This window comes from Methylocella sp. CPCC 101449, assembly GCF_031921685.1.
Classification (GTDB): Bacteria; Pseudomonadota; Alphaproteobacteria; order Rhizobiales; family Beijerinckiaceae; genus Terripilifer.
Genome location: NZ_JAPDHU010000001.1, coordinates 2,052,355 through 2,108,588 on the forward strand (window position 1 = coordinate 2,052,355; position 56,234 = coordinate 2,108,588).

52 protein-coding genes and 1 tRNA gene (2 of these 53 only partly in view) are annotated in these 56,234 nt (G+C 63.3%); 27 read left to right on the forward strand and 26 right to left on the reverse strand.

Translation table 11 applies throughout. The annotated features are described in order from the left end of the window. The 4 genes from OIM99_RS09505 to OIM99_RS09520 all read right to left on the reverse strand — a co-directional run. Positions 1-1,130, reverse strand: the 5' portion of a protein-coding gene (locus OIM99_RS09505; protein WP_311850096.1) for an AarF/ABC1/UbiB kinase family protein. Its footprint begins 244 nt before the window's first position; only the first 1,130 of its 1,374 coding nucleotides appear in the window; the start codon lies at positions 1,128-1,130; its stop codon lies off the left edge, out of view. 4 nt (positions 1,131-1,134) lie between these two features. After that, positions 1,135-2,004, reverse strand: coding sequence for a DUF3445 domain-containing protein (locus tag OIM99_RS09510; protein WP_311850097.1), 870 nt, complete (start codon positions 2,002-2,004; stop codon positions 1,135-1,137). A 37-nt stretch (positions 2,005-2,041) separates the two neighbouring features. Then, the gene (locus tag OIM99_RS09515) at positions 2,042-2,428 is read right to left on the reverse strand and encodes a DUF2147 domain-containing protein (RefSeq protein WP_311850098.1); all 387 of its coding nucleotides are present in this window, start codon (positions 2,426-2,428) and stop codon (positions 2,042-2,044) included. 122 nt (positions 2,429-2,550) lie between these two features. Then, positions 2,551-3,759, reverse strand: coding sequence for a pyridoxal phosphate-dependent aminotransferase (locus OIM99_RS09520; protein ID WP_311850099.1), 1,209 nt, complete (start codon positions 3,757-3,759; stop codon positions 2,551-2,553). 226 nt (positions 3,760-3,985) lie between these two features. Between OIM99_RS09520 and OIM99_RS09525 the strand changes: the two genes are divergently transcribed. Both OIM99_RS09525 and OIM99_RS09530 read left to right on the forward strand, forming a co-directional pair. Next, the gene (locus OIM99_RS09525) at positions 3,986-4,249 is read left to right on the forward strand and encodes a hypothetical protein (protein ID WP_311850100.1); all 264 of its coding nucleotides are present in this window, start codon (positions 3,986-3,988) and stop codon (positions 4,247-4,249) included. 62 nt (positions 4,250-4,311) lie between these two features. Next, entirely contained in the window at positions 4,312-4,731 is a 420-nt protein-coding gene (locus tag OIM99_RS09530; protein WP_311850101.1) for a helix-hairpin-helix domain-containing protein, read from the forward strand. A gap of 57 nt (positions 4,732-4,788) precedes the next feature. On the opposite strand, the gene OIM99_RS09535 is transcribed toward OIM99_RS09530, so the two are convergent. From OIM99_RS09535 to OIM99_RS09565, 7 genes are all read right to left on the reverse strand, one after another. Further along, positions 4,789-5,148: a DMT family protein gene (locus OIM99_RS09535; RefSeq protein ID WP_311850102.1), complete on the reverse strand. Its 360-nt coding sequence runs from the start codon at positions 5,146-5,148 to the stop codon at positions 4,789-4,791. Between the two features lie 77 nt (positions 5,149-5,225). Continuing rightward, positions 5,226-6,446 (reverse strand): MFS transporter, encoded by a 1,221-nt coding sequence (locus tag OIM99_RS09540; protein WP_311850103.1) that lies wholly within the window; start codon positions 6,444-6,446, stop codon positions 5,226-5,228. 74 nt (positions 6,447-6,520) lie between these two features. Then, positions 6,521-7,741 carry a DUF1501 domain-containing protein gene (locus OIM99_RS09545; RefSeq protein WP_311850104.1) on the reverse strand — a complete coding sequence of 407 codons (1,221 nt, stop codon included), beginning with the start codon at positions 7,739-7,741 and terminating at the stop codon, positions 6,521-6,523. Between the two features lie 5 nt (positions 7,742-7,746). Beyond that, positions 7,747-9,222 (reverse strand): DUF1800 family protein, encoded by a 1,476-nt coding sequence (locus OIM99_RS09550; protein ID WP_311850105.1) that lies wholly within the window; start codon positions 9,220-9,222, stop codon positions 7,747-7,749. 104 nt (positions 9,223-9,326) lie between these two features. Further along, positions 9,327-10,454: a zinc-dependent alcohol dehydrogenase family protein gene (locus OIM99_RS09555; RefSeq protein WP_311850106.1), complete on the reverse strand. Its 1,128-nt coding sequence runs from the start codon at positions 10,452-10,454 to the stop codon at positions 9,327-9,329. A gap of 36 nt (positions 10,455-10,490) precedes the next feature. After that, entirely contained in the window at positions 10,491-11,372 is an 882-nt protein-coding gene (locus tag OIM99_RS09560) for an NAD(P)-dependent oxidoreductase (protein WP_311850107.1), read from the reverse strand. Positions 11,373-11,570: 198 nt separating this feature from the next. Then, positions 11,571-12,410, reverse strand: a complete 840-nt coding sequence (locus OIM99_RS09565; protein WP_311850108.1) for a hypothetical protein — start codon at positions 12,408-12,410, stop codon at positions 11,571-11,573. 118 nt (positions 12,411-12,528) lie between these two features. Here OIM99_RS09565 and OIM99_RS09570 point away from each other — a divergent pair, with 118 nt between their 5' ends. From OIM99_RS09570 to OIM99_RS09580, 3 genes are all read left to right on the forward strand, one after another. Then, positions 12,529-13,491 (forward strand): ABC transporter substrate-binding protein, encoded by a 963-nt coding sequence (locus tag OIM99_RS09570; protein WP_311850109.1) that lies wholly within the window; start codon positions 12,529-12,531, stop codon positions 13,489-13,491. Positions 13,492-13,577: 86 nt separating this feature from the next. After that, positions 13,578-14,396 carry a DUF1932 domain-containing protein gene (locus OIM99_RS09575; protein WP_311850110.1) on the forward strand — a complete coding sequence of 273 codons (819 nt, stop codon included), beginning with the start codon at positions 13,578-13,580 and terminating at the stop codon, positions 14,394-14,396. After that, positions 14,393-15,304 (forward strand): amidohydrolase family protein, encoded by a 912-nt coding sequence (locus OIM99_RS09580; RefSeq protein WP_311850111.1) that lies wholly within the window; start codon positions 14,393-14,395, stop codon positions 15,302-15,304. Before OIM99_RS09575 ends, OIM99_RS09580 begins: the two co-directional genes overlap by 4 nt. A 182-nt stretch (positions 15,305-15,486) precedes the next feature. On the opposite strand, the gene OIM99_RS09585 is transcribed toward OIM99_RS09580, so the two are convergent. Continuing rightward, complete coding sequence (locus tag OIM99_RS09585; RefSeq protein ID WP_311850112.1) at positions 15,487-17,112, reverse strand: bifunctional 3-(3-hydroxy-phenyl)propionate/3-hydroxycinnamic acid hydroxylase; 1,626 nt, start codon at positions 17,110-17,112, stop codon at positions 15,487-15,489. A 20-nt stretch (positions 17,113-17,132) separates the two neighbouring features. After that, the gene (locus OIM99_RS09590; RefSeq protein ID WP_311850113.1) at positions 17,133-17,912 is read right to left on the reverse strand and encodes an IclR family transcriptional regulator C-terminal domain-containing protein; all 780 of its coding nucleotides are present in this window, start codon (positions 17,910-17,912) and stop codon (positions 17,133-17,135) included. Positions 17,913-18,120: 208 nt separating this feature from the next. Here OIM99_RS09590 and OIM99_RS09595 point away from each other — a divergent pair, with 208 nt between their 5' ends. From OIM99_RS09595 to OIM99_RS09620, 6 genes are all read left to right on the forward strand, one after another. Beyond that, positions 18,121-18,921: a class II aldolase/adducin family protein gene (locus OIM99_RS09595; protein ID WP_311850114.1), complete on the forward strand. Its 801-nt coding sequence runs from the start codon at positions 18,121-18,123 to the stop codon at positions 18,919-18,921. Positions 18,922-18,984: 63 nt separating this feature from the next. Further along, positions 18,985-20,031 (forward strand): gentisate 1,2-dioxygenase, encoded by a 1,047-nt coding sequence (gtdA, locus tag OIM99_RS09600; RefSeq protein ID WP_311850115.1) that lies wholly within the window; start codon positions 18,985-18,987, stop codon positions 20,029-20,031. 295 nt (positions 20,032-20,326) lie between these two features. Further along, positions 20,327-21,577: a glycerate kinase gene (locus OIM99_RS09605; RefSeq protein WP_311850116.1), complete on the forward strand. Its 1,251-nt coding sequence runs from the start codon at positions 20,327-20,329 to the stop codon at positions 21,575-21,577. 10 nt (positions 21,578-21,587) lie between these two features. Continuing rightward, on the forward strand, positions 21,588-22,157 hold the full coding sequence (locus tag OIM99_RS09610; protein WP_311850117.1) for a chromate transporter: 570 nt from the start codon (positions 21,588-21,590) through the stop codon (positions 22,155-22,157). After that, positions 22,150-22,707: a chromate transporter gene (locus OIM99_RS09615; protein WP_311850118.1), complete on the forward strand. Its 558-nt coding sequence runs from the start codon at positions 22,150-22,152 to the stop codon at positions 22,705-22,707. The genes OIM99_RS09610 and OIM99_RS09615 overlap by 8 nt, the downstream gene beginning before the upstream one ends. A gap of 76 nt (positions 22,708-22,783) precedes the next feature. Continuing rightward, complete coding sequence (locus OIM99_RS09620; protein ID WP_311850119.1) at positions 22,784-23,110, forward strand: rhodanese-like domain-containing protein; 327 nt, start codon at positions 22,784-22,786, stop codon at positions 23,108-23,110. A 42-nt stretch (positions 23,111-23,152) separates the two neighbouring features. Here OIM99_RS09620 and OIM99_RS09625 read toward each other — a convergent pair whose 3' ends face one another. Continuing rightward, positions 23,153-24,172 (reverse strand): trypsin-like peptidase domain-containing protein, encoded by a 1,020-nt coding sequence (locus OIM99_RS09625; RefSeq protein ID WP_311850120.1) that lies wholly within the window; start codon positions 24,170-24,172, stop codon positions 23,153-23,155. Positions 24,173-24,455: 283 nt separating this feature from the next. Between OIM99_RS09625 and OIM99_RS09630 the strand changes: the two genes are divergently transcribed. From OIM99_RS09630 to OIM99_RS09670, 9 genes are all read left to right on the forward strand, one after another. Further along, complete coding sequence (locus tag OIM99_RS09630) at positions 24,456-24,899, forward strand: cytochrome c (RefSeq protein WP_311850121.1); 444 nt, start codon at positions 24,456-24,458, stop codon at positions 24,897-24,899. Between the two features lie 147 nt (positions 24,900-25,046). Continuing rightward, a complete protein-coding gene (locus OIM99_RS09635; RefSeq protein WP_311850122.1) occupies positions 25,047-25,970 on the forward strand; it encodes a cytochrome c in 924 nt (307 codons plus the stop codon). Between the two features lie 171 nt (positions 25,971-26,141). Then, a complete protein-coding gene (locus OIM99_RS09640) occupies positions 26,142-26,825 on the forward strand; it encodes a hypothetical protein (RefSeq protein WP_311850123.1) in 684 nt (227 codons plus the stop codon). A gap of 68 nt (positions 26,826-26,893) precedes the next feature. Beyond that, positions 26,894-27,805, forward strand: coding sequence for a DMT family transporter (locus OIM99_RS09645; RefSeq protein WP_311850383.1), 912 nt, complete (start codon positions 26,894-26,896; stop codon positions 27,803-27,805). An 85-nt stretch (positions 27,806-27,890) separates the two neighbouring features. Beyond that, positions 27,891-28,508, forward strand: a complete 618-nt coding sequence (locus OIM99_RS09650) for an XRE family transcriptional regulator (RefSeq protein ID WP_311850124.1) — start codon at positions 27,891-27,893, stop codon at positions 28,506-28,508. A 26-nt stretch (positions 28,509-28,534) separates the two neighbouring features. Further along, complete coding sequence (locus tag OIM99_RS09655) at positions 28,535-29,683, forward strand: MlaE family lipid ABC transporter permease subunit (protein WP_311850125.1); 1,149 nt, start codon at positions 28,535-28,537, stop codon at positions 29,681-29,683. Positions 29,684-29,691: 8 nt separating this feature from the next. Then, positions 29,692-30,531 carry an ABC transporter ATP-binding protein gene (locus tag OIM99_RS09660; RefSeq protein ID WP_311850126.1) on the forward strand — a complete coding sequence of 280 codons (840 nt, stop codon included), beginning with the start codon at positions 29,692-29,694 and terminating at the stop codon, positions 30,529-30,531. Between the two features lie 63 nt (positions 30,532-30,594). Further along, complete coding sequence (locus OIM99_RS09665; protein ID WP_311850127.1) at positions 30,595-31,641, forward strand: MlaD family protein; 1,047 nt, start codon at positions 30,595-30,597, stop codon at positions 31,639-31,641. A gap of 88 nt (positions 31,642-31,729) precedes the next feature. After that, positions 31,730-32,353, forward strand: coding sequence for an ABC-type transport auxiliary lipoprotein family protein (locus OIM99_RS09670; RefSeq protein WP_311850128.1), 624 nt, complete (start codon positions 31,730-31,732; stop codon positions 32,351-32,353). Positions 32,354-32,424: 71 nt separating this feature from the next. On the opposite strand, the gene OIM99_RS09675 is transcribed toward OIM99_RS09670, so the two are convergent. Continuing rightward, positions 32,425-38,214: a hypothetical protein gene (locus tag OIM99_RS09675; protein ID WP_311850129.1), complete on the reverse strand. Its 5,790-nt coding sequence runs from the start codon at positions 38,212-38,214 to the stop codon at positions 32,425-32,427. Between the two features lie 284 nt (positions 38,215-38,498). Here OIM99_RS09675 and OIM99_RS09680 point away from each other — a divergent pair, with 284 nt between their 5' ends. The 3 genes from OIM99_RS09680 (at position 38,499) to OIM99_RS09690 (ending at position 40,531) form a co-directional block, all read left to right on the forward strand. Continuing rightward, the gene (locus OIM99_RS09680; RefSeq protein ID WP_311850130.1) at positions 38,499-38,891 is read left to right on the forward strand and encodes an Hpt domain-containing protein; all 393 of its coding nucleotides are present in this window, start codon (positions 38,499-38,501) and stop codon (positions 38,889-38,891) included. 131 nt (positions 38,892-39,022) lie between these two features. Continuing rightward, the gene (locus OIM99_RS09685; protein WP_311850131.1) at positions 39,023-39,343 is read left to right on the forward strand and encodes a 2Fe-2S iron-sulfur cluster-binding protein; all 321 of its coding nucleotides are present in this window, start codon (positions 39,023-39,025) and stop codon (positions 39,341-39,343) included. A gap of 150 nt (positions 39,344-39,493) precedes the next feature. Beyond that, complete coding sequence (locus OIM99_RS09690; RefSeq protein WP_311850132.1) at positions 39,494-40,531, forward strand: NAD(P)/FAD-dependent oxidoreductase; 1,038 nt, start codon at positions 39,494-39,496, stop codon at positions 40,529-40,531. 221 nt (positions 40,532-40,752) lie between these two features. On the opposite strand, the gene OIM99_RS09695 is transcribed toward OIM99_RS09690, so the two are convergent. From OIM99_RS09695 to OIM99_RS09705, 3 genes are all read right to left on the reverse strand, one after another. Continuing rightward, entirely contained in the window at positions 40,753-42,018 is a 1,266-nt protein-coding gene (locus OIM99_RS09695) for an Hsp70 family protein (protein ID WP_311850133.1), read from the reverse strand. 160 nt (positions 42,019-42,178) lie between these two features. Continuing rightward, positions 42,179-42,781 carry a DUF2161 family putative PD-(D/E)XK-type phosphodiesterase gene (locus OIM99_RS09700; protein WP_311850384.1) on the reverse strand — a complete coding sequence of 201 codons (603 nt, stop codon included), beginning with the start codon at positions 42,779-42,781 and terminating at the stop codon, positions 42,179-42,181. A gap of 145 nt (positions 42,782-42,926) precedes the next feature. Beyond that, on the reverse strand, positions 42,927-44,027 hold the full coding sequence (locus OIM99_RS09705) for a diguanylate cyclase domain-containing protein (protein ID WP_311850134.1): 1,101 nt from the start codon (positions 44,025-44,027) through the stop codon (positions 42,927-42,929). 291 nt (positions 44,028-44,318) lie between these two features. Here OIM99_RS09705 and OIM99_RS09710 point away from each other — a divergent pair, with 291 nt between their 5' ends. Next, complete coding sequence (locus OIM99_RS09710; protein WP_311850135.1) at positions 44,319-45,089, forward strand: ferric reductase-like transmembrane domain-containing protein; 771 nt, start codon at positions 44,319-44,321, stop codon at positions 45,087-45,089. Here the strand turns inward: OIM99_RS09710 and OIM99_RS09715 are convergent. The 6 genes from OIM99_RS09715 to OIM99_RS09740 all read right to left on the reverse strand — a co-directional run bounded on the left by OIM99_RS09715 (position 45,070) and on the right by OIM99_RS09740 (position 50,473). Next, positions 45,070-46,098, reverse strand: coding sequence for a TIGR01620 family protein (locus OIM99_RS09715; protein WP_311850136.1), 1,029 nt, complete (start codon positions 46,096-46,098; stop codon positions 45,070-45,072). The genes OIM99_RS09710 and OIM99_RS09715 overlap by 20 nt on opposite strands. Before the next feature lie 19 nt (positions 46,099-46,117). Beyond that, entirely contained in the window at positions 46,118-47,608 is a 1,491-nt protein-coding gene (locus OIM99_RS09720; protein WP_311850137.1) for a YcjX family protein, read from the reverse strand. A 117-nt stretch (positions 47,609-47,725) separates the two neighbouring features. Then, positions 47,726-48,721, reverse strand: coding sequence for a hypothetical protein (locus tag OIM99_RS09725; protein WP_311850138.1), 996 nt, complete (start codon positions 48,719-48,721; stop codon positions 47,726-47,728). A 96-nt stretch (positions 48,722-48,817) separates the two neighbouring features. Then, positions 48,818-49,345: a histidine phosphatase family protein gene (locus OIM99_RS09730; RefSeq protein WP_311850139.1), complete on the reverse strand. Its 528-nt coding sequence runs from the start codon at positions 49,343-49,345 to the stop codon at positions 48,818-48,820. Between the two features lie 8 nt (positions 49,346-49,353). Next, a complete protein-coding gene (locus OIM99_RS09735; protein WP_311850140.1) occupies positions 49,354-50,196 on the reverse strand; it encodes a MoxR family ATPase in 843 nt (280 codons plus the stop codon). Positions 50,197-50,218: 22 nt separating this feature from the next. Continuing rightward, on the reverse strand, positions 50,219-50,473 hold the full coding sequence (locus OIM99_RS09740) for a GlsB/YeaQ/YmgE family stress response membrane protein (RefSeq protein WP_311850141.1): 255 nt from the start codon (positions 50,471-50,473) through the stop codon (positions 50,219-50,221). 190 nt (positions 50,474-50,663) lie between these two features. On the opposite strand from OIM99_RS09740, the gene OIM99_RS09745 reads away from it, so the two are divergent. From OIM99_RS09745 to OIM99_RS09755, 3 genes are all read left to right on the forward strand, one after another. After that, positions 50,664-51,635: an amidohydrolase family protein gene (locus tag OIM99_RS09745; RefSeq protein WP_311850142.1), complete on the forward strand. Its 972-nt coding sequence runs from the start codon at positions 50,664-50,666 to the stop codon at positions 51,633-51,635. Between the two features lie 40 nt (positions 51,636-51,675). Further along, the gene (locus OIM99_RS09750) at positions 51,676-52,851 is read left to right on the forward strand and encodes a VWA domain-containing protein (protein WP_311850143.1); all 1,176 of its coding nucleotides are present in this window, start codon (positions 51,676-51,678) and stop codon (positions 52,849-52,851) included. Between the two features lie 235 nt (positions 52,852-53,086). Further along, a tRNA-Glu gene (locus OIM99_RS09755) sits at positions 53,087-53,163 on the forward strand. Here OIM99_RS09755 and OIM99_RS09760 read toward each other — a convergent pair. Both OIM99_RS09760 and alaS read right to left on the reverse strand, forming a co-directional pair. Next, positions 53,164-54,249 carry a YeeE/YedE family protein gene (locus tag OIM99_RS09760; protein ID WP_311850144.1) on the reverse strand — a complete coding sequence of 362 codons (1,086 nt, stop codon included), beginning with the start codon at positions 54,247-54,249 and terminating at the stop codon, positions 53,164-53,166. It lies immediately after the preceding tRNA gene. Positions 54,250-54,391: 142 nt separating this feature from the next. After that, positions 54,392-56,234: the 3' portion of an alanine--tRNA ligase gene (gene alaS / locus OIM99_RS09765; RefSeq protein ID WP_311850145.1), read on the reverse strand. 839 nt of this gene lie beyond the right edge of the window; the window shows 1,843 of its 2,682 coding nt (coding positions 840-2,682); the start codon falls outside the window, past its right edge; its stop codon occupies positions 54,392-54,394.

Genomic DNA, 56,234 nt, shown 5'->3' on the forward strand with positions numbered 1-56,234 from the left:
TATTCACCGGGCGAAACGCCTTCGGCGATGGGGCGCACACGATCATCGAGCAGCGGCCCATAGATGAAGCGCGACCAGATGTTGAGTACGTCGCGCAATTGCGAGCTTAAACCGCGAAAGCCCCAGGTCTCGTAAGCCGCGGCGATGGCTGCTTCATCGGCGTCACGCAGGCCGCGATAAAGATCGACGACGCCTTTGACGAAGCTCGGTGGAAAGATGCGGATGCAGCCATAGTCGAGCAGGTTGATGCCGGCTGCTTCGCCGCTGCCGTCGCGGAACACGGTGTAATTGCCGAGATGCGGGTCACCGTGGATGATGCCGAGCTTGATGAAGGGATGCCACCAGGCGCGGAACATGGCGGTGGCGATGGTGTTGCGCGCCTCCTGCGAGGCCGATTTGAAATCGAGCAGCGGCTCGCCTTCGAGCCAGTCGAGAGTGATGAGGCGGCGCGTGGAAAGGTCCGGCCACACGCCCGGCACCCGCACGTTGGTCTGCGTCGTGCGATCGCCGAGGATTTCGCGATAGAGCGCCACATGTTTGGCTTCGCGCTCATAGTCGAGTTCCTCGCGCAGGCGCGCGCCGATTTCCTTGGCGGCCTCGCGTGTATCGAGCGCGGTGTTGAGGCGGCGGCGCAGAGCGAAGAGAATGTCGAGCTGTTTCAGATCGGCTTCGACCACCGAGGTCATGTCGGGATATTGCAGCTTGCAGGCCAGCGGCCGGCCATCGAGCGAGGTGGCGCGATGCACCTGGCCAAGCGAAGCCGCGTGCGCGGGATGCAGATCGAAGGTCGAGAACTTGGCGCGCCAACCGGCGCCGAGTTCCGCCATCATACGGCGATTGACGAAACCGGCGCCCATGGGTGGCGCATTCGATTGCAATTGCTTGAGCCGGTCGGCCCAGTCCTGCGGCAGGGCTTCCGGGATGGTGGCGAGGAATTGCGCCACTTTCATCATCGGCCCCTTGAGGGAACCGAGGGCGGCGGTGAAAGCGGCCGCATTGGCATCGTCGAACATATCGCGGCCGCGCAGGCGCGCGCTCGCCATGCGGGCGGCGACACCGCCGACCCGTGTGCCGACCTGCGCATAGCGCGCGGCGCGGGCACTCAATCTGTTGCGTTCTTCATCGCTCATGGGCTCAGTCTGACGTGACAAATGCGGCGAGGGAATGAGCGATCCTGTCGCGGCTCTCGGTCATATTCTTGTAGGCAAGTTGATCGGGCGTCAGCGCCAGAAGCTGGTCGCGCAGGGCGGCGGCCAGGGTTTGTCCCTCCGGATGATCGCGGAAGGCGGCGATCGGATCGATGAGGATGCGGATGGTGAAGAGGATATCGCCGGAAGCCATGCGGCGCAGGGTCTGCCGCTCGATACGGACGAACGATGGTTCCGTTGCCGGCGACGGGCGCGGCGTGGGATGGGGATGATGCAGCACATCGTTGTCGTAGATGGACCAGTTGAACCGTTCGACCGGCGCACCGGCCCGTAGATTGTCGAAAATGCGCGTCACACGCTTTTCCATCTCGCCGGGAAAGCCCGGCACCGGCGCGTGAATGTCGGCGAGGGTTCTGTCGAACTTTTCTCGCAGGTTCCAGGTCGAGGGAAAGCAGATCGCGGCGGCGGCCAGGCGCCAGCCGTTGTCGAAACGGCGCATCAGTGCGAGATCGTCCTGAACGAGCAGCGCTGCCTGCATCAGGGGCGGCAAGATGTCGTCGAAAGCCAGGCGTTGCCGCAGCGGCACAATGAGGATGCCGTTGCCGTCACGGACATAGAGATCGGAATAGGTCTGCGTCAGATAGTCGGCAAGGGCATCGCGGATTTCGCGTTGGCTTGCCTGCGTATCGGCGCGGGCGGTGAAGACCGCATCGCGCTGATCGGCGAACAGGCGCTGCTTCTCGGCGAGGAACCGCGCGAGGTCCGCGTCAGGCTCGATCCAGCGGGCCGGATCGAGCGGGCGCAGGCCGATGGTGAAGGGTTTCGAACTGCCGTCGTAAGGCGTGTGCGCGAGCATGCCTCAGCATAGCACGCCACATCAGCGCTTCAGCGGATCAATTGACCCGCGACCAACTGACCGAACGGCAGATCAGGCCGCCGAGCACGCAGCCAGAGGTGGTGAGCGTCGAGCCTGACAGGCTCATCGTGCCGGAATAGGTCTTGCCGTCTTCCGGATTGAAGGCGTTGCCGCTCCATTTGCCGGCGCCGTTGGGCTTCATATTGTAGAAGACGCGTTGGCCGACTTTCGAAGGGCCGCTTGAGTCGGCGAGCCAGGAGATCGTGCCACACAGGGCGCCGCCGCAATCGGTGATGCGCACGCGGCTCTTGCCATTGTCGCGCAGCCAGACGCCCTTGGCGTCCTGGGCCTGGGCGGGCAGGGCGCCGGATAGCAGCAAAAGTGCCGCGCCCCAGAGCAGATGTTTCGATGAAAAGGCTGCCATGGCACATCCCTCCGTTTCGTACCGCGTCCAGCATAGCCGGACGGTGAACGGGCTCAAAGCGCGACGGAGGGAGACCAAAGGATGAGCCGCGGTGCATCTGATGATGCACCGCGGAAAGTTTTTTACGACAGGCTGGCGGTGAAGCGCTGGATGCGCCGGCAGGCGTCTTCCAGCAGGCCGGTCTTCGCCGCATAGGAAATGCGGAAGTTCGGGCCAAGGCCGAAGGCCGAGCCATGCACAACCGCGACGCCTTCCTGGTGCAGCAAGGCGGTGATGAAGTCCTCGTCGGTTGTCAGCACCTTGCCGTCCTGGGTCTTCTTGCCCATCGCCGCCGAACAATCGGGATAGACATAGAAGGCGCCTTCCGGCGTCGGGCACTTGATGAATTTGGCCTGGTTGAGCATCGAGACCACCAGATCGCGGCGCTCCTCGAAGGCCTTGCGGAAGATCGGCAGATGATCCTGCGGGCCGTTCAAGGCCTCGACCGAAGCCCATTGCGCGATCGTGCAGGCTCCCGAGGTCTGCTGGCCGTGCAGCAGGTCGAGAGCCTTGATCAGGATGTCGGGGCCAGCGGCATAGCCGATGCGCCAGCCGGTCATGGCATAGCTCTTCGACATGCCGTTCATGGTCAGCGCGCGATCCATCAGGTTCGGTTCGATTTGCACCGGCGTCGTGAATTTGAAGTCGCCGTAGATCAGATGTTCGTAGATGTCGTCGCTGAACACCCAGACATGCTTGTTCTTCGGCCGCATTAAAACGTCGGTGAGGGCCTTCAATTCGTCGCGGGTATAGGCCGCGCCCGTCGGGTTCGACGGCGAGTTGAGCAGCACCCACTTGGTCTTCGGCGTGATGGCGCGATCGAGGTCCTCGGGCTGTAGTTTGAAGCCCGACTCGAGCGTCGTCTTGACGATCACCGGCGTGCCGCCAGCAATGGTCACCATGTCCGGATAGCTCACCCAATAGGGCGCCGGGATGATGACTTCATCGCCCTTGTCGCAGGTGGCGAGGAAGGTGTTGAACAGGATCTGCTTGCCGCCCGTGCCGACAATGGTCTGCGACGGCTTGTAGTCGAGTTCGTTCTCGCGCTTGAACTTCTTGGCGATGGCTTCGCGCAGCGGCACGATGCCGAGCACCGGCGGATATTTCGTCTCGCCGCGATTGATGGCGTCGATGGCCGCCTTTTTGATGTGATCGGGCGTATCGAAGTCCGGTTCGCCGACGGAAAGCGAGATGATGTCGCGCCCGGCGTTTTTCAGGTCGCGCGCCACCTGGGTAGCCACCATGGTGGCTGACGGCTTCACGCGGGTCACTGCGCCTGCAAGGAACGACATTTCTGGTCTCCGGAGAGTTATGGATTCTCCATGGGATTCATGGAGGCGGCGGAAAATAGTTTCGCAGAGCCCAAAGGGCAAATGGAAAAGCCGATTTTCGGCCTGTTTTTGATCGAACCTCTGGCGGGTTTGTGCGTTACCACACTGCAAGACGGCAGGGATCGGGCTTATCCCGTTTGGAGCGGGACGTCTGGTTCTTCGTCCCGCCCGTGCCCAGGAGGCTCAGATGCGCTCCCGAAACTGGTCCGAATCGCGTGAAAACAATGGCTTCAGCTATGCAATGCCGCCGGAACTGGCGCAGCAGCAGTTGCGCATGTCGGTTCGGCTGGTGGCTGTGATGGCCTTTGCCATCGCCATTGCTCTGGTGGCGACCGTGCGCGCGCCGGAGCCCGCCAAGGGACCGACCGAAGCGCATCGCAACGGTCCGCCGGTGATGACTTTTGTTGCCGATAACGCGCCAGTGGGTTCAGCCACGGTTCATCTGCGCTGACTAGAGTGAACGGTGTGAGGTGCCCTTAAGCCTTGGGACCTTCCGTTCTACTGGAGACAGCCATGAAGACCCGCATTCTTGCCGCTCTCGCATTCGCGACCGCCCTAACTGGCGCAGCTTTGGCGCAGGCGCCGGCGACTTCAACGCAACCCGCCAAGCCTGTTGTCCCGCCACCGGCCGCAACGGCTCCGACGACGACTGCTCCCGCCACCACAGCCAAGCCCGCAACGCCTGCCGCAACACCTGCAACGGCGCCCACGACCGCTGCCAAGCCGGCTGCCGCGACCGATCTTCTCGACATCAACACCGCCTCCGCCGCCGATCTCGAAAAGCTGAAAGGCATTGGCGCAGCGCGTTCGGCCGCCATCATCAAGGGCCGTCCGTATCGCGGCAAGAACGAGCTGCTCGACAAGAATATCGTGCCGAAGAATGTCTATGAGGACATCAAGGATCACATCATCGCCAAGCAGGCGGCCCGTTAATCGCTCAAGACATAAGTTGCATCGAACGCGCCGCCCGCCAGCGGCGCGTTTTTTATTTCAGATCTTATCCTTGAAGATGAAGGCCGCGCCTGCGGCAATGAGGATGAAGCCGACGGCGTGATTCCAGCCGAGCTGCTCCTTGAGATAGAAGGTCGAGAAGCCGGCGAACACGAGCAAGGTAATCACTTCCTGCATCGTTTTGAGTTCGGCAACGGAATAGAAGGCGCTGCCGTAGCGATTGGCTGGAACGGCGAAGCAATATTCGACGAGCGCGATGCCCCAGCTCGCGAGAATCGCCCAAAGCAGCGGGCTTTCCTTGTATTTCAGATGGCCATACCAGGCGAACGTCATGAAGACGTTCGACAGGATGAGCAGGATGGGGGCAAGCAAGGCCGGCGGGATTAAGTTCGATACCATTTCCGCTCCAGATAGGGCGTCTTCGTCATGTCGAGGGGTGACAGAGTTTTGCTTAGCACGAACGACGCGGCAAAGTTTTATGTCGTATTGGGATCAAGCTGCCCTGTGCTGCGTGGCGCGAAAAATCGCGCATTGAGAAGCCAAAATGCTAAGCCGGCCAAGGCGATGGCCCCCAGGATCAGGAAGGCGGCGCCATAGCTCCATCGGTCGGCGGCGAAGCCGGCGATGGTGGTGCTGAAGGCCGCGCCGATGCCTTGGACGGTCATGACGGCGCCGAGGCCGGCATTGACGTGGCCCGTGCCGGCCAGAACCTGAGCGACGAGGCCGGGCAAAGCGACGCCCAGGAGGCCGGCGCCGACGCCGTCGAGAATCTGCACGGGGATGAGCGCGCCAGGTTCGGTGAAAGACCAGGCGATGAGGCCCCGGATCGGTAGCGCGACAAGAGCGGCGATGAAAAGCGGGCTATAGCCGCGCACTTCGGCAATACGGGCGGCAAGCAAAGCCGCCGGTATCATGGTGATTTGTGCGATCAGAATGGTCGCGGCCGTATAGGCGCTCGGATCCCATTGATCGCCGCGCGCCACCATGGCTTGGCCGAGAAGCGGCAGCATCGCGGCGTTGCCGAGATGAAAGAGCGCCATCGTCACGGCGATGACGATCAAAGGGCGCGAGGTGAGCAAGGTGGAATAACTGCTGACAGCTGGCGCGTCCGCGCCGACATTTTCCCGCCCGCGCGCCGCTTCATGGTCGATGTCGCCGCCCTTGATGGAGAGCACCGCGATGGCCGATGCCACGGCCATCGCGGACATCAAGACGAATATCGCGACGAAACCGAAGAGATAACCGAGAAGCCCGGCTAGCGCTGCGGCAGAGGCATTACCCGCATGGTTGAACGCTTCATTGCGGCCGAGCTGATGGGCGAAGCCCGCCTGTTTGACGAGGCCCAGGGTTAAGGCCGCGATGATGGGTCCCATGGCGGCGCCGCCAATGGCGCTGATCGTCTGCGCCGCGGCGGTGATGGGAAATGTCGGATACAGATAGTTGATGGTGTTCGCCAGGATGACCGCGACAATGGCCGTGATCGCCAATGCCCGTTTGGCTTTCGTGGTGTCGACCAGAATGCCCGCCGGCGTGGTTGCGATCATGCCGGCCAGGCCGCCGATCGTCATGACGATCCCGATCTCCGAAGCGCTCCACTGCCGGTTCTGCAAAAAGACACCCAAGAACGGACCTAATCCGTCGCGGACATCGGCCATGAAGAAATTGGCGGCGTTCAATGCCGTAACGGAGGTGGCCATCGATGCGGGGCTCGCGAGCAATACAAGCGTGATCCAATCGATGGCATAATCCGTATCGAACGCAATTGGTTTCTTTATGCGATCAGGCCACGTAGCGGTTTGGCCGAAATCGAATCCGGGAAAACGCCTTCGATCTGCGCCGTGCCGATGTTGAGGTGATCGACCAAGAGGCCTTTGAGCACGGCGCGCAGATCGGTCGTCGCCTTCAGGTCGCGTTTTTCAAACAATTGCTCGTCGCGCAGGCCCGGCCAATCGGCGACCATCTTGCCGCCGGCCAAAGCGCCGCCGGCGAGGAAAGCGACGGTGCCGGTGCCGTGATCGGTGCCCGTCGTGCCGTTGACCTTCGCCGTGCGGCCGAATTCGGTGATGGCGACGACGACCGTGTCCTTCCAGGCCGGGCCAAGGCCGGTTTCGAATTCGGCGATGGCGGCATCGAGGCCGGCCACCAATTGCGCCAGGCGGCCGGTGGCGCCGCCTTCATTGGCATGGGTGTCCCAGCCATCATAGGCCAGTGCGGCGATGCGCGGGCCATCGTCGGCGGCAAGCAGTTTGGCGGCGCCGCGCGCCGGCGTGCGCATGGCTTCGATCACATTGCCGCCGACGGGCCGCATGCCGCCGGCTTCGCGCTGGGCGATCTTCTCGATGTCGAGACTTTCGGTGAGCACCGTGGCGAGCGCCTTGTCCTGTTCGCGATAAAGCGCCAGCAGGCGTTGTTCGAGATCGTCCTGCACCGCGGGCAAAGTGCTCGGCGTCCAGCCGGTGACCGGCGCGCCACCGCGCAGGATGAGCGGCGTCGCCGGACCGACGCCGAGGGCTTTTCCGCGTGACGCGACACGTTCGCCCTTGGGCAGAACCGAGACTGCCCGGTTAAGCCAGCCGGAATCGGTGCGTCCGGCACCGGCGTAGCCGCTTTCCAATACGTCCTGGCCGTCGAAATGCGAGCGGTCGCGATAGGCAGTCGCCGTGGCGTGAACGATGGTCGCCTGCCGCGCGCCATAAAGGCGGGCCAGATTGGTCATCGAGGGATGCAGCGCGAAAAAGCCGTCGAGCGGCAAAGCCGGCGTGTCGCCGGTGAGCGACAACGCGATGGGGCCGTGCAAGGCGGCATAAGCGGGATCGCCGACGGGTGGAACGGCGCCGAGGCCATCGAGCGCGCCGCGCAGGATGATGGTGATGAAGCGGGGATCTCTGGCATCGGCGGCGCGGGCGAAGCGCGGCAGATAAGACCAGGCGAACAGCGCGCCACCGGTGACGAGAAGCTGTCGGCGCGTGGCATGCAGGAGGGTGGAGGCCATGATGGTTATCTCCTCTGGAATTCCGGCGACATCAGCACGAGGGCGATGGCCTGTTCGCGCGACTCAGCGCGTCCGATGGTTTGTTTGAGATCGGCCGAGGCGGCGGCGCCGGCGGCGGCATCGAGCGCTTCCTGCGGATCGGTGAGATTGCCGAGGCGCTTGGCGATCTGATTGGAAATTTCCAGCCGCGCCTTCATGCCGTTGGGTGTGGCCCAGGCGAAATTGGTGTCGGCAAAACCGTTCGGGCCAGGGGGCTGCCACAGCGGCGCGCCCATCAGGGCAAGCGAACCAAGATAACGCTGCGGCTGATCGGGCGTGCGCGCGAACAGGCGCGACGAGGCGACCAGAAATTCGTAAGGACTGCGGATCTTGGTGAGCGGCGTCGACCAGGCGAGCGGATCGCTGACGAGTGCGGTCGAGACCGCTTTCAGATCGCCGTCGCTGTCGCGAAACACTTTCGCCAGCTTATCGACGAGGGCCGGTGGCGGATCGTCGGCGATAAAATGGCGCACCAGTTTGGTGGCGATGAATTTGGCGGTCGAGGGATGGCGCGCCAGATCGGTCAGCGCCTGTTCGCCTTGGGTTACGCCACCTTCCGCATAGGTCTTCTGCAGCAAGGTGTGATCGCCGGGTTCATGCGCATTGGCGTTGAAGGTGAACGTGCCGGGCGTGCCCAGACGCGCGGCCGGTCCGACGACCGTCCAGCCGGTGATGATGCGGGCGAAAGACGTGACATCGGCCTGGGTATAGCCGCCGTCGACGCCGAGCGTGTGTAGCTCCATGATCTCGCGCGCCAGATTTTCGTTGAGGCCGCGTTTGCCGTTTTGTCCGGCGCGGGAATTGGGTCCGATCGATTGCGCGTTGTCGAGATAGAACAGCATGGCGGGATGCTGTTCGACGGCGCGCAGCAGATCGGCGAAATGGCCGAGCACATGCGGGCGGATCGCTTCGCGTTCGAAAGCGCCGGCCGTGATGCGCACGCCTGGGCCTTTGATCGCCGAAATGCAGAAATGATTGGACCAGAAGGTGACAAGCCGTTCGACGAAGCCGCAGGCCGGCGCATGGGTGCGCTGGATGCGGGCCAAAGCTTCGGCGCGGAAACGTTCGGTGATGACGTTGAAATTGGGCTGCGGCGGCAGCGGTGCGGGCGGCGGTGTTGCAGGCGTTTCCGTCGGCTCGCTTGCAATTTGGCCGTTTGATGCTTGGGCATTGGCGGTGGCGTTCGCGGTCTGTTGATTGACCGCGAGGCGATAGGTGCGTTCCTGCTGTTGCAGGCCGTAAAGTTCGCTCAGCAAGGCGTCGGTCGAACGTAGGATCGGATTTTCGAGAAGCGTTGAACGCGGGTTCGTCAGTTCAGCCAGGACGAAGCCGCGCGGATCGCTTGCCGCTGCGGCGAGATCGCCAGAGTTACCGCCGCGTGCGCCAAAGCCGAAGCGGTTGAGCGCGACGAGAGCTTGCTGCGCTGAATTGTTTGCCGCCATCGCGTCGTCTCACGAATGATCGCGTTTAAGCTTCCCGACTATGCCATGACAAACATGGCTGCAGGATGAACGGATCAGGGAGAATGCGGGGTCGAAGCTGACAGTCAGCTGAAACGAACGACCTGCCGGATCGCCTTGCCTTCGCGCAGCCGATCGAAACCGGCGTTGACGTCGTCCAGGTTGATCTGGTCGGTCAGCAGCCGGTCGACCGGCAGGCGGCCGCGCCGGAAAAGATTGAGATAGCGCGGCAGATCGCGCGCGGGCACGCAGGTGCCGATGTAGCTGCCTTTCAGGGTGCGCTCTTCGGCGACAAGGCTGACGGCGGGGATTTGCAACATGGCTGACGGCGCGGGCAGGCCGCCGGTGACGGTGGTGCCGCCGCGTTTGGTGACGGCATAGGCCAGTTCGAGCGCCTTCGCCGATCCGGCCAGTTCGATCACCGTGTCATAGCCACCATTGCTCGCGTCACGAATGTTGGCGATGGCATCGGCGCTGCCTGACTCGAAAGTTTCCGTCGCGCCGAGCTGACGGGCGACGGCGAGCTTGCCGGCATCGAGATCGATGGCGGCGACACGGTCGGCGCCACAGGCGACTGCCCCCAACAAGGCCGAGAGCCCGACGCCGCCAAGACCGACGATGGCGACTGTCGATCCTGCCGAAATCTGTGCGGTGTTGATCACCGCGCCGACGCCGGTGAGCACGGCGCAACCGAAGAGTGCCGCGTGTTCGAGCGGAATATCCTTGTCGATGCGCACGAGCGAGCGGCGCGAGACCACGGCGTGATCGGCGAAGGCCGACACGCCCATGTGGTGATTGATCGGCGTGCCGTTGCGGCTGATGCGTTTCTCACCCGACAGCAACGTCCCGGCGCCGTTGGCGGCAGCGGCTGGTTCGCACAGCGCCGGGCGGCCGGTGGCGCAGGGCAGGCAATGGCCGCAGCTCGGCACGAAGACCAAAACGACATGATCGCCGATGCTCAGATCATCGACGCCCGTGCCCAAAGCGGCGACGACGCCGGAGGCTTCATGGCCGAGCGCCATGGGCGTGGGGCGCGGCCGCGATCCGTCGATCACAGAAAGATCGGAATGGCAGAGGCCGGCGGCGGCGATGCGCACCAGCACTTCGCCGGGGCCGGGTGGAGCGATGTCGATCTCCTGGATCGTCAGCGGGCGCGAGGTGGCATAAGGCGGGGACCGGCCCATGTCTTCGAGAATGGCGGCGCGCACTTTCATGGGGTCCCTCCTGTCGCGCGGGCATGGTAGCCAATCTCAGCCTTTCACTTCAACGCCGGCCGGCCGTTCGAAATATTCGACGATGGAATTGTAGCCGCGCTTCGGGTTTTCTGCGTAGGCGCTGTTCCAGATGTCCATCACCGCCGTGCCGATGGGCGCCGGCAGGCCCATGGCCTCGATGGTTTCCATGTAGAGCTGCATGTCCTTGACGCCGATGCTCATCGGCGAGGCGAAGTCGCGCGGCAGAATGGAGCGCGGGAATTTATCCGATGTCGCGGAATTGCGGCCGCTGCCGTCGTTGAGGGCGTCGATCAAGGCGCCGGGGTTGAGGCCGGCTTTGACACCCATGACGATGGCCTCGCAGGACACGGTGAGCGCGGTGATAGACAAGGCATTGTTGATGACCTTGGCAATCTGCGCCATGCCGGGCTCGGTGCCGACATGGTGAACGCGTTCCGTCAGGCTGCGCAGCAAGGGCTCGATCCGCGCGAAGATGTCGTTTGGTCCGGCGCAGACGAAAGCGAATGTGCCGGCATCGACACCGCGCGAGCCACCGGCCGCGCCCGTCACCGGACAATCGAGCACGGCGATCTGGGCCTGCGCGAGATGATCGGCAATGTCGCGCATCGTCTTGACGCCAAGGGTCGAACATTCGACCAGGATGCGCAGACGCGTAGCACCGGCGATCTCGTCAGCGACGGCGCGGCTGATAGCAGGGGCCGGCAGGCAGACGAAGGCGATCTCGCATGTGTCTGCCACTGCACGGGCCGAGGCCGCAACGGTCGCGCCGGCTTCCGCCATGCGTTGCCGCATCTTAGGATCGGCATCGTAGATGGTGAGGCGGCGTCCCGATTGAAGCAGTTTGCGCGCCAAGGCGCCGCCGAGCGCGCCGGTGCCGATGAAGCCGATCTCGAACATGATCAATCCGTTTGTCAGGCGGTGTGTCGAAAATCCTTCGTGTCATCCCCGACAGCCGCGCAGCGGCTGAGCGGGGATCCAGGGGCGAGTGGTAAAAAGCCACATCAATTCTCACCTGCACTGTGTTCAGCATTCGTGTGGTTGCTCTGGATTCCCGCTCGCGCTTCGCGCGTCGGGAATGACACTGAGAACATCCTGCTAGAAAGCCGGCATATCCGCCAGGAAAAGATGGAGTGGGGCTTCAGCCGCGATCGTAGCGCTTTCGCCGGCTTCCAGCGCGAAAGCCGAATGGGCGCGCAGAGCGTTGTCGCCGATCCTGCCGGTGCCGGACAAAACGAAGCCGATACGCCAACCGTCGCGCGCTGAGAGCGCATGCGCTCGGTTGGCATCAAGGCGCAGCAAAACGAAGGCGGTGCCGCGCGTGCCGAAATCGCCCAGGTGTTTTGACGTGATCCCCGGCGCGATATCGCTCCAGGCTTGCTCTTGCGGGCGCATCAGGATCGGTGCGTCCCAGCGCTTGGGCGCATAGGCGATGCGGCGCCCGCTGACGTTCTCCCAGATCGCCTCGAAGGCATCCTGATTGCGGCGGGTGCCATCAGGCGGATCGTCGGTGCGGCGATAGATACCGTTCTCGAACGTGCCGTGACGTTGCAGCGTCGCCATGCCGTCGTTCATCTGTCGTTCGCTGATAAAGCCTTCGCCGCTGTCGCCGCCGAATTGAATGGTGATGCCGAGCCGTTCGTTGTCAGCCTCTTCGGGACCATAGGGTGTGCTTTCGGGGAAATAAGCCAGTTCGCCCGGCCTGATCCAATGGTTCGGCCCATAATTGATGTCGCCTTCGATGGCGAGGCGAAGCTGATCGAAGTTGTGGCGATGGCGCGGCGTCGCAATCGGTCCGTTGGTGCGCACGTAAACCAGGCGGAAGTTATCGGGCCGTCCTTCCGCGCCGGCGAGCAGCGTGCGGAACAATTTGCCGCCGCCGCGAAATTCCGGTGTCGTCACCGCGCCGTCCTGCACATCCGCATGGCCGATCTTCATGTCGTCCTCCCAGGACGTTGTGGGCGCTTATGTGGCCCTTGTCCCTATTGAACGCGTATTTACAGCCCCTGGGCAAGCCTCTACGCTCCTGCGCAATAAAAAATCTTCGGGAGGAGAAATGGCACGCTTTTTCGTGGGGCGAGTTGCGGCTTTTGTCGTTGGCCTGGCGCTTGCCGGTGTTGCCCAGGCCCAGACCAAATTGAAAGTCGGTAAATCCGGCGGCCCGATGATCCTAACCATCGTCGACGTCGGCAATGAGGCCGGCATCTGGAAGCAGTTCGGTCTGGAGGTGGAGTCGATCTATTTCGGTGGTGAGTCGCAGACGATGGTTGGTCTCGCGTCCGGTTCCGTCGATCTGGGTTTCGGATCGGGGCCTGGGCTCGCCTATCCGGTGAAGGGCGTACCGGTCACCGCCATCGCCGCTGTCAGCGGTGCGCCTTACAATATGGTGGTGCTGGTGGCGAACCCATCGCCGATCAAATCCCTGGCCGATCTGCGCGGCAAGAAACTTGGCGTGACGTCGGCCGGCTCGTTAACCGACTGGATGGCGCGCGAAATTGGCCGTGGCCAGGGCTGGGGCAATGACGGGGTGATCTCCTTTCCGACCGGCGCGTCGCGCACGTCCATCGCCGCCATGCGCTCTGGCGATATCGACGGTGTCGTCATGGGCGCGGCGACGGCTTTCGATGCGCAGTTGAACAAGCAGGGGCAGGTGCTGGCGCCGCTTGGCGACATCGTGAAGGATTTTCATTCCAACGTTCTGTTCGCGCGCAACGAGCTGATCGCCAAATCGCCGGATGTGGTGCAGCGCTTCGTCGATGGCTGGTTCAAGGCGGTGGCTTTCGCCAAGGCCAATCCGGAGATCACCATCAAGGTCAGCGCCGCCACCTTGCGGATCAGCCCGGAATCGGCGCGTGCCGCCTATGAGGATGAGATCACCCGCATGGTCCGCGACAAGGGCGGATTCGACAAAGGTGCGGTCGAAGTGATCCGCCGGTCGCTGCGCGAGATCGGCACGCTCGCCGATCCGCCGCCGGCGGAAAAGCTTTATGATGAACGGTTTCTGGCCCACCATAAATAGTTTCGCGCGACCATAGTTGTCAGCCTGGGCCGGAATGTTTACGGATCATCGCCACGGATGACCCATTCAAGACTAAGGGAACGCTCATGTCCGGCCATATTACACTCGGCATCATCGGCTTCGGTGAAGTCGGATCGACCTTCGCCCGTGAATTCCTTGCGCGCGGCGGTGTGTCGATTTCGACATATGACATTCTTTTCAATGATCCCCAGAAGGGACCAGCGAAAATCGAACTGGCGAAAAGCCTCGGCGTGCGGCCGGCTAAGAGTGCGGCCGACGCCAGCCGCGATGCGCGCATCGTCATCTCCGCCGTGACGGCGTCCAATGTTCTGGATGTGGCCGGCGAAGCGGCCGGCTATCTCAACCAGGGCCAGTTATTCTTCGACATCAATTCGGCTTCGCCGGTGACGAAGAAGACGGCGGCGGGCAAGGTCAATGCCTCGCATGCCAAATATGTCGAAGGCGCGGTGATGGCGCCGGTGCCGGGCCCCGGCATTCAAGTGCCGATCCTGGCCGGCGGTCCGGCGGCGGAAGAAGCCGCGGCGCTGCTCAATGGCCTTGGCATGAACGTGACGCCGGTGACGACGGAACCGGGCCGCGCTTCCGCGATGAAGCTCTGCCGCTCGATTGTCATCAAGGGCCTTGAAGCGATCATGGTCGATTGCGCTGCCGCCGCGAAGCAATGGGGCGTGGAAGACGAAGTGTTCGCCAGCCTCGATGCCAGCTATCCGTCGATCGATTTTCGCCAGCTTGCGGAAACGATGGGCGGTCGTGTACGTCAGCACGGCATTCGCCGCGCCGCGGAAATGCGGGAGGCGGCGATGATGGTCGAAGATCTGGGCATGAACCCGGGCCTTTGCAGCGCCATCGCCGACGCACAAGAAAGAGGAGCCGATAAGAAATGAGTGCGCTCGACAAGCATAAGAATCCGCCGAACGATTTCACGCCGACCATTCCGCCGCCGGATCGCGACACCAAGACGCCGAAATTCAAACTGCCGCACAATGCGACGGACGCGCACTGCCACATCTTCGGGCCGGGCGACAAATATCCCTTCGCGCCGGATCGCTCCTATACGCCGCCGGATTCGGGCCTGGAGAAATTCGCTGCCTTGCAGGCCAAGCTCGGCCTCACCCGCGCGGTGATCGTCAATGCCTCGTGCCACGGCAATGACAACACCGTTTGTCTCGACGCCATCGCGCAGTCGAACGGTCGCTATCGTGCCGTCGCCAATATCGACGACACGTTCAGCGAAGAGGCGATCGCGGAACTGCACAAGGGTGGCATTCGCGGCTGCCGCTTCAACTTCGTCGCCCATCTTGGCGGCGTGCCCGACATGCGCGTGTTCCACAACGTCGTCGACAAGATCAAGAACTTCGGGTGGTCGCTCGACGTGCATTTTGACGCGATCGATCTGCCCGAATATGCGCCGATGCTCGCCAAACTGCCGGTGATCTACACGATCGATCACATGGGCCGCGTCAAGGCGAGCGACGGCTTGCAGCAGAAGCCGTTCGAATGCCTCGTCAACCTGATCAAGGACGACGAGAAGTGCTGGGTGAAGGTGTGCGGTTCCGAGCGCGTGTCCTCGACCGGCTATCCCTTCCACGATGCCGTACCGTTCGCCCGCCAGATCTGCGAACTGGCGCCCGACCGCATCATCTGGGGCACCGACTGGCCGCACCCGAACGTCAAGCAGATGCCGAACGACGGCGATCTCGTCGATCTGATCCCGCTGTTCGCGCCCGAGCCGGAACTGCAGCAGAAGCTGCTCGTCACCAATCCGGGCCGGCTCTATTTCGACGAGAAATAGGTTTTGGGCTCTGACGATATGAAGACGCCCGTCTCGCGAGAGGCGGGCGTTTTTGTTTTGGGGCCTTGGTGTCATCCCGGGCGCGATAGCGACCCGGGATCCAGGGGCGAGTGGTACAACATCAGTCGTTCTACCATTTGCCCCTGGATCCCGGATCACGCTGCGCGTGTCCGGGATGACACTCAGGTTTCGCGTGAAGCGGCAACGCGCTGGCGCACCGCATCGGCCAGTCTGGCAATATCCGCCGGTGACGTGATCGTCGCCGCCGCCATCGTGTAGCGGTCGGGCCGCACGACGACGAGGCTGTCCTTTGCCACGGGCAGCATCGCTTCCAGCAATCCGTCCACGTCCCGGCAGGCCAGGATCGCTGGATCGGCGCGGCGGTCGATGTTGAGGCGCATCGGGCTGATGGCGAGCAGGCGCAGGTCCTTAAGGCCGAAGTCTTCGCCTTGTGCCTGCGCGATCGTCGCTTGCGCGTTCTCGCCATAGGCGATGAGCGCGAAGTGATTGCCGATCAGAGTGTCCATCTTGGCGGTCGAGCGATCCAACAATTCGACCGTCGGCTGCGGGAACATGCGGCCGATGACTTTCGAGGCCTCATCTTCCACCAGGAAGCCGTGCTTGTAATAGGGCTTCGGCTTGAACTTCATCTGCGCGAAATAATTCTGCAGTTTCGGCACGAAACGCATCAGGCGGAAGGCGCCCTGCACGAGGAAGGCCTGCACGGGCGAGGTCGGCATCATCACCCGGCCGATGTTGATGGCGAATTCGATCAGCGCCCAGGCATGCGGTTTGCGTTCGGTCTGATAGGTGTCGAGCACGCCGGGACCGAGGTTGCCTTTGGCGATGGCGGTGAAGCGCCAGGCGAGCGCATGGGCGTCGCGCACGCCGCTGTTCATGCCCTGGCCGGCAAAGGGCGGCGTCAGATGCGCGGCATCGCCGGCCAAATAGATGTGCTTGCTGTTCCACGTGTCGCAGACACGCGCGTGGAAGGCATAAACCTGGCGGCGCACGATCTTGGCGTCGGCATCGGGACCATAAGCGGCAAGCAGCTTCTTGACCGATTCCGGCGTGGCGATTTCTTCGTCGGATTCGCCCTCGCGCAGTTTGAATTCGTAGCGGCGCTTGCCGTCGGGGCCCGGCAGGCAGATCGCGGCGCGGGCCGGATTGCATAGCACGCGGGTCTGGCGCAGGCGCTCCTTCGTCTCTTCCATGTCGACGATGAGCCATTTGTCGGGATAGGTCGATCCCTGCAATTCGGCACCGATGATCTTGCGCAGCGCGCTGCGGCCGCCGTCGCAGGCGGCGAGATATGTCGCGCGAATGGTCAGCGGCGTGCCGTCGAGGCGTCTGATGACGACGGTGACACCGTCGGCATCTTCCGCAACGCTTTCGAACATGTGCTGAAACAAGGGTTCGACGCTTGCCCAGCGCGACAGGCCCTGGCGCAAGGTCGCTTCGAGTTCGGGCTGGGTGAAGGCGCTGCGGCGCGGATAGCCATATTCGCGGGTCGTCGGTTCGACGCGGGCGAAATTGATGCCTGACATCGACATGTAATGCGAGCCATAGTCGGGCGCGACATTGGCCATCACGTCGTCGATCAGGCCGCAGGCCTGCATGGTGCGCAAGGATTCGTCGTCGATGGAGACCGCGCGGGGCGCTTGCACAGTGAACTCATTGCGTTCGACGAGAATGGTCGCCACGCCGGCCTCGCCGAGCAGATTGGCCAGCGTCAATCCCGTTGGGCCGGCGCCGATGATGACGACGTCGCAGGTTTTATCGGGCCGAACCCGGTCAAGCGTAGTCACTTATCCCCCCTCAAATGATATCAGGCGACTTTCTGTGTCGCTTTGGTGGCGGCTTCGTAGCGGTGGCGCAAATCCTCAGCCAGCAGGCTGGCGGCGGAGACGACGAGCAGGATCAGCCGGCGCCGCTGGCCTTCGTCGATGCCGGCGTCATGAGCGACGATCGACAGCGACGCGACGATGCCGGCATCTTTCAGGATGACCGGCGCGGAGATGCCGGCGAGGCCCGGATCGATTTCGCTCGCCGTCGAGCAGAAACCGCGCTTGCGGATATCGGCCAGCTCCGTGCGCAGAGCTTCCACTTTGGCCTCGGCCTTATTGTCGAGGCCGGCATTTTCGATGAGCTTGTTGAACTGGCGCGTCGGCAGATGGGCGAGAATGACCTTCGATGTCGAGCCGCGTACCAGCGGCATCGGTCGGCCGCGTTCATAGCTCGAACGGAAAGGGGTGTCGGCGGCCGCCTCGTCGGCGACGCACATCACCGAGCCATTGTAGAAACGCGCCAACATGGCGACGCAGGGCACATGGGCCTGCATCACCACATCGTGCAGGACCGGGCGGCCGGCGACCACCAGCGGGTCGGTGAGGCGCAGCGACCGGTCGAATTCGATGAAGGCCGGTCCCAGCCGATAAGAGGCTTCCGCCGCCTGTTCGAGAAAGCCGCTGGCGACGAGATCGCGCACGGTGCGGTAAACGGTGCTGGCCGGCACGCCGGTGGTTTCAGCCAAGGCTGGTACGGTCCAGGCCGGAGTGTCCGGGGTGAACAGGCGCAAGACGCCGAGGAATCTGCTGAAGCCAGCCATCTGCCTTGCTCCTTTGTCAGAATTCTACTGACCTGTTCGCAATAGCCATCATGATTATTATTTTTTGAGAATATTGACAATCGAAATCGTGCACGATAATCATATTTGCGTGGAGCGATGGCAAATGCCTTGCCCGTGACGCGTTTGTGGGCGAGGGATTGCGGCAAGGCCTCGGCGCAGGGCCGGGCCATCGGGAGGAGCAAAGCGTATGTGTGCACCGGGACATAGTCATTCGTTCGATCCGGCGAGTGCCGGGGGCTTGGCCTCCACGGCGGCTGCGGTTGGCCCGAAAGCCGATGCCGACCTCATCAACGATCTCGTCACAGCCAATCACATTCTCTACGGCGAGGGTATCGTCGATGCCTTCGGCCATGTCAGCGCCCGCCACGACAAGCGGCCCGACCGGTTCCTGCTGGCCCGCAATATGGCGCCGGCCACGGTTGAAGCCGAAGACATTCTCGAATTCGATCTCGACGGCGCGCCGGTCGATGCCCAGGGGCGGTCGGTCTATCTCGAACGGTTCATTCATGCCGAAATCTACCGGGCGCGGCCCGATGTGATGGGCATCGTGCATTCGCATTCCATGTCGGTCGTGCCGTTCAGCCTGGTGCCGTCGTTTCCGTTCCGCGCGGTCACCCATATGGGCTCGTTCATCGGCACCTGCGCGCCGATCTTCGATCTGCGCGATGTGGTCGGCGACGACAATGATCTCCTCATCACCAACGGCATGCAGGGCAAGGCGCTAGCGAAAGTGCTGGGCGATTTGAACGTGGTGCTGATGCGCGGCCATGGTTCGACGGCGGTCGGCAGCAGCCTGCGCGAAGCGGTGTTTCGCGCCGTCTATACCGAACAGAATGCCCGCGTGCTGTCGGATGCGGCGCGCCTCGGCGGCCCGATCACGTCACTGAGTGAAGGCGAAACCCGCACCGCCACCCGCGTCATTGGCGGCACGGCCTCGCGGGCTTGGAATCTGTGGGCCTTGCAGGCGCAAGGCGACATGGAAGGTTGAAGACCTGAGCAGACTTGAAGCAGCAGACTTGAATAAGCAGACTTGCAACAGATGGAGCCTATGATGTCGACAGCCACCGCAGTCGCGCCGGCCAAGGACCGGCAGAAATTCTACGACCGCCTCGCGCCGCAGAATCTGGCGCCATTGTGGGAAGTGCTCAAGGGCCTCGTGCCGCTCGAGCCGAAGAGCAAGTTCGTGCCGCATCTCTGGCGCTTCAAGGATTGCCGCGATTTCCTGATGGAAGCCGGCGATCTCCTGACGGCGGAAGAGGCGGAACGCCGCGTGCTGGTGTTCGAGAACCCGGCCATGCCGGGCGGATCGCGCATCACCGCCACCATGTATTCGGGCATGCAGCTCATCCTGCCGGGTGAGATCGCGCCGGCCCATCGCCACACCGCCTCGGCGCTGCGCTTCGTGCTCGAAGGCAATCTCGGTTACACGGCGGTGGCGGGCGAGCGCACCGAAATGGAGCGCGGCGACTTCGTCATCACGCCGAACTGGGCCTGGCACGACCACGGCCAGGAACACGACAAGCCGGTGATCTGGGTCGACGGTCTCGACCTGCACATGATCAACTTCTTTGAGACGGCGTTCAGTGAGCATGCCAACGACAAGGCGCAGCTCGTGCAGAAGCAGATGGGTGAATCGCAAGCGCGCTGGGGCACCAATATGGCGCCGTTCCAGATGGCTTCGCCCTTCGGCCTGACGACGCCGATCTTCAACTACAAGTACAAGCCGAGCCGCGAAGCGCTGCTGGCGATCGCGGCGGCCGGCAAGCCCGATCCACATCGCGGCCATGCGCTGCGCTACACCAATCCGATCGACGGCGGTTGGGCGATGCCGACCATTGCGACCTGGTTGTGGAACTTGCCGCAAGGTTTTGAGACCAAGCCGCTGCGCTCGACGGACGGCCAGACGGTCATCGTCGTCGAAGGCGAGATCGAAGTCGAAGCCGGCGACAAGACGTTCCGCGCCGGCGAAAGCGACGTCATCTCGATGCCGAGCTGGACGTGGCGGAAGTATCGTGCCTCCAAGGATGCGATCCTCTTCACCTTCTCCGACCGCAGCGCGCAGGAGAAGCTCGGCCTGTTCCGCGAGGAACTGCGCTAAGCTGCATTCAAACTGATCGATGACGACGCCGCGGCTGACATCAGCCGCGGCGTTTTTGTTGATGCGTGCGAGGCCTCATGCTTCGCGCCCTATATATGTTCTTCCATACGGCAAAGCCCCGCCGCCCGGTCATAGACGTAAGCTGTCGCCCTCATAACGAAGGGCGATCGGGCCCGTCGTGATCGGCCCTGGCACGCTCCGGTCAAACTGATTTGAATGGACCCATTTCGGACTTGGCAATTAGGGCTTGCGTTCCACCGCGATCGGCGGCAAGCGGGAGCGCAATGGAGGAATCATGGCTGGGCAGCGCGCACTTCTGGAAACGATGTTCCGAGCCGCCATTGCCGCCGCCGATCCCGCCCTCGCCATTCCCCGTTATCTGCCCGCCGCCCCGCGCGGCCGCACCATCGTCGTCGGCGCCGGCAAGGCCGCCGCCAGCATGGCCAAGGCGGTCGAAGACCATTGGCCGGGGCCGCTCGATGGGCTGGTCGTCACGCGCTATGGCCATGGCGCGCCCTGCCAGCGCATCGAAGTGGTTGAAGCGGCACATCCGGTGCCCGATGCGGCCGGCCGTGCCGCGGCCGGACGCATTCTTGAGAAGGTGCAAGGCCTCAGCGCCGACGATCTCGTCCTGTGTCTGATCTCCGGTGGCGGTTCGGCGCTGCTCAGCCTGCCGATCGAAGGGCTGACCCTGCAAGATAAACAGGCGATCAATTCCGCCTTGCTGAAAAGCGGCGCGCCGATCGGTGAAATGAACATCGTGCGCAAGCATCTCTCGGCCATCAAGGGTGGCCGGCTGGCGGCGGCGGCATGGCCGGCACGGGTGGTGTCGCTCGTCATCTCCGACGTGCCGGGCGATGATCCAGCGATCGTTGCCTCCGGGCCGACGGTCGCCGATCCGAGTACGGGCGCAGAGGCGCTGGAGATTTTGCGACGCTATGGCATCGCCATTCCCGAAGCGGTGGCGCAACGCCTGGCACGTGGCGAGGATGAGACGCCTAAGCCCGGCGATGCGCGCCTGGCGCAGGCGAAAACCCATGTCATCGCCACCGCGCAATTGTCGCTTGATGCGGCGGCGGATGTAGCGCGGCAGGCCGGATACAATCCGGTGACGCTGGGCGATACCATTGAAGGCGAGGCGCGTGACGTCGGTCGCGATCATGCGGCGTTGGCTTTGCGCACGGCCGCGCAGAACGGCGCCCCTTGCGCGCTCTTGTCGGGCGGCGAGACCACGGTGACCGTGCGCGGCAAGGGGCGGGGCGGCCGCAATGTCGAATATCTTCTGGCCTTGGCTCTAGGGCTCGAAGGCCGTGCCGGCATTCATGCCTTGGCCGGCGATACCGATGGCATCGATGGCGTCGAGGAGAGCGCCGGCGCGTTGATTACGCCCGATACTTTGCAACGTGCGGCGGCGGCGAAGCTCGATGCGCGGGCGATGCTCGACGACAATGATGCCTGGAGCTTTTTCTCGGCCCTCGGCGACCTGGTGGTCACCGGTCCGACCCTGACCAATGTGAACGATTTCCGCTGCACCCTTATCGAATGATTAGCATCGCATGACCGCAACCACCGCCGCTGAAAAACCACCGATCTCCTTGCGCGAGATTTTCTCCGTCTTCTTCTGGATCGGTGTGTTCAGTTTTGGCGGCGGCCTCACCGGGTGGGTTTATCGCGAAGTGGTGACCAAGCGCGGCTGGATGTCGGATGATGAAATCCTGTCCGGCATTGCCTTGGCGCAGGTATTGCCCGGTGCCAATGTCACCAATCTCACCGTCTTCGTCGGCAACAGACTGCGCGGCTATTCCGGTGCGGCGATTGCGTTGACGGCGCTGATCAGTCCGCCGCTGGTGATGTGCGTGCTGGCGCTCTGGGCTTACGGTTTCATCCAGCAGATCTCGTTGCTGCATGCGGCGGTGGATGGCGTCGCCGCCGCCGCCGTCGGTCTCAACATAAGGCTCGGCATCGTCGGCGCGGTGCGCGTGGTGCGGCGTGTCGGGCCGACCATCACCATGCTGGCGACTTTCATCGCCGTGGGTGTGCTCAATTGGCCGCTCGTGCCGGTCGTGCTCGTCATCGCGCCGCTGTCGATCGCCTCCGTCTGGCCGTGGAAGCGTAACAATGGATGATCAGAGCAATTCCAGCTTCGCGCCTCTGATGGCTTTGATCGCGGTTCTGGCGCCGTTCTCTTTGGTCGCCATCGGCGGTGGCCCGGCGATTTTCGCGCCGTTGCAGCATCAGGCGGTGGAAGTGCATCGCTGGCTCACGGCACGCGAATTCATCGAACTGTTCGCGGTGGCGCGGGTGGCGCCGGGGCCGGGCTCGATGCTGGCGACCCTGATCGGCTGGAAAGTGGCGGCGTGGCCGGGCGCTGTGGTGGCGACCTTGGCGATCTTCCTGCCGTCCTCGCTCCTGTGCATTGGCGTCTCCCGGGTCTGGTCGCGCTATCGCGGCCGCGCCTGGCACCAGGCGCTGGAGGACGGGCTGGCTCCAATCGGCACCGGATTGATGTTCGCCGGCGCCGTGGCCATCTTCAAACTGGCCAATGCAGGGCCGTTGGGCTGGGGCTTGGGCATAGCTGTGGCGGGATTGCTGACCCTGTGGCCAAAACTGCATCCTTTTCTGGTACTTGGCCTGGGTGCCGTGGTTTTCGTCGCCGTCGCCGCCGTGCCTCACTGACCGGTTGAGAGCCGGGGCTCCTGCTGGTATGCAGCATGCTTGGTTCGCGGCGGCGGCGACGACGGAGTTTTTGAATATGTCTGGTCCAGTGGTGGAAAATGTCAGCTTGGACGAGCTGAAACAGGGCCTGGCGAGCGGCAGCATTATCTTGATCGATATCCGCGAGGCCAACGAATACGAGGCCGGGCACATCCCGGGCGCGCTGTTTCACCCGCTGTCGGGCTTCGATCCGGCGGCCTTGCCGAAGGAAGCCGGCAAAAAGGTCGTTCTGTCCTGCCGGTCCGGCCGGCGCACGCTGATGGCGTTGGAACAGGCCCAGAATGCCGGCCGTGGCGATATCACCGCCCATTTCGGCGGCGGTATGCTGGCCTGGGACGCGGCGGGCGAGCCGGTCGAAACTTAAGAGCGAAGAAAATGCGGTTCCTTGGAACCGCATTTTGTTTGTTTACGCGGCGTTGCGTTCGATCGGCGCGATCCACAGCCGGCGCATCTGCGAATTGCGCAGGAAGTCGACCGGCAGGGTCTTGTTGATCCGATCGGCATCGAGCAGGCGCACCAGATCCTCCGTGCCAGCAACGGTATGACCGTCGACGGCGATGATCGTGTCGCCCGACATCAAGCCTGCCTGCGCGGCGGGCGAATCCTTTTCGACCACGGTGATCATCGAGCCCGTGTGCTGGGTCAGCGCCAGGCGCAGGATCGTCCGGCGCGGCAGCGGAATGGTGCTGGCGCCGATGCCGATCCAGCCGCGCCGCACGCGGCCGTGGCGGATCATTTCGCCGAGCACGAAATTGGCCGTGTTGCTGGCGACGGCGAAACAGATGCCCTGCGCGCCAGCGATGATGGCGGTGTTGATGCCGATCACTTCACCGGCCGACGAGACGAGCGCACCACCGGAGTTGCCCGGATTCAGCGCGGCGTCGGTCTGCACCACGTCGTCGATCATGCGGCCGCTGGTCGAGCGCAGCGAGCGCCCGAGCGCCGAGATGACACCCGCCGTCACGGTGGTGTCGAAACCCAGCGGATTGCCGATGGCAATGGCGATCTGTCCGGCGCGCAGCCGGCTTGAATCGCCAAGCTTGGCGTGCGGCAAGGTCGTGTCGGTCTCGATCCGCGCCAGAGCGAGATCAGTATCGGGATCGCGCGCCAGGATGCGGGCGTTGAAATGGCTGCCATCAGGCGTGGTGATGTCGGCCGAGCGGGCCGACTGCACCACGTGGCTGTTGGTGAGCACGAGGCCGTCTGGCGAAACGATGACACCGGAACCCGAACCGCGCTTGCGGTTTTCGGCATCGCGAATGTCGAGACGCACGACAGCCGGGCTGACGCGCGCGGCCGCCTGCGACACCGTCAACGAATAGGCGTCGAGCAGCGTGTCGTCGGTGGCGGCGATCGGGGTGGCGGAACCTTCCGCCTCGTGAAGCACTTCATCATTCAGGATGAAGCGGGGATTTTCATCGAACATGGAACTCTCCTGGCCCAGGATATGGCGATGGCGGCGGTTTTTCGCCAGAGGGCGCCTAGAGTGCGGTTTCCACGGCGTTTTCACGGGTTTTGCCGATGGCCGCCTTCACGAACTGTTGACACGAGCCGTACATGGTTTGCGATTAGAACAAATTCATTGTCTTCCAGTGGATTGCGTTTCAATCGAAACGCAATCCACCCTGGGGTCGTTGGTTTGACGCGTCTTTGTGGCGTTTGACTACGTCAAACTGCAAAACGCTACGAAGCTTGAAGGGAGCTTTTTGATGAAGTCGAATTGGATCGTTGCAGGTATTCTGGTGGCGGGCGCGGCAATTGCGGCCGGATCCGTCATGGCGCAGAGCGACCCGATCGCCCAACGCAAGGCCCTCATGAAGTCCATCGGCGATGCCGGTCGCGCGCCGGCAGCGATGTTGAAGGGCGAACCCTTCGCTCTGGCGCCGGTTCAGGCGGCGTTGCAGGCCATGCAGGCCGCTGGCAAGCAGGGCCCGGCGCTGTTCCCCGACACCAGCAAGACCGGTGGTGAAACCGCTGCGCTGCCGAAGATCTGGGAAACCAAGAACGATTTCAACGCCAAGTTCGCCAAACTCGAGAAAGACGCGACGGAAGCGCTGACCACGATCAAGGACGAGGCGAGCTTCAAGACCGTCTATCCGGCGTTGCTGCGTGATTGCGGCGCCTGCCACAGCGATTACCGCGCGCGGCGCTAAGCCCGGCGTGATGCAGACGCGAAGGGCGGCCAAGGCCGCCCTTTGTTATTTGTGACCGCGCCGTCAAGGTTTCGAGCCCAAGGTTTCGAGCCATTGCCGATCATGGCAAGATCAGCGGTGATCGGAAGTGTTCAGTTGGGGATTTTCATGCGCAGGCTGCTGACCATCCTGATCGTGCTCGGCGTGATCGCCGCGGTTGCCGGCTGGTTTCTCTCGGCGCCGAAGCCGCTGTTTGCGGCCGGCGACAAGTCGTTGGAGAGCGGCGGCAATGTCGAGCGGGGCCGGCAGGTGTTCTTCGCCGGTGGTTGCGCCTCCTGCCATGCCACACCCGGCCAGAGCGATCGGCTGAAGCTCGGTGGCGGCGTCGAAATGCCGTCGCCTTTCGGCTCGTTCTACACGCCTAACATTTCGCCTCATCCGACCGACGGCATCGGGAACTGGACCGTCGCCGACCTCGCCAATGCGATGATGGCGGGCGTCGCACCCGACGGTTCGCATTTCTATCCGGCCTTCCCCTATACGAGTTATGCTGGCGCCAAGATCGACGACATTCGCGATCTGATGGCCTTCTTGCGGACGCTGGAACCGGTGGCCGGCAAGGCGCGCGACCACGCGCTGCCGTTCCCCTTCAACATCCGCCGGGGCCTGGGCCTGTGGAAGCTTGTCTTCTTCCGTCCCGAGCCGGTGCGGGATGATCCAGCCCAGACGCCGGAATGGAATCGCGGCCATTATCTGGTGGAAAGCCTCGGCCACTGCGCCGAGTGCCATTCGCCACGCAATGTTCTCGGCGCCATCGTCGCGGCGCAGCGTTTCGCCGGCGGGCCGGATCCGGAAGGCAAGGGCTGGGTGCCCAATATCACCCAGTCGGAAAACGGCCTGAAGACCTGGGATAAGGCCGATTTCGTGCAACTTCTCGAATTCGGTCTGACGCCGGAAGCCGACACGGTCGGTGGCTCGATGGGTTCGGTGGTCAAGAACATGGCCGAACTGCCGAAGCCGGATCTCGAAGCCATGGCGACGTTTCTCAAGTCGCTGCCGGCACGCGAGGGGCCGCCCAAGCCCGCCAAATAAAGCCTAGAGCGTTTTCGAGCGAAGTGGCTTCCGGTTCGCGTGAAGAAAACGCGTCAAAACGAGAGCCTGAAGTCTTTCACCGTTTCTAAGAAACGGTGAAAGACTCTAGACGCTTGCAATCACGAGCTTGTCAGCGAAACATGGTTGCCATCTGATTCGGGTGGGGCCGACATGACCAGCAATCTGCCGGTGGTGCAGGTGAATAAGCCTGATATGGAGCCTGACTTCGAAGCCATCGAAGCCGCGGTGATGGAAACAGCACGGGGGCGGTGGTTTCTGAGCGAATATGCCAGGCGCATGCGGGCGGCTGAAACCACCAAAGTGCTTGAAGCGATTACACGCATCGAGCGATCCATCACGACCGACAAATCCAAAGATGCTGCTGGCGGTTCGCGCGGTGAATTGGCGGATGCGGTGACGGTGATCGAACGGCGCCTCAGCGAAATCGCCTGGAGCCTGCGTGAACGTGGCTTTGATGGTCGGACTTGCGCCGAGATCGAAAATCAAGCGCGCGCCTTGCGCCAGCTCACCGGTCTGCCGCCGCCGCCCGTGACTGCGAGCGTTGCGGTACCTGCATCGCCGCCTGTTCCCGTCGTGCCTGTCGTTGCCGCGCCTGTCGCGGCAGCGCCCGTCGCGCGCCCGGCAACAGGTATCCCCAGGCCGCCGCTTGCCGCGTCTCTCACGCGGAGCATGCCGTCGGTCGCTATGCTCAATACCCAGGCGGCGCAGATCCGCGAAAGCCATGGCGAACGCGCCGGCACCAATGACGCGACGACTTTTGTCGGGCGTACCTTGCGCAGCCTCGCCGAAATCGATGCAATGGATGATCGTGCGCGTGCCCGTTTGTTTCGCTAATCTCGTCGTGTTGGGTGTGACGGGAGGCCTCGATCCAGACGTCATCTAAGACCGTTCTCGGGATCGGCCTGAAGCTGGCGGCTACGGCGTTTTTCTCGGTCATGTTTGTTTTGGCCAAGTCTTACGGCACGTATCCGGCGGCGCAGCTCGTCTTCTTTCGCTCCGCTTTCGCGCTTGTGCCGCTGATGATCTGGCTGCTGCTGCGCGGCGATTTTCCACGCGCGCTCTATACGTCGCGGTTCGGCGGCCACTTGGTGCGCTCCGTCGCCGGCATCGGCAGCCTGTTCTGTTCCTTCATCGCCTATTCGCTGTTGCCGCTCGCCGATGCGACGGCCATCGGCTATGCCGCGCCCTTGATGATCGTCGTGCTGGCGGGGCTTCTGCTGGGCGAGCGGATCACCGTGTTTCGCTGGGGCGCGGTCGTGGTGGGCTTCTGCGGCGTCCTGGTGATGCTGTCCGATCATCTGACCGCCGGCATCGTCTCTGACAAGGGCGCCATCGGTGCGATGGTCGCTTTCGTCGGCGCCATGCTCGTGTCGATTGCGATGATCCAGACGCGGCGACTGACCATGTCGGAAGATACCGGCGCCATCACCTTCTACTTTCAGGCCACGACGACGGTCGCGGGTGTCCTGGTTCTCGTCGCGGCCGCCTGTTGGCCGTCGAACTGGCCGCTGGCGGTGCTCATCCAACCGCAGGCCTGGGTCTGGCCGACGCTCCAGGATTGGGGACCGCTGATCCTGATCGGCATCTGCGGCGGCATCGGCCAGATTTTCATGACCCAGGGCTATCGCTTCACCGACGCCTCGATCTTGGCTGTCTTCGATTATTCCTCGCTGCTGTTCGCCATCGTCCTGGGCTTCTTGATCTTCGGCGACGTGCCGTCCCACGTCATGCTGGCGGGCGCCGCCGTGGTGATCAGCGCTGGCCTTGCCGTGCTGTGGCATGAACGCCGCAGGATGGGCAAAAAGGACGGATGATCTGTCGTGGACGACTGAATTTGTTCTGTATTTCGAACAGATTTGTATATTATGCCAAACATAACGTCGTGCGGCAGGATCGGAAATGGGTGTCGAGGGACGAGACCGGCAAAAAACTCTTGAGGCTGGCGCCCAAGCCTTGACCGGCCAGATGGGCAAGACCGTGCAACGGTTGCGCAAGGCCTACAATCTTTCGCTATCAGAACTGTCGGAACAATCAGGCGTTGCCAAATCGATCATCAGTCAGATCGAGCGCAATGAGACCAATCCCACTTTGGCGACGATCTGGCGGCTGTCGCAGGCGCTCGACGTCTCGATCGAGCGCGTGTTGCAGACCGCCGAGGACGAGCCGTTCCTCGAAACCTCGACCAAGGGCGAGACGCCCATCCTGGTCACCGATGACGGCCGCTGTCGCCTGGCGATCATCGGCTGGATCAAGACGGTCGAATGGCTGCAATGGTATGACTTCCATGCCGCTCCGGGCGGCGTGCTTGAGTCGGAAGCGCATCAGCGCGGGTCGGTCGAATGTCTTTCGGTACTGGAAGGCGAACTCGAAGTGGAAGTGGCGGGCGTGATCGAAACGGCGAAGGCGGGCGATACGCTGCGTTATCGTTGCGACCGGCCGCACACGATCCGCAATCGGTCGGGAGAACCGGCGCACGCCACCATGGTCTGCATTCTCAAAGCCGCGGTGATGGAATGACTTTCAACAGCGGCAGGATGCGGTGAATGAGTTCGGCGGCGACGGACAAGGACGCGCAAGCGCCGCAGATCGATGAGCGCGATGGCGCGCGCATCGCGCTGTCGGGGCCGTGGACGGTCGAGCATGGCGCCGAGATGGAAGCGGCGGTGGCGCAGATCGGCCGCAAGGCGTCTGGCGACGCGGCCGTCACTATCGACCTGTCTGGTGTCGAGCGCCTCGATACTGCGGGTGCCTGGCTGATCGACAGTGCCCGTCAGCAGCTCGATGCCAAGGGCGTGAAGGCGACGTTCGCCGGCGCCAAGCATGAACAGGAAATCCTGCTCAAGGAAGCGCATTATCGCACCTTCGACGAAGGCAAGCCCGGCAGTGCCCATGCGGTCGTCGATCTGCTCGTCGACATCGGCAAGAGCGTCGTCGGCGCCCTGAAGGATTTTTACGCGGGCTTCGCCTTCCTCGGCGAAGTGGTCAGCGCGCTGTTGCGCTCGCTCACCCATCCGCGCCGGCTGCGCTTCACCTCCATCGTCTATCACATGGAGAATTTCGCGCTGCGGGCGCTGCCGATCATCCTGCTGATCAATTTTCTCGTCGGCTGCATCGTCGCCCAGCAAGGTATTTTCCAGTTCACGAAATTTGGCGCGACGGCTTTCGTCGTCGATCTGATCGGCGTTCTCGTGCTGCGTGAACTGGCCGTGCTGCTCACCTCGATCATGATGGCCGGCCGTACCGGCTCGGCGATCACCGCCGAAATCGGTTCGATGAAAATGCGCGAGGAGATCGACGCGCTGAAGGTGATGGGGCTCGACCCGATTGAAGTGCTGGTTCTGCCACGGTTGATCGCACTGATCATCGCTTTGCCGCTGCTGACGTTTTTGGCCGATCTGTCGGCGATCTTCGGCGGCATGCTGATCGCTTGGGGCTATGGCGACCTGTCGCCGGAGATTTTCACCGCGCGCCTGCGCGAGGCGATCGGCATGAACACGTTCCTGGTCGGCCTCATCAAAGCCCCGTTCATGGCCTTGATGATCGGCATGATCGCGGTGATCGAAGGCTTCGCGGTGCAGGGCTCGGCCGAATCGCTCGGTCGTCAGGTGACGGGATCGGTGGTGAAATCGATCTTCATGGTGATTTTTGTCGACGGCCTGTTCGCCATGTTCTTCGCGGCCATCAGATATTGAGTTCAGCTATGGCGTCCGATCCCGCTCCGGTTCCGCAACAGTCCCAAACCCGGTCGCTCAAGACCGGCGAGACCGATGGGCAGAAGGGCCAGTTGGCGATCCGCGCCCGTGGCGTGACGGTGGGCTTCGGCGACCGCGTCATCCTCAACGGTCTCGATCTCGACGTGAAACGCGGTGAGGTTTTGGGTTTCGTCGGCGGTTCGGGCACCGGCAAATCGGTGCTGACGCGCACGATCCTCGGCCTTATTCAGAAGCGTGCCGGCAAGATCGAAGTGTTCGACGAGGATCTTGATACGCTGACGCGCGACCAGCATCGGGCGCTGGAGCGGCGCTGGGGCGTGTTGTTCCAGCAAGGTGCCTTGTTTTCGGGCCTGTCGGTCCTGCAGAACATCCAGGTGCCGATGCGCGAATATCTGCACCTGTCGCACAAGCTGATGGACGAGCTGGCCATGCTCAAAATCGAGATGGTCGGCCTCAAGACCGATGCGGCCGACAAGATGCCATCGGAACTCTCGGGCGGTATGATCAAGCGCGTGGCGCTGGCGCGCGCCTTGGCGCTCGATCCGGAACTGCTCTTTCTCGACGAACCGACATCGGGCCTGGATCCGATCGGTGCCGCCGATTTCGACGATCTGATCGCCACATTGCAGAAGACCCTGGGATTGACCGTTTTCATGGTCACTCACGATCTTGACAGTCTGTACTCAATTTGTGACCGCATCGCCGCACTCGCCGGCGGCAAGGTAGCGGCGGAAGGAACGATCCAGGAAATGCTGGAATCTGAACAACCTTGGGTTCGTTCCTATTTCCATGGCAAGCGTGCATCGCGGATGAACGGCGGTGCGTAAGACGTCCGGGTGTTGGAAACAGGGATCGGTATCTATATCCTCGCCGGTCCGGAGCGGAATGAGATGGAAACCAGAGCCAACTATGCCCTGATCGGCCTGTTTACCCTGGCGGTGATCGCCGCGGGCTTCCTGTTCGTGTTCTGGTTCTCGCGCGGCGCCACCTCCGAGGGGCGGCTGAGCTATGATGTCGCCTTCACGACATCGGTGTCGGGCCTGTCGCGCGGCTCGCAAGTTCTGTTCAACGGCGTGCGCGTCGGCGAGGTGCTGCGGGTCGATCTCGATCCCAAGGACCCCACCAAGGTGGTGGCGCGCATCTCGGTCAATCCGCGCGCGCCGGTGAAAACCGATACCGGCGCCCGGCTGGAATATCAGGGGCTGACCGGTGTCGCCGCCATCGCGCTCACCGGCGGCACGGCGACCTCCAAGCCGCTGGAGACCTCCGACAGCAATCCGGCTGTCATCAATGCGGAGCGGTCGGACTTCCAGAACATCGTCGAGACCGTGCAGCGGTTGTCGACCCGTCTCGACGGCATTCTCGATAAGGCCGACAAACTGTTCTCCGAAAACAGCGGTTCCATCGCCAATACGGTCCATAACGTCGAGACCTTCTCCAAGGCGCTGGCCGACAATTCCGGCGGCGTGAAACAGTTCCTCTCGGCCATGTCCGATGTCGGCGCGGCCATCGGGCCGCTTACCCGCTCCATCGACGAGCGCGTCAAGGCCATCGATCCGCAGCGGGTGAAGTCGATCGTCGCCAATGCCGACGATATTTCCGCCAAGCTGAACAAATCCGCCGATCAGGTCGACAAGGTGATGACGAGCCTTGCCGGCTTCTTCGGCAGCGACGATGGCAAGGGGGCGATGACCGATATCGGCGAGGCTGCCCGGTCGATCCGCAAACTGGCCGACAATCTCAATGTCCGCACCAAGGATCTTGCCGCCAATCTCAACCGTTTCAGCGGCGCGGGCTTGCGCCAATACGAGGCTTTGGCCGCCGACGGCCGCAAGACCCTGGACGAGCTGAACCGGACGCTGCGTTCCCTGGAGCGCAATCCGCAACAGCTCATTTTCGGCCCCAAACCCTCCATTCCCGAATATAGCGGCCGCTAACCGGCCCTGGACCGATATTGCTTTCACCCCCGTTTGTTGCTTACTCCGGATTGATCGTATGAGCTTTGAAGAATCGCGGGAGACGCGTGTGCCGAGATCAGACGGTTCGTTTGCCGCGGGCGCAACTGGGGCTTCCTTCCATCAATCCAGGCGGTTCGCCATCGCTTCCCTTCTCGCCCTGACTGTGGCTGCCTGCGGCGGCTCGCCGTCGGCCACGTTCGATCTCAGCCCCGCATCCGGCGCGACGGGCCGGGCGGGGCGGGGCCAACTGGTCGTGTCCGAGCCGGTGGCGATCTCGCCCTTCGATTCCGAACGGATCGTGGTGCGCGGCGGGGCTGACCAAGTGGCCTATCTGAAGGGTGCGCAATGGACAGACCGGCTGCCACGCCTGTTGCAGTCGCGCCTGGTGCAAACCTTCGAGAACGGCCGGTTGCTGCGGGCGGTCGGCCGTTCGGGCGACAAGATCGTCGCCGATTACTCGCTGACGTCGGAAATCCGCCACTTCGAGATCGACGTGGCGACCAGTACGGCGGTGGTCGAAATCTCGGCCAAGCTGGTCAGCGAGCAGTCGGGCCGCATCCGCGCGGCGCGTATCTTCCGGGCGCAGGTGCCGGGGTCGGCGGCGGATGGGGCGCAGGCCTCGGTGGCGCTCGATGCGGCGCTGAGCCAGGTCATGCGCGAGATCGTGCGCTGGGCCTCGGCGGCGATGTAAGACTGCCCCAAGCGAGTAACGAAAAAGGCGCAGCTTCCGCTGCGCCTTTTTGTTTGGTCGGGCCTGGGGCCTCAGATCGCTTCGTAGCGCTCCGAGGCATGGGCGAACATCGTGTAGACCTTGCCCGTGTCGGAGGTGAGGTAGGAGCGTGTCATCGTGCCGTCGCGATCGTCGCGGCCGACTTCGGTGAGCAGACGCTCGAACTCCTGCATGTAGCGATCCACGGTCTCGTGGAAATCCCGGTCGTCGCGATAGCGGCGACGGATTTCGTCGAACGTCTGCTGGCCGGCGGCCGTATAGAGCCGGCGCGAGAAGATGTTCTGATCGCCCCGGTAGTAGCGGTCCCAGAGGCTGGCGACCGCGTCATGGTCGACCATCCGCGCCACGTCATGGGAGATGGCGTCGAGCGAGTCGGCCGGGCGCTGCGGGATGCGGGGCGCCGGTGTCGGGGCGGCCGGACGAGCAGCCGGCGCTGGGGTTGGAGCGGGCGTCTCGTCGCGCGAGGCGCGGGCGAGCAGGTCCGACAGCCAGCCGGTGTTGTTGCCGCGGTTTTCGGCGGTGGGAGCCGCTGGACGGGCCGGGGCCGGCGGGGTCACCGTGGTGGCTGCCTGGCTCGGACGCGGGCGCGGGGCCGGTTCCTCACGCGGGGCCGGCGCGGCGGGAGCCGGAGCCGACGGACGCGGCAGGGTCGGGCGCGTCGTTTCCATACGCATCGGCTCTGTGCGCGGTGCCGGAGCCGGCTCGGCCGGGCGAGCCGGAGGCTCGGCGGCGCGACGCGGTTCGGCGATGTCATAGGCGCGGCCCGAACGGGTGACGATGTCAGTCAGCTCGTTGAGCGCCTTGATCTGCTCGGCGATGACACGGCGCATGGCCGAGGTCTGTTCGGCGGCTTCACGCGGCAGTTCGAGCGCGCCGCGCTTGAGTTCCTCGCGGGTGCTGTTGATCTCGCGCTGGATCTCGGAGGCCATGTTGCGCATCTGGCCGGTGGCTTCCTTGAAGCGCTCGATCGACGAGCCGAAGATGTTGCCCATCTCCGTATTGGCCTGTTCGTAGGCGGCGCGCAGCGCAGCGGCGGTGCGCTCGCGCTCCTTGCCGGTGGTGTCGCGCACCTGTTCGAACTGCTGGCCGATGAGATTGGTGACAGCCTGGGTCTCGTTGTTGAGCAGCGCGCCGATTTCGCGAGCGCGGAACTCCGCCTTCTTGAACGCTTCCTCGACCAGCGAGGTGAAGGAGCGGGTGACCGCATCGAAATCGTCGGTGCGGGTGTGGACCATGTGCAGCAGATGGTCGAGCGCCTTCTGGCGGCTCTCGAGCGTCTGATCGAGCTGGATCTGCGTGCGCGCCAGTTCGGAGGCGCTCGCCGCGAGGTCCGTGTTCTGCTTGTCGAGGCGGGTGGCGAGCTGGTCGGCGTTCTCCATGGTCTGGGCCGCCGAATTGTTCAGCGTCATGACCTGGGTGGAGATCGTCGCCAGGGCGGTCTGGAATTCGCGCACGCGGTTGGTGAGCGCGCTTTCGACCGTGCTGAGGTTCTCGCCGGCATTGCCGAGGATGTTGTCGAGCGAGCCATTGGCCTTCGACAGGGCGTTGAGCACCGTCGACATCTCGCTCTTGATCTTGTCGCTGGCGTTGACCAGGGACGCGATGGAGCCGCTGGCGCTGGCTTCGATGACCGAGCGCAGGCCCGTCGACGAACGGTCGATCGCATCGGCGATCTGCACCTGGCGTTCGTTGAGGCCATCGATGATGGCGGCGCCGCGCTGGTCGATCGTCATGCTGACCAGTTCGCCGGCTTCCGACACCTGGCGGGCGATCTCGCTGCCGCGGGCCGACAGCAGTTCGACCAGCATCGGACCCTTGCTGTCGAACAGCGTGTACAGTTCGGTGCTGCGGCCCGAGAGCGTCTCGTGCAGATCCTTGGCGCGCTCGGAGAGCAGGTCATTGATCTCGCGGACGCGGGCGGCCAGGCTTTCGTCGACGACGCGCGGATCGAGCGCGGCGTTGATTTCCTTGGCGCCTTCGGAGACGACGCGGGCCACTTCGAGGGCGTTGCGGGCCAGCGTCTCGTTGATGGCGCGGGCGCGCGCATCGAGGCTGGTGTCGATCTTGGTGATGATGCCTTCGAGCGTACCGCTGACCTGCATCGACTTGGCCGTCGCCTTATCCTCATAGGCCCGGATCTGCTGATCGAGGGCGGCGACGATTTCGGTGGTGCGGCGCGAGGCCAGTTCGTCGAACGACTTGGTGCGTTCGTCGAGGCCGGTCGACAGTTCGGCGAGACGCAGCTGCGCCATGGCGCCGAGCGCATCGGTGCCGGTTTGCAGCTGGGCAACCAGATCCTGCGTGCGGGCGTGGGCGAGCTGTTCCAGGCTGCGGGTGGCAGCCTCGATCTGCTCGACGATGTGATAGGTGCGGCTCTGAGCGACCTCTTCGAGAGCGGCGGTGCTCGACTGCAACTGCACGGTCATCTCGCCGATGCGGTTCTGCGCCACTTCGTCGAGCGCGCGGGTGGTCGCTTCGATGCGTTCGACGATGTCGCGCGCATGGTTCTGCGTGACCTGTTCGAGCGCATTGGTGCTGGACTGCAACTGCGAGGTGAGTTCGCCGATGCGGGTCTGGGCGACGCCGTCGAGGGCGCGGGTCGAAGCTTCGATACGTTCGACCATGTCGCGGGTGTGGTTCTGGGCGACCTGTTCGAGCGCGCCGGTGCTGGACTGGAGCTGCGAGGTGAGCTCGCTGACGCTCGACTGCAACTGCGAGGTGAGTTCGCCGATGCGGCTCTGCGCCACTTCGTCGAGAGCGCGGGTCGAGGCTTCGATGCGTTCGACGATGTCGCGGGTATGGCTCTGGGCGACTTCCTCGAGCGCGCTGGTGCTCGACAGCAGGTTCTCCCGCATCTGGCCGATGCGCGACTGCGCCACTTCGTCCAGGCTGCGCGCCGTCGTCTCGATGCGTTCCAGAATGCCACGGGTGTGGTTCTGGGCGACCTGTTCGAGGACGTTGGTGCTGCTCTGCATCTGCTCCTTCATCTCGGTGATGCGGGTCTGAGCCACTTCATCGAGTGCGCGGGTGCTGGCGGTGAGCTGCGTCGTGATGTCGGCGATGCGACGTTCGGCGATCTGCTGGAAGGCGCGGGTGCCGAGCGCGATCTTCTGCACCGCTTCGGTCGTGCGCGTTTCGGCGACTTCGGCCAGTGTACGCGTGTTGGCGTCGATCTGTGCCGACAGTTCGGTGGTGCGCTCCTGCGCCACGTCGGCGAAGGTGCGGATGTGCTGTTCGATCGCCTGAGCAAGCTGTTCGGCGCGAGCGTTGGCGGTGGTGTCGAACTCGCGCACCTTGTCTTCGAGCAGTTTGGCCGTCTCGTTGGCGCGCTGCGACAATTGCTCGGTGAAGGCGCCGGCATGGCCGCTGAAGGCCGCCTCGACCGCCTGGAGCTTGTCGTTGACGACGCCGGTGAAGCGATCCGAATGATCGGCGATCTGGGTCGTCAGGTTATTGCCGTGCGACAGGACCATGTGTTCGAAGGCGCGCAGGCGTTCGACCAGGGCTTCGTTGATGCGGTCGCCATGCATGCCGACGGCGGCGATGGATTCGGCGGCCGTATTCATGAAGCGGGCATGCAGATCGTTGGTGTGGCCGTCGAGCTGGTCGCGCACCAGGGCCTGGTGCTGTTCGAGGCGGATGGCGATCTCGTTGCCGGCGTTGTGGAACAGGTCGTAGGCGGCCTGGGTGCGGTCGCTGATGAGCTGACCCATGCGGTCGCCGGTGGTGGCCAGCGCCCGTTCAAGCGCGTTGCCGTTCACATTGACGGTCTCGTCGATGCGGCTGGCGGTGGATTCGAGCGTCGCGATGAGGTGATCGCCGCGCGAGGAAATCTTATCGCTGATCGACGAGCCGGTTTCCTCGATGCGTTCGGCGGCTTCCTTGCCGCGGATCGAAATGTCGAAGACGAGCGCTTCGCCGGTGGTGCGCAGGCGATGGTCGACATCGTTGAGCTGTTCCGACAGGGCGCCGGTCACCTGCTGCGAGGTTTCGCTGAGCTGGCGGGTGAACTGCTCGCCGGTCTGGGTCAGATGGCCCAGAATATTGGCGGAATGTTCGCTGATCTGACCGACGATCGAATCGCCGATGTTGGCGATCGAGCTTGTCACCTGTTCGGAGGAATCGGCCAGGCGCTGGCTGACGCCGTCGCCGGTTTCGGTCAGGCGGGCGACCACATTGTCGCCGTGGCTGCCGATATGTTCGATGACCGAATGGACCAGGGTCGAAATGGTTTCGGTGATGTGCGTCGAGGACTCGGTGAGGCGCTGGGTCACGCCATCGCCGGTCTCGGCCAGATTGGTGACGATCGAGGTGCCGTGGCTGTTGATGCGCTCGACGACGTTTTCGCCGAGTGTCGCCAGCGAGCTGGAAATCTGTTCGGAGGATTCCGTCAGGCGGCGGGCCACGCCCTCGCCGGTGTCGGCGAGATTGGTGACGATCGAGGTGCCGTGGCTGTTGATGCGCTCGACAATGTCTTCGCCGAGCGTCGCCAGCGAATTGGAAATCCGATCCGAGGATTCGCTGAGGCGGTTGGAGACACCGTCGCCCGTGTCGGTCAGGCTGGTGACGATGTTATTGCCGTGAGTGCCGATGCGCTCGACGATGTCGGAGCCGAGGCTGGCGAGTGAGGTGGAAATCTCGCTGGAGGCGGCGGTCAGCTTCTGGGTGACGTCGTCGCCGGTGCGGCCCAAAGTGAGATTGATTTCCTCGGCTTTGCCGCCGAGCGAATTGGTGACGCGGGAACCGGCTTCGTTGACCGCATCGGCCATTTTCATGCCGGCGGTTTCGAGTTCGCGCGCCAGATTTTCATGCGCGCCTTCGATGGCGGAGCGCACGCGCTCGGCATTGCCGACGATGGCTTCGCGCTCGGAGGCGAGTTCGTCGACGAGGGCGCGAACGCGGCGCTCGTTGTCGGCATGCGAGCGTTCGAGATTAGCGACCTCGGAACGCATGACGGTTTCAAGTTCGCTGGCGCGGGCGAGCGCCCGCTCGATGCCATCGCCCATGGACGAGACTTCGCGGCGGATGGCTTGCGACAGGGTCACCACATGTTCGGCGGCGAAAGTCTCGGGCTGCGCGAGGCGGATCACCACCTGCGACATGGCGTTGGCGGTGAGGCGCATTTCCTGCGCCCGACGCACCAGCACGCTGGCAATCAGGAAGAAAGCGATGGGGCCAACCGTCGCCAGCGCGATCATCGCGACATGAACGGCCGACAGGCTGGCCAGTTCGCCGGCACGCGACAGAGAATAAAGATAGGCCGCGGCGCCGCCGAGCCAGGCGAGCGAAGCCAGGATCGCCAGCGTGAGCGGCGTGCGGCTCGGGCGCGTCTGCAGCGATTGCAGGATCTGGCCGACCGATTGACGGTCGTCATTGGCGGGTGCGCGTTGCGGTGTGGGTTCGGGCGTCGCGGCGGCGCGCGGTGCGGCCGGGGCTTCGCTGGCTGGCGCGGGACGCGGTGCCGTGATTGCAACCTTCGGCGCTTCCGTCTTCGATGGCTCGGCTTTCGGAGCCTCGACCTTGGGCGCTTCGCTTTTCGGCGGCTCGACTTTCGGAGCTTCCACCTTGGGCGGTTCTTTCGCCTTGGCCGGATCGGCCGAGAGTTCGTTGTCGCTGACGGAAGGCAGACGCGGCTGCGGCGTCATATCGAGGGCGAGATTGCCCACCACCGCGGGGCCTTGCGGCTCCTGGGGTCCGGGGGGCGTTTTGCTATCCTGGGGCTTGGCCGCCGCATTGTCGGGTTCAAGACCGAGGTTCAGGGCCTGCTCAATCGCGGACAGGGCTGCCGCTGCCGGGTCCTGGGCCTGGGGTTTCGTGGCCATTCTGCTGCCTCTCGCTTCGCATCCAAACGGCTATTCAGCCGCGCGCATGCGCAAGGTTCACCGATGGGCCTCGGAACTCTACGCAAACGCATTAACCAATTGGTAATCTACCGCGCCGGGGCGCGGAATGAAACCAGTGCGGTCACGGAATGGTAAACAGCGTTAACGCGCCTTTTACTTACCTGGCTAACACTTGCCATGATTGGTGCCGATATATCCGTCAGGCCGGCCCCGTGGCACCACCTGGGATGGTTCGGCCGAAGCGATTTCAGATGGATAGTGCCATGAATGTTGCAGCGCTGCGTAAACCGGAGATCGGTGTGGACCAGGGGGAAGGACGGCCGATCGACCTCGTCCATCTGGCGCGCCAGACCCTCGGCGACCGGGCTCTCGAGGTCGAATTGCTGCAACTGTTCGAGCGGCAGGCCGCCCAGATCATCACCCGTCTGGCGGGCGATACCGGCAATCCGGAGCGGCGCTGGCGCCAGGATCTGGCCCATACGCTGAAGGGTTCGGCCCGTGCGATCGGCGCCGGCCAGGTCGCCAATGCGGCACAACACTATGAAAACGTTCTAGCTTCGACCCGCGATGAGGCCGAGATCGCAACCGCGCGCGAGGCGCTGGTGACGGCCGTCGACGTGGCCCGGCAGGCGATTCGCCGCCTCTTGGCCGATTGATCGCCGATTGACCGTAACGGCCGGTCCGCTCCCTTTCATTTGAATAGAAACAGGTCTCGCCAAAGCGGCCGGGATTGTCTACGAAGCCGCGCCGGCCCGTTGGGGCCGGATTTCATATGTGGACAGGTGGAATGCCGAAAATCACCTTCATTGATGCGAATGGGACGTCGCGGACGGTCGAGGCCGATGTTGGCTCGACGGTGATGGAAACGGCCATCCGGAACAATGTGCCGGGAATCGACGCCGAATGCGGCGGCGCCTGCGCCTGCGCCACCTGTCATGTCTATGTGGATGAAGCCTGGGTCGAAAAACTGCCGAAGGCCAGTTCGATCGAGGAAGACATGCTCGATTTCGCTTATGACGTGCGTCCCGGCTCGCGCCTGTCCTGTCAGATCAAAGTGAGCAACGAAATCGACGGCCTGACGGTAACGACGCCCGAACAGCAGGGCTGAAAACAATCGGCGCTCGCCGATTGTACGCATCTCCAGCGTGATAAAATATAATTTATAGGCGTGCGGCGTTAAAACGGCCGTGCGCTGCTTCTCGCTGCTCGCTCGGGAATGGTATGGGAGACAAGGGGCGGAGATAGAGGCGAGGATTCCATGTCGGATGTGATCAAGACCGATGTCGTGATCGTGGGGGCGGGGCCGGTCGGTCTGTTCGCCGTGTTCGAACTGGGCCTGCTCGACATCAAATGCCATCTCATCGACATTCTGCCGAAGCCGGGTGGCCAATGCGCCGAGCTTTATCCGGAAAAGCCGATCTATGACATTCCGGGCTTTCCGGTGATCACCGGGCAAGGCCTCACCGACAATCTGATGAAACAGATCGAACCGTTCGGACCGCAGTTTCATTTCAACGAAATGGTGGAGAAGATCGAGCGCATCGGCAGCGATGCGGCGCCGCTGTTTCGCGTTACCTCCGATGCCGGCCAGGTTTTCGAAGCCAAGGTGATCATGATTGCTGCCGGCGGCGGTTCCTTCCAGCCGAAGAAACCGCCGATCGCCGGCATCGATGCCTATGAAGGCAAGTCGATCCATTATGCCGTGCGCCAGATGGAAGCGGTGCGCGGCAAGCGCGTGCTCATCGTCGGTGGCGGCGATTCAGCGCTCGACTGGACGTTGAACCTGCAGCCGGTGGCCGAGCGCATCATTCTTTTGCATCGGCGCGATGACTTTCGCGCGGCGCCGCATTCGGTCAACGGCATGCGCGAGCTGGTCGCCAACGGCAAGATGGATCTGATGATCGGCCAGGTGATGAGCTTGAAGGGCGAGGACGGCGTGCTCACCCATGCCGTCGTGCGCGGCAACGACAATCAGACGGTCGACGTTGCCGCCGATGTGATGATGCCGTTCTTCGGATTGACGATGAAGCTTGGCCCCATCGCCCATTGGGGCATCCATCTGCATGAAAATCTCATCCCCGTCGGCACCGAGACATTCGAGACCGACGTGCCGGGCATTTTCGCCATCGGCGACATCAACAGCTATCCCGGCAAGTTGAAACTCATTCTGTCGGGCTTTCATGAAGTGGCTTTGGCGGCGCAGAAGGCGCACCGCTACGTCTATCCCGACAAGAAGCTCACCTTCCAATACACGACGTCATCGACGAGCCTGCAGAAGAAGCTCGGTGTGAGCTGAAGGCTTGGTGTCATCAAGTCAGTTGAATGCGCCGCGACCTTCGTGTCATCCCGGACACGCGAAGCGTGATCTGGAAGCCAGGGGCGCGTGACGAAACTCCGTTGATTCCGACCGCCACTTCACCACGGGATTGAACGTTCTACCGCTCGCCCCTGGATCCCGGATCGCGCCGTTGGCGCGTCCGGGATGACACCGAGGTTCGTCAGCACCAACGAACGGTGTCAGGCAAAGCGCCGTTGCGCATCGAGGCCGAGACCGCGACCGACGGCGCCGAACATATCGCCTGAGGCGAGATCGGTGCGCTTGAGCAGCCGCGACACTTCCTTCTGCACCGCCGGCATGAGCGAACTGCCACCGGTCATGAAGACGGTATCGACCTGATCGGGCTTCAAGCCGGCATCGGCAAGCGTTTCGGCAATCGTCTCGACGATGCGCTTGACGCCGGGCGCCACTGCTTTGGCAACACCGGAACGATTCAGAGGAATATGCAGTTCCGGAATAAATCGGTGCAGGTCGACGACGGTTTGCGCGTTTTCCGTCAGATCGATCTTGGCGCGCTCGACGTTTTCGATCAGGCGATGGCCGTCGTGCTGTTCGAGAATATGCAAAAGCCGGTCGAACTTATCGCGTTCCTGCGCTTCGCGTCGTAGCGAACGCACCGTCGCCAAGGTCGTCTGGCTGTAGAGGAAGTTGATCCGCGACCAGGTCGACAGATCGAGAAACAGCGCGCGCGGCACTTCCAGTTTCTTCTCGCCATAGGTCGAGCCGAGGCCGAAATGCGGCATCACATAATGCATCGAAAGCATGCGATCGAAATCGGTGCCACCGATGCGAATGCCGCGATTGGCGAGAATGTCGTCGCTGCGGTCGGCTTTGCGGGCGCGCTCCGGCGACACGCGCACCACCGAGAAGTCGGCGGTGCCGCCGCCGATGTCGACGATCAAAACCAGTTCTTCGGCCTGCACGCCGCTTTCATATTCAAGCGCTGCGGCGATCGGCTCATATTGAAAGCCGATATGTTTGAAGCCGCGCTTGCGCGTCGCCGCTTCCAGATCATCCTGGGCTTGCCGATCGGCATCCGCATCGCCTTCGATGAATTGCACGGGCCGGCCGAGCACGACGGCTTCGAGCTCCTGGCCGGCACAGTCTTCGCCACGCGCCTTGAGATGGCCGATGAACAGGCCGAGCACGTCGGAGAGCGCAAGGTTCTGCTTGTGCAGTCGCGTCTTCTCGTGAAAAAGGCCATAGCCGAGGATGCTTTTAAGGGCCCGCATCAACCGGCCCGGTTCATGATCGGTGTAATCCTGGATGGCGCGGCGGCCGAACAACGGTCCTTCGGCGAAGCTGAAGAAAATCGCGCTGGGGATCGTGGCCTGCGTGCCTTCGACAGGTGCCAACACGATATCGTTGCCCTTGCGCACCGCGACCGTCGAATTGGACGTGCCGAAATCGATACCGCAATAGCGCGGCTGCGCCATCTTCGTCATGATCACCCGAATGGAGTTGAAGGCGCGCCTCGTTGATGCGGGCGCACCAGGCACATTCTCGAGCGAAGCGGATCGCGCTCGCGTGCAGAAAATGCGCTGAAAAGAAAGCGGGAGAGCTTTAGCCGATGGGGCGGGGCCTGACAACTCGTCAGCGCTCGTTTTAGCTCGTCGTTTGCGGCCAGCGCTGCAACGCCTCGTGGCCGGCCGCGGTCAGGACGTAAATGCCGCGTTCGGCGCGATCGAACCAGCCGTAATAATTGTCACGCAGAATTTGCGCGGCTTTCGGCGCATTGGGTCGCAGGTCGCGCGGGCGCAAGGGGCCGGCGACCAGCGCGGCGGCGCAGACCAGGGCTTCCTGCCGGTAGGCGGTCATCACCGGTGCGCGGGTGCTGCCGCCGACGGCGGGATCGCCGCGCCGGCGCCGATGTTCCGCGACGAGCCGGTTGCGCTTGCGCGTGTCCTTGCGCGGCATGGGCGCCGCCGGACTGACGATGACGCTGACGTCGCCGGTTTCCGCGACCCCCAGCATGCCGAAGCCGAGCCGGCGGCAGAGGTTGCGGAAACGCTTGTCGCTCTCGCGGCCGTTGCCGCGCCGGGAGATGCGGGCGGCGAGCCAGACTTCATCGGCGGCCGCGGCGCGATCGACCGCCTGCAGCACCAGTTCGAGGTTGAACGACAGTTTCATCTCGCCGATGACGACCAGCGGCGGCTCGCCCTCTTTGAGGGCGACCAGATCGCAATTGCCGATCTCGCCTTTGACCATAAAACCCTGGTCTTCGAGAAAGCGCTTGATGGGCAGATAGAGCGACGTCTCGGGCACCGGCAGACCATGCGATCAGTGATGAAAGCCGGCGAGGCTCGCGAATCACCGGCGCACAGAAAATATCATGCCAATCGATGGAAGATGCTTACGAGGCGCGGGCGCTGCGGAAACGGCGGCGTTCCTGGCCGGTCGGCAATACAACCGGCGGTGGCACGGCGTTCATCATATCGGAGGTGAACACGCGGAACGTGTCCCGGCCGCCGGCTTTCGCCGCATAGAGGGCGGCGTCGGCTTGGGTGAACAGCTCGCTGACCTGACGTGTGCCGATACGGGCGATGCCGACCGAGGCGCCCATTTTGAACGACCATAGGCTGCGTTGGATCGGCTGACGGATCGCCGCGACGATCCGCTCGGCCGTCATTTCGATGGCGCGGTCGCTCAGGCTGGCGTCGAGCAGAACGGCGAATTCGTCGCCGCCGATGCGCGCCACCAGGCAGGCCGTGGCGCAGACGGCCTGCAGACGCTGGGCCGCCTCTTTCAGGCATTCGTCTCCCAAGGCGTGTCCGAACTGGTCGTTGATCTGTTTGAAACCATCGAGGTCGATCAACAACAAGGCGCTGAAAGGTGCGGGTGCGGCTTCGTCCTTGCCGAGGGTTTCCAGATGCGCCTGAAAGGTCGTGCGATTGGCGAGGCCGGTCATGACGTCGAATTCGGCGAGATGGCGCAGGCGATCGGAGAGGATCTTTTCTTCGGTCACATCCTGTTTCATGCCGAAGATGCGCACCGGCGCGCCATTCTCGCATTCCACCGTGGCGGTGATGCGGATCCAACGGCGTTGGCCTTTGGCGGTGATGATTTCCGCATCGAGGTTGAAACCGCCACGCTCGGCGATGGCGCGGCTGCGCCGTTCATGCAGCAGGCGCAGGGACTCGGGCGTGTAAAACGTCAGCAGGTTCTGGCGGTCGAGCGGCGCGCCGCGGGGAAGCTCGAAAAGGTCATAGACCTGATCTGTCCAGGTCAAGGCTTCGTCGGCGAGATTGCATTCCCACACGCCGATGCGCGCGGCAGCCGAAGCGCGATCGAAAATCTTGCGGCTATGGGCGAGGGCGGCCGATTGTTCGCGAATGAACTGTGTCTGGGTTTCGAGTTCCGCCCGTAGTCGCGTGATGATGGCGGTGAGGTCCTGCCGGCGATTTTCGCCAAATCTATCAGGCCAGCTTTGATCGGGCCTTGGGGCGATGGACATAGATCAGGGCTCGATATCTGTGAGCAGGACTTTGTGACGATAGAGCAGGAGCCTTAACGCTTCCTGCGCTGCAAAACAGAAATCCACAATTTCAACTGTTTCTCAAGCGGGCTCACGGCAATTGTGAGACAGCGTGATGGGAAATTTCATGGCAATCGGTTGCGGGCCAACTAGACTATTTCCATGGCCGACCTAGTTCTTCCGTCGTGGCTGCCTTTCACGGACCGAAATGGTCGTGTGCCGCCGCTCAAATTCATTGCCTTTGTTTTATGCATCGCGCCCGTGGTGTGGATGGCCGTTCAATGGCAGGCGGGCTGGCTGTCGCCCAAGCCGGTCACCGACATTCTGCGTCAGACCGGCGATTGGGCGATGCGGTTCCTTGTCATCACCTTGGCAGTAACGCCGCTGCGTTGGACGGCGCATTGGAACAAGGTCTATGCGGTCAGGCGTATGCTTGGCGTGACGGCGCTTCTCTATACGTTGGCGCATCTGCTGTTCTGGTTCTGGCAGCAGGATTTCGACTGGGGCCCGATCGTGATGGAAATGGTGTTGCGCACCTATCTGTCGGTCGGTCTTGCCGCGACATTGATCATGGTTGCTTTGGGCATCACCTCCAACGATTGGGGCGTGCGCAAGCTGGGCTCGGTCGGCTGGAACAATCTGCATTGGTGGGTCTATCCGGCGGCCATTGCCAGTCTCGTCCATTATTTCATGCTGATCCGTCTCAACGCCTTCGAACCGGCTTTGATGGCAGGGTTGCTGGCGTTGAGCGCGGGCTTCCGTTTCCTGCGCAAGCGCGAGAGCGATTTCACGCCGCTCAGCCTCTTGGCCTTGGCGGCGCTCGGTGGTCTTGCGACCGCGCTCATCGAAGCGGGCTATTACGCCTATTCGACGGGCGTCGACGTGCATCGCTTGCTCGAAGCCAATCTCGATTTCACCTATGAGATCCGGCCGTCCTGGTATGTGTTCGGCGCCGGCGTGCTGCTGGCGGTGCTGCGCATCCTGCGCAAGCCGGCTGTCATGGCCAAACGCACGGCGCGCGTTAGTCCTTCTTCGCGCTGAACAGGAACGGCGCGACATCGCCGACACCCGGCGGATCGTCGACGGAGAAAGGCATCGGCCGGCACACCGCCATGGCGGAAAGGCCGACGCGCGCCGTCAAGAGACCGTTCAACACGCCTTCTCCAAGCCGTGCCGAAAGTTTCGCCGCGATGCCGTGGCCGAGCAATTGCTGCACCAGGGAATCGCCGACCGCCATACCGCCGGTGACGGCAAGATGCGCGCCGACCGATTTGGCGATGCGCAGAAAGCCGAGCAGGCCCGGTCGGCCGCCATAGATTTCCGCCGTGCGGCGCACGAGACGGATGGCTTGCGCCACGACGAAGAGAACATCGAGCAGCGCGCGGGGCGAAATGGCAGTGACCACTGAAACGCGCTTGGCCGCATTGGCAATCTCGCGTTGCACCTGTTCGTCGAGCGGGTGAATGAGGCTGCGTTCGGCGATGTCGATGAGATCGCGGCCATCGACAATCTCGCGCGCCGTGCGCAAGACGACGGAGCGTCCCTGCGCCGTCTCCGGGCGTTTCGTATAGAGCGAGGCGAGATCGGTGACGAGTGAGCGGGCGGCGTCGCGATCATCCTTGATACGCGCTTCGGTGAGCGCCGCATGCAGTTTGGCGATATGGCGCTGGCGCAGCACGCCGGCAATCTCGCGGCCGAGCAGAACCGCAAGAGCGAGAATGGCGAGCGCCAGCAAAGCAACGCCGATCCAGCCCAGAGTGAGCGAGCGTGCGAACAGATCGTCGATCAGCGTGTTGAACCAGAGGCCGAGCGCCAAGGTGATGAGGCCGCTGATGGCGGTGCCGAGCACGCCGCCCCAGGACAGGAACCGGCGTGCGATGATGCCGCGCGCCTGCGCATATTCGGTGACGGCGTTTTCCGTTTCCGGCGTCGCCGTCTCCAGCTCGTAGGCGTCGGGCTGCTCCTCGATCGTGGCATGGGTCGTCGCGGGGGCGCCGTCCGCATCAAGGCGGAAAGCGCGGGGGCGGCGGATGGGGGCGTCCTGGGTCATGGGCTATAGCGTTTCACAGCTAGAGAAGGCGGTCGCCGAGCAGGAATTCAAGCGCCCGGTCCATGCGGATATGCGGCAGGGGCGCCGGGCGCCCGTCGATCTGGCCTGCAATCGGTGGGCGGAACCGGACGAAACGCCAGTCGTTCTCGCCCTCCGGCAAGGCCAGGCCATCGCCGCGAAACACCCGTTTCGGATCGGCCGGCAATTCGCCGGGGAAGATGGCGGCCTCGGCCTTGCCATCGAAAATCTCGCCATCGACCTTTTCGCCGGCGAGCGGCACGCCGATGATGGCCTCCAGGCTTGTGCCGTTCTGGCGGATCGAGGCTTCGCGCGTGGCGCGGACGGCGGCGAGCGCGATGACATCGACACCGGCGCCGACCCCTTCGGCGCGGTGGATGGCGCGTTCGACGAGCAGTTTCAGAATGGCCTCCAGCCGGTCATGGTTGGAATGGTGCAGATGATCGGCCTTGGTGGCGGCAAACAGAATGCGATCGATGCGCGGGCGGAAGATCGTCGAGATGAGCGACGAGCGGCCGGTGCGAAAGGCCGTCATCACGTCGGTCATCGCCGTTTCGAGATCGCGCACCGCCGAGGGGCCGGAGTTGAGCGCCGACAATGTGTCGACCAGGACGATCTGCCGGTCGAGCCTGGCGAAATGATCGCGGAAGAATGGCCGCACCACATGGGATTTATAGGCTTCGTAACGCCGCTCCATCATGGCGGCGAGCGAACCCGAGGCGATGCCGGCACCTTCGCTCAACGGCAGCGGCGCAAAGGTGAGTGCAGGCGAGCCTTCCATTTCGCCGGGCAGCAGAAAGCGGCCGGGCGGCAAGGTCGAAAGCGCCAGCGCATCGTCGCGACATGCCCTGAGATAAGCGGTGAAGAGTTCGGCGGCGCGGCGGGCCTGTTCCTCGCTGGCGGGGCCTGAAGGATCGAGCGTGGCGAGAAAGCCGCGCCAATCGGCGGCCAGATGGGCGCGCGTCGCCGACGTGCTCGCATCGATGGTCTCGCGCGACCACTGCGCATAGTCCTTGGCGAGCAGCGGCAGATCGAGCAGCCATTCGCCGGGATAATCGACGATGTCGAGGGCGAGCGAGGCGGGGCCCTTGCGCCAGCCCGTGGCGCGTTCGAATTCGATGACGATGCGCAATTCGGAAATGCGCCGCGTCGACTGCGGCCATTTTCTGAGATCAGGGCCGTCGGCGCCGCCGGTGAGATCGGCGAAATGATCCTCATAGGCAAAGCGCGGCACCGCATCGTCGGGCTGCGGATCGAGAAAGGCGCGGGTCAGCCGTCCCTCGGCATGGACGCGGAAAACGGGAAAGCTGCGCTGTGCGCGGGTCTCGGCCGAGAGGCGTAGCAGATGATGCACCAGTGCGGTGATGAAGACGGTCTTGCCGGAGCGCGACAGGCCGGTGACCCCCAGGCGCAGGCCCGTGCCGGTGACATAGTCGGCGACGCTCTGCGTGGCGATGCGGGCTTCGTTGAAGAGGTCCGAGAACAGGCTCAAGGGAACTTTCCGGCGGGTTGCAAAATCTTCGTTTTGACGCGTCTTTGGGGCGCTTGGCTCAGCTAAACTGCAAAACGCTATGCCCTATGTAAGCGCAGTGGAACCGAAATCCCAATTTCACTCGGCCGGGAGGCGGGCTGGCATATTGTCGACCGCGCGCCGTACCAGATCGGTTTCGGCCCGATAGGGGCCGATTTCGACCGAGGCCATGTTGACGAGCGCGAGGAAGAAATTGGGCGTCGGGCGGCCTTCGGCGTCGAACAGCTTGAGGTCGTCGGTCGCATTGGCGGTGATGCCCTCGCTCATCTTGGCGGCATAATTGCGGATGCGCACGGTTTCACTGGCGCAGGCGACGAGCGGCACCGCCGGACCGGGCGAGGGCCCCAATGCCGGCAGGCCGAGCGAAGCGATGCGTACGGGCGCCAGCGAGATGACGGGCGCGGCCCGCTCACCCAGGCCGACGGCGATGGAGGGTGCGCGCATCATGGCGGGGCCACGGTCGGGCACGCGCGAGCGCACGACGAACGTGCTGTGGACGCGTTTGCCGCCGCGCTGGGCGCTGCGTTGCACGCCGCCCGGTCGATGGGAGGCGAGCCAGCGTGCCCGCAGCGTATTGCCGAGGCCACGGGTGGTGAGGCCCTTCACATTGGCGCTCTGGCGGCGAACACCGCTTTTTGCACCACTCCTCGTGCCGCCGACGCTCGCCACGACAGGGCCGCCGCATTCGGCCGGCGCCCAACGCGAGATGATGGCGAGCGCGCTCTTGCGATTGAAGTCGAGATAATAGCGGCGCAGCAATTGCGCGGCGACGGCAGCGCCCTCGTCGGCGGACGAGAAGGCCACATGGCCGGCATTGTCGGTGGCGATCTCGCCGCTCCAGCGGGCGCTTTTGACGCACCAGTAATTGTTGAGGCGGATGCAGCGCGGCAGATTGGCGGGCTCCTGCGCGCTCAGCATGCGCAGGCGGCGGGAGAGGTCGGTTTCCAGATGCAAGACCGCTTGCGCGCGCCAGTTGGACACGGCGCGGTCGGCGGGCATGTACAGGGCCGGCGTCAGCGCCAATTGCGGCGCGGAACCGACATTGAGCAGCAAGGCGAAAATCTCGGCCAACATCTGCTGATCCGTTTCAAGCGTTCTGCGGTTACAGGTTACGAAAACGCATCAAACAAATGATTGACGGCAAAATGGTGTTTTGAGCGGAAATGCCGCTCAATCGTCGCCGTCGTCACTGTCGGGGCGCAGCAGCTTCGGCGTGGTGAAATAGGCCAAATGCGCCTTTGCCGCGTTCAAATCGATCCATTCCGGAGCATCGAAGGCAAAGACCGCCAGGGCCGCCGTCGGGAAATGATCTATTGTGTCGGGGGAACCGCTGAGGGTTGCCAGCGAATGAGCAAGTTCCCCCATGCCGGGGTTATGGGCGATGATCATGACGCGCTCCGCCGGCGGTGGCGTCTTCATGACCGCCTTCAGAAGCGTCGCGCTATCGGCCAGATAGAGCTCGGGATCGAGATGCTGTTCGACTGTCCGGTCGAACTGGGCGGTGACGATGTCGAACGTCTGGCGCGTGCGCTCGGAGTCCGACACCAGAGCAAGGTCGGGAACGAGACCGCGTTCGCGCAGATGCTTGCCGATCAGGGCCGCATCGCGTTCGCCGCGATCGGTGAGTTTGCGGCCATGGTCGCCGTTGGGCGAGGAGCGCTCCGTCTTGGCGTGGCGCAGAAGAATGAGCTGAAGCATGGTCGCTGTTACCGCTCACGCCGATTGAGGAAGACGAGGCGTTCGAACAGATGCACGTCCTGCTCGTTCTTGATCAGCGCGCCGTGCAGCGGCGGGATGGTTTTCTTGGGGTCGCGCTCGCGCAGGGTTTCGACGGTGACGTCCTCGTTGAGCAACAGCTTCAACCAGTCGAGCAGTTCGGAGGTCGACGGCTTTTTCTTGAGGCCGGGAACATCGCGGACCTCGAAGAAAATCCGCAGCGCTTCTTCGACCAGCCGCTTCTTGATGCCGGGGAAATGCACGTCGACGATGCGCTGCATCGTGTCGTGATCGGGGAAGCGGATGTAGTGGAAGAAACAGCGGCGCAGGAAGGCGTCCGGCAGTTCCTTCTCATTGTTGGAGGTAATGACGACGATCGGCCGCTTGACGGCGCGGATGGTTTCGCCGGTCTCGTAGACATGGAATTCCATGCGGTCGAGTTCGAGCAGCAGGTCGTTGGGGAATTCGATGTCGGCCTTGTCGATCTCGTCGATCAGCAACACGGGCCTGATGTCACTGGCGAAGGCTTCCCACAATTTGCCGCGCCTAATGTAGTTGCGGATGTCGGACACTCTGGGGTCGCCGAGCTGGCTGTCGCGCAGGCGCGACACCGCGTCATATTCGTAGAGGCCCTGCTGGGCCTTGGTGGTCGATTTGATGTGCCAGGTGATCAGCGGTGCCTTCGTCGCCTGGGCGATTTCCTCGGCCAGCACGGTCTTGCCCGTGCCGGGCTCGCCCTTGACCAACAGGGGACGTTCCAGAACGATGGCCGCGTTGACGGCCACCTTCAGATCGTCGGTGGCGATATAATTGTCGGTCCCTTCGAAGCGCATCGCGCTGATCACCCTTTCTATTTCAAGCTCGCTTTATCAACGTCACAATCGCCAGGATTATGACAGCGCCGATGGTGGCGTGGACGATCGATCCGATGACGCCGGCACCGAGCGAAATGCCTAAACGGGGAAACAGCCATCCGGCGACGAAGGCGCCGACAATACCCAGAATAATGTTGCCGAGAAGGCCGAAGCCCCCGCCGCGCACGATGACCCCGGCAAGCCAGCCGGCGATGGCGCCGATAATGAGCGTGGTGAGAATTGCCGTTAATTCCATGAACAGCCTCCGTCCCGTGGTCCCAAGCCCGAAACCGGGCCAGACTCAACGAAACTAGTGCGGCCCCGCGGCGATGGCGAGCGGTTTCTTGGGGCGGTTTCTTGGATCGGTCAGAGGGCGGTTTCGTTCGCTGGCCGGCTGCGCTATGGCCTTTAGAGAGAGTCTAGAAAAATCATTTGGAGGAAACGACATGGCCAGAAACGACATGGCGCTGACGGGCCGTATCGACGTTCATCACCACGTCTTGCCGGAATTTTATAAGGACGTGCAGCGGCAGGCCGGCATCATGGGCAGTGCCTATCAGGCCTTTCCGGAATGGACGGCGGAAAAGTCCCTCGCCTTGATGGACGAGACGGGCACGGCCACCAGTATCCTGTCCTTTACCTCGCCAGGCATTTTCTTCGGCGATGTGGCGCAGACGCGAGCCTTGGCGCGGCAGTTCAACGATTGGCTGGCGGATCTCGTGGCGCGTCACCCTAAACGTTTCGGCGCCTTCGCTTTTCTGCCTCTGCCGGATGTCGATGCGGCTTTGGCCGAGATCGCTCGTGTCTTCGACGATTTGAAGCTCGATGGCATCTGCCTGCTGACCAGCGTCGACGAGCGCTATATAGGCCATCCGGATTTTTGGCCGGTCTACGAGGAATTGAACCGGCGCAAGGCGGTGGTGTTCATCCATCCCTGCTATCCGCCGGGCACCGAAGCGCGGGGATGGGATATTCCGCGCATGCTGGTCGACTATCCGTTCGAGACGACGCGTGTCGCCACCAACCTGATCTTCAATGGCGTCACCGAGAAGCTGCCTGATATCAAGTTCATCCTGTCCCACGCTGGCGGCACCTTGCCGATGCTGGCGCATCGCATCTCGCTGTTCGACAAGAAGACCAAGCAGCAGGGCAATTACCCCAAGGGCGCGCTGCATTACATTTCACGTTTCTACTATGACACGGCGCTCAGCGGCCATGCGGCACCTCTCGACGCGCTGACCGCTTTCGTGCCGCCATCGCAAATCTTGTTCGGCACAGACTATCCCTATGTGTCCGAGGATATCGCCATCGCCGAAACGAAGGGGTTTGCGGCCTATGGCAAGTTCGATGCGGCCACCCGCGCCTTGATCGATCGCGGCAATGCGGAAGGGCTGTTTCCGCGCCTGAAGGAGCTTTAGGCGGTTGGACAGGGCAGGTGCGGAAGGTTAGGATCGCCTCATGTTCCTGACCTTCTTCACGGCGCTCAAGGATGCGCAGGTGCCCGTCACCCTGCGCGAATATCTCGTGCTGATGGAAGCGCTCGATCAGGATTTGGCCGACAAGTCGGTCGATGAATTCTATTATCTGGCGCGCACCATTCTGGTGAAGGACGAGCGCAATCTCGATCGCTTCGATCGTGTGTTCGGCACCGTGTTCAAGGGGTTGGAGAGCCTCGTCGAGGCCATGGAAAAGGCCGAGATTCCCGAGGAATGGCTGCGCAAGCTGGCCGAGAAATATCTCACCGACGAGGAAAAGCGGCAGATCGAAGCCATGGGCTGGGAGAAGCTCATGGAGACCTTGCGGGAGCGGCTGCGCGAGCAGAAGGGCCGTCATCAGGGCGGCAACAAATGGATCGGCACCGCCGGCACGTCGCCCTATGGCGCCTACGGTTACAATCCGGAAGGCGTGCGCATCGGCCAGGACGGCAACCGCAATTTCCGCGCCGCCAAAGTGTGGGACAAGCGCGAGTTCAAGGATCTCGACGGCGACATCGAGCTTGGCACGCGCAACATCAAGGTGGCGCTGCGGCGCTTGCGTAAATTCGCCCGCACCGGCTCACCCGACGAACTCGATCTCGATGGCACGATCCGCGAGACGGCGCAGCGCGGCTATCTCGACGTGCAGATGCGACCCGAGCGGCGCAATGCCGTGAAAGTGCTGCTGTTCTTCGACATCGGCGGCTCGATGGATTGGCACATCAAACAGGTCGAGGAATTGTTCTCGGCGGCGCGCGCCGAGTTCAAACATATGGAGCATTTCTACTTCCACAACTGCCTCTATGAGGGCGTGTGGAAACAGAACGTGCGCCGCTTCACCGATCGCACGCCGACCTGGGACGTGCTGCACACCTACGGCCACGACTATAAGGTGATCTTCGTCGGCGATGCCTCGATGTCGCCCTATGAAGTGACGATGCCGGGCGGTTCGGTCGAGCACAACAATTCGGAAGCCGGCATTGTCTGGCTCGATCGCGTTACACGCACCTATCCGCATGCGGTGTGGCTCAATCCGGTGCCGCAGAACCAATGGCGCTACACGCAATCGATCAAGCTGATCGAAGCGGCCATGGAAGGGCGCATGTTCCCGCTCACCATCAAGGGCCTCGAAGAGGCGATGCGGGAATTGGTGCGGTAGTCAGCCGATCCACGAAAGAGTTGCATGAAGCTGTACATTCGTGTAGGTGACGCGACCATGATCACGCGAGCCACCATTTTCATTATCGTTGAAGAACGCGAGGAAGATATTTTCTCGCGGTGATCATGCATGCGGATCGCCGTTAGGCGGTCCTTGCTATTCGACATATGTCGTTACGAGCCCGCCCGATGAAATCCGGCGGGCTTTTTGTTTGCGCAAAGGGTCCGTGAACCAGCCGCCCATAGTTTACGCTGGTTAGAACGCTGGCCTTTCAAGCCGGAAGACGGGGATCGTCGCCCCGTGGGCGGACCATTACGCGCGGATAGCGCCGGATTTCACCGCGCCGCTGCGCGCCTTCACGGCGGCGCGGCTGTCGACGGCGATGCCGATCCACATGCCGGCGGCAATGGCGGCGATGGCGAGGAAGGAGCCGGGCGACAGGGTCGAGACGCCGGACAGGCCCTGGCCGGTGGTGCAGCCGAGCGCCATGACGCCACCAAAACCCATCAGGATGGCACCGCCGAGATAGCGCAGCATCTGGCGCGGGCCATCGAAGCCTTGCAGGCGGAAGCGGCCGCCGATCAGCGACGACAGGAACGCGCCGCCGAGCGCACCGGCGAGGAAGGCGACACCGAAGTCGATCTTCGCGCCGGTATAGGTCATCAGATATTGCACGCCATTGGCCAAAGGCGCGATGAAGGCGCCGCTCCACGGCTGCAATTTGTCGAAACCGTCGTCGCCGAGCAGAACGGAGGCGCTCCAGCCCGCGGCAATGGTGGCGCCGATGGCGACGGCGGCAAAGCCGCGCCAGGCGCCGGCGAAAACGGCGAGCGCCAGAGCGCCGATCAGCGCGACACCAGCGATCACATAGCGGCCGGCGGCGGCAAGGCCAGCGGTGGTGGCGAGATCGGCGGCCGGGGCTTCCGGGCGGGCGATCGCCTCGATCGGCAGGCGCGGCGGCGCCAGGATGCCGCGCATGGTGGCATAGGCGGCGACACCGGCGACGAGGATGACGACCATGGCGCGCAGATTGCCGCTGGCGGCGAGCACGGTGAGACGGCCGGCACAGCCGCGCGTCATTGCGGCGCCGAGGCCAAAGATCAGGCCGCCGACGACGAGGCCGATGAGACCATTGGTGTTGGAGAGATAGACCGAGGCCGACAGATCGAGCACGCCGGCGCCAACGAGGATCTGGGTGAAGGCCAGGGCGGCGAGCACGCCGGCGAAATAGGCCGTGAGACGGCTGTTGGAGCCCTCATTGCGCGCTTCTTTGAGGCCGCCGAGCAGGCAATATTGCGAACTCTCGGACATGGCGCCGAAGACGAGGCCGATGAGCGCGGCGGCAAGCGCCACGGCAAGGCGGGGTTCGCCAGCAAAAGACTGGATCTGTGCGAGCATGACACGCTCCGCCGGTCGCGCCGGCCATTGAGAACTTGCCTCGTATATAGGCGCGTCTGGCGGCGATAACAATGTGATTTCAGTATAATAACATTTTTGAAATGTATTATAACGGGTCGGCCAATCGGGCGTTGCTGGGGGTTCAGCCCCCCAGCGCCTGCGCGATGGCGGCAATGGCTTCGTCGGCCTTGGTGCCGTCGGGGCCGCCGGCCTGGGCCATGTCGGGACGGCCGCCACCGCCCTTGCCGCCGAGCTTTTCGGAAGCGAGGCGGACGAGATCGACGGCGTTATATTTGTCGGTGAGGTCGCGCGTGACGGCGACTACCGCGCCGGCCTTGCCGTCGGCGGTGACGCCGACGATCGCAACGATGCCGGAACCGACGCTCTGCTTGGCTTCGTCGGCCAGCGATTTGAGATCCTTCATCTCCACGCCGGACACCGAGCGGCCGAAGAATTTGACGCCGCCGATATCGCGCACCGCATTGTCGCCGCCACCGGCGCCGCTGCCCATGGCGAGTTTCTTGCGCGCGTCGCCCAGTTCCTTATCGAGCTTGCGGCGCTCGTCGATGAGGTTCGTCAGGCGGCTGGCGGCGTCGCTCGCGGGCGCCTTGAGCAATTGCGCGAGTTCGCGCAGGCGACGGGCTTCCTCGTTGAGGTGGTGGCGCGCGCCATCGGCGGTCTTGGCTTCGAGGCGCCGCACGCCGGCGGCCACCGCGCTTTCATCGACGATGGTGATCAGGCCGATGTCGCCGGTGCGGCCGACATGGGTGCCGCCGCACAATTCCACCGAGAAATCGCGGCGGTTATTGTCACCACTTGCATTATCGCCGCCCGCATTGGTGCCCATCGACACGACGCGCACTTCATCGCCGTATTTTTCGCCGAACAGCGCACGGGCGCCGGACGCAATGGCATCCTCGACGCCGAGCACGCGGGTGATCACCGGCTCGTTCTGCAAGACGACCTTGTTGGCGATGTCCTCGATCTCGGCCAGTTCCGCATCGGTGATGGGCTTGGGGTGCGAAAAGTCGAAGCGCAGGCGGGTGTCTTCGACGAGCGAACCCTTCTGGGCGATGTGATCGCCGAGCACCTGGCGCAGCGCCTCGTGCAGCAGATGGGTGGCCGAGTGATTGGCGCGGATCGCCGTGCGCCTCATATGATCGACGCTCAGTTCGACCGGCATTTCGAGGACGAGTTTCGACGAGTCCTTGGCGACTTCCACGTCGTGGACGAAGAGATCGCCGAGCTTCTTCTGCGTGTCCTTGACGGTCGCTTTGATGCCGGCGGCGGTCAGGCGGCCGGTGTCGCCGACCTGGCCGCCGGATTCGCCATAGAACGGCGTCTGGTTGACGACGACGAGGCCGCTTTCGCCCGGCAGAAGCTCGTTCACTTCCTTGCCGTCGCGCACGATGGCCTTGATGATGCCTTCGGCCGCTTCGGTCTCGTAGCCCAAAAATTCGGTGGCGCCGATGCGATCCTTGATGGCGAACCAGATGGTTTCGGTGGCGGCTTCGCCGGACCCGGCCCAGGCCTTGCGCGCTTCGGCGCGCTGGCGCTCCATCGCCGTGTCGAAAGCGGGCAGATCGACGCTGATGCCGCGGGCGCGCAGCGCGTCCTGGGTCAGATCGAGCGGGAAGCCGTAGGTGTCATAGAGCTTGAAGGCGGTTTCGCCCGAGAGGCTGGCGCCGGCAACGAGCGTCTTGGTCTCATCGTCGAGAATGGCGAGGCCGCGCGCCAAGGTGGTGCGGAAGCGGGTTTCCTCAGTGCGCAGCGTTTCGGTGATCAGCGCTTCGGCGCGCACCAGTTCCGGATAGGCGCGGCCCATTTCGCGCACCAGTTCCGGCACGAGGCGCCACATCAGCGGCTCCTTGGCGCCGAGCAATTGGGCATGGCGCATGGCGCGGCGCATGATCCGGCGCAGCACATAGCCGCGGCCTTCGTTCGACGGGGTGACGCCGTCGGCGACGAGGAAGGAGGACGCCCGC

Bases quoted from the DNA above. Each gene is read 5' to 3' on its own strand.
- OIM99_RS09510 (WP_311850097.1), bottom strand. From the start codon at position 2,004: ATGCTCGCGCACACGCCTTACGACGGCAGTTCGAAACCCTTCACCATC.
- OIM99_RS09515 (WP_311850098.1), bottom strand. From the start codon at position 2,428: ATGGCAGCCTTTTCATCGAAACATCTGCTCTGGGGCGCGGCACTTTTG.
- OIM99_RS09520 (WP_311850099.1), bottom strand. From the start codon at position 3,759: ATGTCGTTCCTTGCAGGCGCAGTGACCCGCGTGAAGCCGTCAGCCACC.
- OIM99_RS09525 (WP_311850100.1), top strand. From the start codon at position 3,986: ATGCGCTCCCGAAACTGGTCCGAATCGCGTGAAAACAATGGCTTCAGC.
- OIM99_RS09530 (WP_311850101.1), top strand. From the start codon at position 4,312: ATGAAGACCCGCATTCTTGCCGCTCTCGCATTCGCGACCGCCCTAACT.
- OIM99_RS09535 (WP_311850102.1), bottom strand. From the start codon at position 5,148: ATGGTATCGAACTTAATCCCGCCGGCCTTGCTTGCCCCCATCCTGCTC.
- OIM99_RS09540 (WP_311850103.1), bottom strand. From the start codon at position 6,446: ATGGCCACCTCCGTTACGGCATTGAACGCCGCCAATTTCTTCATGGCC.
- OIM99_RS09545 (WP_311850104.1), bottom strand. From the start codon at position 7,741: ATGGCCTCCACCCTCCTGCATGCCACGCGCCGACAGCTTCTCGTCACC.
- OIM99_RS09550 (WP_311850105.1), bottom strand. From the start codon at position 9,222: ATGGCGGCAAACAATTCAGCGCAGCAAGCTCTCGTCGCGCTCAACCGC.
- OIM99_RS09555 (WP_311850106.1), bottom strand. From the start codon at position 10,454: ATGAAAGTGCGCGCCGCCATTCTCGAAGACATGGGCCGGTCCCCGCCT.
- OIM99_RS09560 (WP_311850107.1), bottom strand. From the start codon at position 11,372: ATGTTCGAGATCGGCTTCATCGGCACCGGCGCGCTCGGCGGCGCCTTG.
- OIM99_RS09565 (WP_311850108.1), bottom strand. From the start codon at position 12,410: ATGAAGATCGGCCATGCGGATGTGCAGGACGGCGCGGTGACGACACCG.
- OIM99_RS09570 (WP_311850109.1), top strand. From the start codon at position 12,529: ATGGCACGCTTTTTCGTGGGGCGAGTTGCGGCTTTTGTCGTTGGCCTG.
- OIM99_RS09575 (WP_311850110.1), top strand. From the start codon at position 13,578: ATGTCCGGCCATATTACACTCGGCATCATCGGCTTCGGTGAAGTCGGA.
- OIM99_RS09580 (WP_311850111.1), top strand. From the start codon at position 14,393: ATGAGTGCGCTCGACAAGCATAAGAATCCGCCGAACGATTTCACGCCG.
- OIM99_RS09590 (WP_311850113.1), bottom strand. From the start codon at position 17,912: ATGGCTGGCTTCAGCAGATTCCTCGGCGTCTTGCGCCTGTTCACCCCG.
- OIM99_RS09595 (WP_311850114.1), top strand. From the start codon at position 18,121: ATGTGTGCACCGGGACATAGTCATTCGTTCGATCCGGCGAGTGCCGGG.
- gtdA (WP_311850115.1), top strand. From the start codon at position 18,985: ATGTCGACAGCCACCGCAGTCGCGCCGGCCAAGGACCGGCAGAAATTC.
- OIM99_RS09605 (WP_311850116.1), top strand. From the start codon at position 20,327: ATGGCTGGGCAGCGCGCACTTCTGGAAACGATGTTCCGAGCCGCCATT.
- OIM99_RS09610 (WP_311850117.1), top strand. From the start codon at position 21,588: ATGACCGCAACCACCGCCGCTGAAAAACCACCGATCTCCTTGCGCGAG.
- OIM99_RS09615 (WP_311850118.1), top strand. From the start codon at position 22,150: ATGGATGATCAGAGCAATTCCAGCTTCGCGCCTCTGATGGCTTTGATC.
- OIM99_RS09620 (WP_311850119.1), top strand. From the start codon at position 22,784: ATGTCTGGTCCAGTGGTGGAAAATGTCAGCTTGGACGAGCTGAAACAG.
- OIM99_RS09625 (WP_311850120.1), bottom strand. From the start codon at position 24,172: ATGTTCGATGAAAATCCCCGCTTCATCCTGAATGATGAAGTGCTTCAC.
- OIM99_RS09630 (WP_311850121.1), top strand. From the start codon at position 24,456: ATGAAGTCGAATTGGATCGTTGCAGGTATTCTGGTGGCGGGCGCGGCA.
- OIM99_RS09635 (WP_311850122.1), top strand. From the start codon at position 25,047: ATGCGCAGGCTGCTGACCATCCTGATCGTGCTCGGCGTGATCGCCGCG.
- OIM99_RS09640 (WP_311850123.1), top strand. From the start codon at position 26,142: ATGACCAGCAATCTGCCGGTGGTGCAGGTGAATAAGCCTGATATGGAG.
- OIM99_RS09650 (WP_311850124.1), top strand. From the start codon at position 27,891: ATGGGTGTCGAGGGACGAGACCGGCAAAAAACTCTTGAGGCTGGCGCC.
- OIM99_RS09655 (WP_311850125.1), top strand. From the start codon at position 28,535: ATGAGTTCGGCGGCGACGGACAAGGACGCGCAAGCGCCGCAGATCGAT.
- OIM99_RS09660 (WP_311850126.1), top strand. From the start codon at position 29,692: ATGGCGTCCGATCCCGCTCCGGTTCCGCAACAGTCCCAAACCCGGTCG.
- OIM99_RS09665 (WP_311850127.1), top strand. From the start codon at position 30,595: ATGGAAACCAGAGCCAACTATGCCCTGATCGGCCTGTTTACCCTGGCG.
- OIM99_RS09675 (WP_311850129.1), bottom strand. From the start codon at position 38,214: ATGGCCACGAAACCCCAGGCCCAGGACCCGGCAGCGGCAGCCCTGTCC.
- OIM99_RS09680 (WP_311850130.1), top strand. From the start codon at position 38,499: ATGAATGTTGCAGCGCTGCGTAAACCGGAGATCGGTGTGGACCAGGGG.
- OIM99_RS09685 (WP_311850131.1), top strand. From the start codon at position 39,023: ATGCCGAAAATCACCTTCATTGATGCGAATGGGACGTCGCGGACGGTC.
- OIM99_RS09690 (WP_311850132.1), top strand. From the start codon at position 39,494: ATGTCGGATGTGATCAAGACCGATGTCGTGATCGTGGGGGCGGGGCCG.
- OIM99_RS09695 (WP_311850133.1), bottom strand. From the start codon at position 42,018: ATGACGAAGATGGCGCAGCCGCGCTATTGCGGTATCGATTTCGGCACG.
- OIM99_RS09700 (WP_311850384.1), bottom strand. From the start codon at position 42,781: ATGGTCAAAGGCGAGATCGGCAATTGCGATCTGGTCGCCCTCAAAGAG.
- OIM99_RS09705 (WP_311850134.1), bottom strand. From the start codon at position 44,027: ATGTCCATCGCCCCAAGGCCCGATCAAAGCTGGCCTGATAGATTTGGC.
- OIM99_RS09710 (WP_311850135.1), top strand. From the start codon at position 44,319: ATGGCCGTTCAATGGCAGGCGGGCTGGCTGTCGCCCAAGCCGGTCACC.
- OIM99_RS09715 (WP_311850136.1), bottom strand. From the start codon at position 46,098: ATGACCCAGGACGCCCCCATCCGCCGCCCCCGCGCTTTCCGCCTTGAT.
- OIM99_RS09725 (WP_311850138.1), bottom strand. From the start codon at position 48,721: ATGTTGGCCGAGATTTTCGCCTTGCTGCTCAATGTCGGTTCCGCGCCG.
- OIM99_RS09730 (WP_311850139.1), bottom strand. From the start codon at position 49,345: ATGCTTCAGCTCATTCTTCTGCGCCACGCCAAGACGGAGCGCTCCTCG.
- OIM99_RS09735 (WP_311850140.1), bottom strand. From the start codon at position 50,196: ATGCGCTTCGAAGGGACCGACAATTATATCGCCACCGACGATCTGAAG.
- OIM99_RS09740 (WP_311850141.1), bottom strand. From the start codon at position 50,473: ATGGAATTAACGGCAATTCTCACCACGCTCATTATCGGCGCCATCGCC.
- OIM99_RS09745 (WP_311850142.1), top strand. From the start codon at position 50,664: ATGGCCAGAAACGACATGGCGCTGACGGGCCGTATCGACGTTCATCAC.
- OIM99_RS09750 (WP_311850143.1), top strand. From the start codon at position 51,676: ATGTTCCTGACCTTCTTCACGGCGCTCAAGGATGCGCAGGTGCCCGTC.
- OIM99_RS09760 (WP_311850144.1), bottom strand. From the start codon at position 54,249: ATGCTCGCACAGATCCAGTCTTTTGCTGGCGAACCCCGCCTTGCCGTG.